Origin of the sequence: Bacillus sp. CECT 9360 (assembly GCF_918741275.1) — a bacterium.
In the GTDB taxonomy this organism is placed as follows: domain Bacteria; phylum Bacillota; class Bacilli; order Bacillales; family DSM-1321; genus Peribacillus.
On sequence record NZ_CAKKNA010000007.1, the window covers coordinates 114532 to 172202 of the forward strand.

The 57671-nt window shown below is 41.6% G+C and carries 63 protein-coding genes (1 of these 63 running past the window's edge); 41 read left to right on the top strand and 22 right to left on the bottom strand.

The annotated features are described in order from the left end of the window. The 8 genes from LQ216_RS10390 to LQ216_RS10425 form a co-directional block, all read left to right on the top strand. A protein-coding gene (locus LQ216_RS10390; protein WP_230129240.1) for a TetR/AcrR family transcriptional regulator crosses the window boundary here: on the top strand, nt 1-247 show its 3' portion. Its footprint begins 320 nt before the window's first position; only the last 247 of its 567 coding nucleotides appear in the window; the start codon falls outside the window, past its left edge; its stop codon occupies nt 245-247. Nucleotides 248-384: 137 nt separating this feature from the next. Further along, nucleotides 385-1269 carry a 3-hydroxyacyl-CoA dehydrogenase family protein gene (locus LQ216_RS10395; RefSeq protein WP_230129241.1) on the top strand — a complete coding sequence of 295 codons (885 nt, stop codon included), beginning with the start codon at nt 385-387 and terminating at the stop codon, nt 1267-1269. A 38-nt stretch (nt 1270-1307) separates the two neighbouring features. Then, entirely contained in the window at nt 1308-1709 is a 402-nt protein-coding gene (locus tag LQ216_RS10400; protein ID WP_230129353.1) for a thioesterase family protein, read from the top strand. 38 nt (nt 1710-1747) lie between these two features. Continuing rightward, nucleotides 1748-2815 carry a phosphotransferase family protein gene (locus LQ216_RS10405; protein ID WP_230129242.1) on the top strand — a complete coding sequence of 356 codons (1068 nt, stop codon included), beginning with the start codon at nt 1748-1750 and terminating at the stop codon, nt 2813-2815. 7 nt (nt 2816-2822) lie between these two features. After that, a complete protein-coding gene (locus LQ216_RS10410; protein WP_230129243.1) occupies nt 2823-3569 on the top strand; it encodes a 2-phosphosulfolactate phosphatase in 747 nt (248 codons plus the stop codon). A gap of 29 nt (nt 3570-3598) precedes the next feature. Continuing rightward, nucleotides 3599-4378 carry an SDR family oxidoreductase gene (locus LQ216_RS10415; protein ID WP_230129244.1) on the top strand — a complete coding sequence of 260 codons (780 nt, stop codon included), beginning with the start codon at nt 3599-3601 and terminating at the stop codon, nt 4376-4378. 18 nt (nt 4379-4396) lie between these two features. Further along, nucleotides 4397-5176, top strand: a complete 780-nt coding sequence (locus tag LQ216_RS10420; protein ID WP_230129245.1) for an enoyl-CoA hydratase — start codon at nt 4397-4399, stop codon at nt 5174-5176. A gap of 9 nt (nt 5177-5185) precedes the next feature. Next, nucleotides 5186-6166, top strand: a complete 981-nt coding sequence (locus LQ216_RS10425; protein ID WP_230129246.1) for an NADPH:quinone oxidoreductase family protein — start codon at nt 5186-5188, stop codon at nt 6164-6166. A gap of 318 nt (nt 6167-6484) precedes the next feature. On the opposite strand, the gene LQ216_RS10430 is transcribed toward LQ216_RS10425, so the two are convergent. Then, entirely contained in the window at nt 6485-6835 is a 351-nt protein-coding gene (locus LQ216_RS10430; protein WP_230129247.1) for a DUF3905 domain-containing protein, read from the bottom strand. Nucleotides 6836-6981: 146 nt separating this feature from the next. On the opposite strand from LQ216_RS10430, the gene LQ216_RS10435 reads away from it, so the two are divergent. Beyond that, nucleotides 6982-7140 carry a hypothetical protein gene (locus tag LQ216_RS10435; RefSeq protein WP_230129359.1) on the top strand — a complete coding sequence of 53 codons (159 nt, stop codon included), beginning with the start codon at nt 6982-6984 and terminating at the stop codon, nt 7138-7140. Then, the gene (locus LQ216_RS10440; protein ID WP_230129248.1) at nt 7137-7286 is read left to right on the top strand and encodes a hypothetical protein; all 150 of its coding nucleotides are present in this window, start codon (nt 7137-7139) and stop codon (nt 7284-7286) included. The genes LQ216_RS10435 and LQ216_RS10440 overlap by 4 nt, the downstream gene beginning before the upstream one ends. Before the next feature lie 47 nt (nt 7287-7333). Here the strand turns inward: LQ216_RS10440 and LQ216_RS10445 are convergent, their stop codons facing one another. Beyond that, entirely contained in the window at nt 7334-9076 is a 1743-nt protein-coding gene (locus LQ216_RS10445; RefSeq protein ID WP_230129249.1) for a B12-binding domain-containing radical SAM protein, read from the bottom strand. A gap of 380 nt (nt 9077-9456) precedes the next feature. Next, a complete protein-coding gene (locus LQ216_RS10450) occupies nt 9457-10509 on the bottom strand; it encodes an acyltransferase family protein (RefSeq protein WP_230129250.1) in 1053 nt (350 codons plus the stop codon). 185 nt (nt 10510-10694) lie between these two features. On the opposite strand from LQ216_RS10450, the gene LQ216_RS10455 reads away from it, so the two are divergent. Both LQ216_RS10455 and LQ216_RS10460 read left to right on the top strand, forming a co-directional pair. Next, complete coding sequence (locus LQ216_RS10455; RefSeq protein WP_230129251.1) at nt 10695-12872, top strand: PAS domain-containing sensor histidine kinase; 2178 nt, start codon at nt 10695-10697, stop codon at nt 12870-12872. 2 nt (nt 12873-12874) lie between these two features. Continuing rightward, a complete protein-coding gene (locus tag LQ216_RS10460; RefSeq protein WP_230129252.1) occupies nt 12875-13372 on the top strand; it encodes a methylated-DNA--[protein]-cysteine S-methyltransferase in 498 nt (165 codons plus the stop codon). Nucleotides 13373-13487: 115 nt separating this feature from the next. Here the strand turns inward: LQ216_RS10460 and LQ216_RS10465 are convergent, their stop codons facing one another. Continuing rightward, complete coding sequence (locus tag LQ216_RS10465; protein ID WP_230129253.1) at nt 13488-13931, bottom strand: YkvA family protein; 444 nt, start codon at nt 13929-13931, stop codon at nt 13488-13490. A gap of 230 nt (nt 13932-14161) precedes the next feature. Between LQ216_RS10465 and LQ216_RS10470 the strand changes: the two genes are divergently transcribed. Then, nucleotides 14162-14332, top strand: a complete 171-nt coding sequence (locus tag LQ216_RS10470) for an aspartyl-phosphate phosphatase Spo0E family protein (RefSeq protein WP_230129254.1) — start codon at nt 14162-14164, stop codon at nt 14330-14332. Between the two features lie 1123 nt (nt 14333-15455). Here LQ216_RS10470 and LQ216_RS10475 read toward each other — a convergent pair. The 3 genes from LQ216_RS10475 to LQ216_RS10485 all read right to left on the bottom strand — a co-directional run bounded on the left by LQ216_RS10475 (nt 15456) and on the right by LQ216_RS10485 (nt 18646). Next, nucleotides 15456-16688 (bottom strand): MFS transporter, encoded by a 1233-nt coding sequence (locus LQ216_RS10475; RefSeq protein WP_230129255.1) that lies wholly within the window; start codon nt 16686-16688, stop codon nt 15456-15458. A gap of 43 nt (nt 16689-16731) precedes the next feature. Continuing rightward, nucleotides 16732-18231: a PAS domain-containing sensor histidine kinase gene (locus LQ216_RS10480; RefSeq protein WP_230129256.1), complete on the bottom strand. Its 1500-nt coding sequence runs from the start codon at nt 18229-18231 to the stop codon at nt 16732-16734. A 259-nt stretch (nt 18232-18490) separates the two neighbouring features. Further along, complete coding sequence (locus LQ216_RS10485; protein WP_230129257.1) at nt 18491-18646, bottom strand: hypothetical protein; 156 nt, start codon at nt 18644-18646, stop codon at nt 18491-18493. A gap of 345 nt (nt 18647-18991) precedes the next feature. On the opposite strand from LQ216_RS10485, the gene LQ216_RS10490 reads away from it, so the two are divergent. Beyond that, nucleotides 18992-19432 carry a MarR family transcriptional regulator gene (locus LQ216_RS10490; protein ID WP_230129258.1) on the top strand — a complete coding sequence of 147 codons (441 nt, stop codon included), beginning with the start codon at nt 18992-18994 and terminating at the stop codon, nt 19430-19432. A gap of 196 nt (nt 19433-19628) precedes the next feature. Continuing rightward, nucleotides 19629-21323: a M3 family oligoendopeptidase gene (locus LQ216_RS10495; protein WP_230129259.1), complete on the top strand. Its 1695-nt coding sequence runs from the start codon at nt 19629-19631 to the stop codon at nt 21321-21323. Between the two features lie 122 nt (nt 21324-21445). Here the strand turns inward: LQ216_RS10495 and LQ216_RS10500 are convergent, their stop codons facing one another. The 3 genes from LQ216_RS10500 to LQ216_RS10510 all read right to left on the bottom strand — a co-directional run bounded on the left by LQ216_RS10500 (nt 21446) and on the right by LQ216_RS10510 (nt 23281). Next, a complete protein-coding gene (locus LQ216_RS10500) occupies nt 21446-21796 on the bottom strand; it encodes a response regulator (RefSeq protein ID WP_290369262.1) in 351 nt (116 codons plus the stop codon). 361 nt (nt 21797-22157) lie between these two features. Continuing rightward, entirely contained in the window at nt 22158-22331 is a 174-nt protein-coding gene (locus LQ216_RS10505) for a YjfB family protein (RefSeq protein ID WP_230129260.1), read from the bottom strand. 170 nt (nt 22332-22501) lie between these two features. After that, complete coding sequence (locus tag LQ216_RS10510; RefSeq protein ID WP_230129261.1) at nt 22502-23281, bottom strand: PAS domain S-box protein; 780 nt, start codon at nt 23279-23281, stop codon at nt 22502-22504. Between the two features lie 166 nt (nt 23282-23447). Here LQ216_RS10510 and LQ216_RS10515 point away from each other — a divergent pair, with 166 nt between their 5' ends. After that, nucleotides 23448-24494: a hypothetical protein gene (locus LQ216_RS10515; protein WP_230129262.1), complete on the top strand. Its 1047-nt coding sequence runs from the start codon at nt 23448-23450 to the stop codon at nt 24492-24494. A gap of 90 nt (nt 24495-24584) precedes the next feature. Here LQ216_RS10515 and LQ216_RS10520 read toward each other — a convergent pair whose 3' ends face one another. After that, nucleotides 24585-25256: a hypothetical protein gene (locus tag LQ216_RS10520; protein WP_230129263.1), complete on the bottom strand. Its 672-nt coding sequence runs from the start codon at nt 25254-25256 to the stop codon at nt 24585-24587. A 435-nt stretch (nt 25257-25691) separates the two neighbouring features. Continuing rightward, nucleotides 25692-25868, bottom strand: a complete 177-nt coding sequence (locus tag LQ216_RS10525; RefSeq protein WP_230129264.1) for a DUF2187 family protein — start codon at nt 25866-25868, stop codon at nt 25692-25694. Between the two features lie 270 nt (nt 25869-26138). Between LQ216_RS10525 and LQ216_RS10530 the strand changes: the two genes are divergently transcribed. Beyond that, the gene (locus LQ216_RS10530; protein ID WP_230129265.1) at nt 26139-26333 is read left to right on the top strand and encodes a hypothetical protein; all 195 of its coding nucleotides are present in this window, start codon (nt 26139-26141) and stop codon (nt 26331-26333) included. Nucleotides 26334-26443: 110 nt separating this feature from the next. Here the strand turns inward: LQ216_RS10530 and LQ216_RS10535 are convergent, their stop codons facing one another. Then, on the bottom strand, nt 26444-26938 hold the full coding sequence (locus LQ216_RS10535; protein WP_230129266.1) for a sigma-70 family RNA polymerase sigma factor: 495 nt from the start codon (nt 26936-26938) through the stop codon (nt 26444-26446). Between the two features lie 290 nt (nt 26939-27228). Here LQ216_RS10535 and LQ216_RS10540 point away from each other — a divergent pair, with 290 nt between their 5' ends. Continuing rightward, nucleotides 27229-27966: a glucose 1-dehydrogenase gene (locus LQ216_RS10540; RefSeq protein WP_230129355.1), complete on the top strand. Its 738-nt coding sequence runs from the start codon at nt 27229-27231 to the stop codon at nt 27964-27966. A 44-nt stretch (nt 27967-28010) separates the two neighbouring features. Here LQ216_RS10540 and LQ216_RS10545 read toward each other — a convergent pair whose 3' ends face one another. Further along, nucleotides 28011-28859: a thermonuclease family protein gene (locus LQ216_RS10545; protein WP_230129267.1), complete on the bottom strand. Its 849-nt coding sequence runs from the start codon at nt 28857-28859 to the stop codon at nt 28011-28013. 137 nt (nt 28860-28996) lie between these two features. On the opposite strand from LQ216_RS10545, the gene LQ216_RS10550 reads away from it, so the two are divergent. The 6 genes from LQ216_RS10550 to LQ216_RS10575 all read left to right on the top strand — a co-directional run bounded on the left by LQ216_RS10550 (nt 28997) and on the right by LQ216_RS10575 (nt 34867). Continuing rightward, the gene (locus tag LQ216_RS10550) at nt 28997-29632 is read left to right on the top strand and encodes an ATP-binding cassette domain-containing protein (protein ID WP_230129268.1); all 636 of its coding nucleotides are present in this window, start codon (nt 28997-28999) and stop codon (nt 29630-29632) included. Nucleotides 29633-29653: 21 nt separating this feature from the next. Continuing rightward, nucleotides 29654-30439, top strand: a complete 786-nt coding sequence (gene fetB / locus LQ216_RS10555) for an iron export ABC transporter permease subunit FetB (protein WP_230129269.1) — start codon at nt 29654-29656, stop codon at nt 30437-30439. 322 nt (nt 30440-30761) lie between these two features. Further along, complete coding sequence (locus LQ216_RS10560) at nt 30762-31028, top strand: phosphocarrier protein HPr (RefSeq protein ID WP_117304124.1); 267 nt, start codon at nt 30762-30764, stop codon at nt 31026-31028. Continuing rightward, on the top strand, nt 31028-32743 hold the full coding sequence (ptsP, locus tag LQ216_RS10565; RefSeq protein WP_230129270.1) for a phosphoenolpyruvate--protein phosphotransferase: 1716 nt from the start codon (nt 31028-31030) through the stop codon (nt 32741-32743). The genes LQ216_RS10560 and ptsP overlap by 1 nt, the downstream gene beginning before the upstream one ends. Before the next feature lie 431 nt (nt 32744-33174). Beyond that, nucleotides 33175-33960 (top strand): SDR family oxidoreductase, encoded by a 786-nt coding sequence (locus LQ216_RS10570; protein WP_230129271.1) that lies wholly within the window; start codon nt 33175-33177, stop codon nt 33958-33960. A gap of 22 nt (nt 33961-33982) precedes the next feature. Further along, complete coding sequence (locus LQ216_RS10575; protein ID WP_230129356.1) at nt 33983-34867, top strand: NAD(P)-dependent oxidoreductase; 885 nt, start codon at nt 33983-33985, stop codon at nt 34865-34867. A gap of 48 nt (nt 34868-34915) precedes the next feature. Here LQ216_RS10575 and LQ216_RS10580 read toward each other — a convergent pair whose 3' ends face one another. Further along, nucleotides 34916-36058 (bottom strand): aminotransferase A, encoded by a 1143-nt coding sequence (locus LQ216_RS10580; protein ID WP_230129272.1) that lies wholly within the window; start codon nt 36056-36058, stop codon nt 34916-34918. Nucleotides 36059-36419: 361 nt separating this feature from the next. Here LQ216_RS10580 and LQ216_RS10585 point away from each other — a divergent pair, with 361 nt between their 5' ends. Continuing rightward, nucleotides 36420-37703 (top strand): HAMP domain-containing sensor histidine kinase, encoded by a 1284-nt coding sequence (locus LQ216_RS10585; RefSeq protein WP_230129273.1) that lies wholly within the window; start codon nt 36420-36422, stop codon nt 37701-37703. A 144-nt stretch (nt 37704-37847) separates the two neighbouring features. Then, a complete protein-coding gene (locus tag LQ216_RS10590) occupies nt 37848-38753 on the top strand; it encodes a chemotaxis protein (protein WP_230129274.1) in 906 nt (301 codons plus the stop codon). Nucleotides 38754-38868: 115 nt separating this feature from the next. On the opposite strand, the gene LQ216_RS10595 is transcribed toward LQ216_RS10590, so the two are convergent. Both LQ216_RS10595 and LQ216_RS10600 read right to left on the bottom strand, forming a co-directional pair. Further along, the gene (locus LQ216_RS10595) at nt 38869-39360 is read right to left on the bottom strand and encodes a YkyB family protein (RefSeq protein WP_230129275.1); all 492 of its coding nucleotides are present in this window, start codon (nt 39358-39360) and stop codon (nt 38869-38871) included. Nucleotides 39361-39507: 147 nt separating this feature from the next. After that, nucleotides 39508-40368, bottom strand: a complete 861-nt coding sequence (locus LQ216_RS10600; RefSeq protein WP_230129276.1) for a metallophosphoesterase — start codon at nt 40366-40368, stop codon at nt 39508-39510. A 171-nt stretch (nt 40369-40539) separates the two neighbouring features. Here LQ216_RS10600 and LQ216_RS10605 point away from each other — a divergent pair, with 171 nt between their 5' ends. The 5 genes from LQ216_RS10605 (at nt 40540) to LQ216_RS10625 (ending at nt 45188) form a co-directional block, all read left to right on the top strand. Then, the gene (locus LQ216_RS10605; RefSeq protein WP_230129277.1) at nt 40540-42390 is read left to right on the top strand and encodes an SLC13 family permease; all 1851 of its coding nucleotides are present in this window, start codon (nt 40540-40542) and stop codon (nt 42388-42390) included. A gap of 64 nt (nt 42391-42454) precedes the next feature. Then, the gene (locus LQ216_RS10610; RefSeq protein ID WP_230129278.1) at nt 42455-42664 is read left to right on the top strand and encodes a hypothetical protein; all 210 of its coding nucleotides are present in this window, start codon (nt 42455-42457) and stop codon (nt 42662-42664) included. A 151-nt stretch (nt 42665-42815) separates the two neighbouring features. Further along, the gene (locus tag LQ216_RS10615) at nt 42816-44012 is read left to right on the top strand and encodes an EAL domain-containing protein (RefSeq protein ID WP_230129279.1); all 1197 of its coding nucleotides are present in this window, start codon (nt 42816-42818) and stop codon (nt 44010-44012) included. Nucleotides 44013-44069: 57 nt separating this feature from the next. Continuing rightward, a complete protein-coding gene (locus tag LQ216_RS10620; protein WP_230129280.1) occupies nt 44070-44300 on the top strand; it encodes a hypothetical protein in 231 nt (76 codons plus the stop codon). Nucleotides 44301-44522: 222 nt separating this feature from the next. Further along, on the top strand, nt 44523-45188 hold the full coding sequence (locus tag LQ216_RS10625; protein WP_230129281.1) for a DUF3993 domain-containing protein: 666 nt from the start codon (nt 44523-44525) through the stop codon (nt 45186-45188). Between the two features lie 134 nt (nt 45189-45322). On the opposite strand, the gene LQ216_RS10630 is transcribed toward LQ216_RS10625, so the two are convergent. After that, nucleotides 45323-45562: a glutaredoxin domain-containing protein gene (locus tag LQ216_RS10630; protein WP_230129282.1), complete on the bottom strand. Its 240-nt coding sequence runs from the start codon at nt 45560-45562 to the stop codon at nt 45323-45325. Nucleotides 45563-45644: 82 nt separating this feature from the next. After that, nucleotides 45645-46601 (bottom strand): MBL fold metallo-hydrolase, encoded by a 957-nt coding sequence (locus tag LQ216_RS10635; RefSeq protein ID WP_230129283.1) that lies wholly within the window; start codon nt 46599-46601, stop codon nt 45645-45647. 253 nt (nt 46602-46854) lie between these two features. On the opposite strand from LQ216_RS10635, the gene LQ216_RS10640 reads away from it, so the two are divergent. The 4 genes from LQ216_RS10640 (at nt 46855) to LQ216_RS10655 (ending at nt 49516) form a co-directional block, all read left to right on the top strand. After that, nucleotides 46855-47091 (top strand): DUF1797 family protein, encoded by a 237-nt coding sequence (locus LQ216_RS10640; protein WP_230129284.1) that lies wholly within the window; start codon nt 46855-46857, stop codon nt 47089-47091. Between the two features lie 124 nt (nt 47092-47215). Beyond that, on the top strand, nt 47216-47368 hold the full coding sequence (locus tag LQ216_RS10645) for a hypothetical protein (protein WP_230129285.1): 153 nt from the start codon (nt 47216-47218) through the stop codon (nt 47366-47368). Between the two features lie 144 nt (nt 47369-47512). Continuing rightward, nucleotides 47513-47968 carry a cyclic-di-AMP-binding protein CbpB gene (gene cbpB, locus LQ216_RS10650; protein WP_230129286.1) on the top strand — a complete coding sequence of 152 codons (456 nt, stop codon included), beginning with the start codon at nt 47513-47515 and terminating at the stop codon, nt 47966-47968. Nucleotides 47969-48007: 39 nt separating this feature from the next. Beyond that, a complete protein-coding gene (locus LQ216_RS10655; protein WP_230129287.1) occupies nt 48008-49516 on the top strand; it encodes an MDR family MFS transporter in 1509 nt (502 codons plus the stop codon). A gap of 123 nt (nt 49517-49639) precedes the next feature. Here LQ216_RS10655 and LQ216_RS10660 read toward each other — a convergent pair whose 3' ends face one another. After that, entirely contained in the window at nt 49640-50386 is a 747-nt protein-coding gene (locus tag LQ216_RS10660) for a sulfite exporter TauE/SafE family protein (protein WP_230129288.1), read from the bottom strand. Nucleotides 50387-50497: 111 nt separating this feature from the next. On the opposite strand from LQ216_RS10660, the gene LQ216_RS10665 reads away from it, so the two are divergent. From LQ216_RS10665 to LQ216_RS10690, 6 genes are all read left to right on the top strand, one after another. Next, entirely contained in the window at nt 50498-51376 is an 879-nt protein-coding gene (locus tag LQ216_RS10665) for a LysR family transcriptional regulator (RefSeq protein ID WP_230129289.1), read from the top strand. Nucleotides 51377-51477: 101 nt separating this feature from the next. Further along, nucleotides 51478-52188: a 2,3,4,5-tetrahydropyridine-2,6-dicarboxylate N-acetyltransferase gene (gene dapD, locus LQ216_RS10670; protein ID WP_230129290.1), complete on the top strand. Its 711-nt coding sequence runs from the start codon at nt 51478-51480 to the stop codon at nt 52186-52188. 106 nt (nt 52189-52294) lie between these two features. Next, nucleotides 52295-53422: an N-acetyldiaminopimelate deacetylase gene (locus LQ216_RS10675; protein ID WP_230129291.1), complete on the top strand. Its 1128-nt coding sequence runs from the start codon at nt 52295-52297 to the stop codon at nt 53420-53422. A 137-nt stretch (nt 53423-53559) separates the two neighbouring features. After that, nucleotides 53560-54102, top strand: coding sequence for a peroxiredoxin (locus tag LQ216_RS10680; protein WP_230129292.1), 543 nt, complete (start codon nt 53560-53562; stop codon nt 54100-54102). 94 nt (nt 54103-54196) lie between these two features. Next, a complete protein-coding gene (locus LQ216_RS10685; RefSeq protein WP_230129293.1) occupies nt 54197-54652 on the top strand; it encodes a TlpA disulfide reductase family protein in 456 nt (151 codons plus the stop codon). Between the two features lie 167 nt (nt 54653-54819). Next, nucleotides 54820-55479 (top strand): TrkA family potassium uptake protein, encoded by a 660-nt coding sequence (locus LQ216_RS10690; protein ID WP_230129294.1) that lies wholly within the window; start codon nt 54820-54822, stop codon nt 55477-55479. Nucleotides 55480-55516: 37 nt separating this feature from the next. Here the strand turns inward: LQ216_RS10690 and rnjA are convergent, their stop codons facing one another. Continuing rightward, a complete protein-coding gene (rnjA, locus tag LQ216_RS10695; protein ID WP_230129295.1) occupies nt 55517-57184 on the bottom strand; it encodes a ribonuclease J1 in 1668 nt (555 codons plus the stop codon). A gap of 3 nt (nt 57185-57187) precedes the next feature. Further along, nucleotides 57188-57400: a DNA-dependent RNA polymerase auxiliary subunit epsilon family protein gene (locus LQ216_RS10700; protein WP_230129296.1), complete on the bottom strand. Its 213-nt coding sequence runs from the start codon at nt 57398-57400 to the stop codon at nt 57188-57190. Nucleotides 57401-57671 lie beyond the last annotated feature (271 nt).

The following is a 57671-nucleotide window of genomic DNA, read 5'->3' on the forward strand; positions in this document are numbered from 1 at the left end:
CGAGGAAAGATTGTCTCAAATTATCCCTAAGCGTGACCAATTCCGTTTTAATATCGAGGCGGTTCTGGATGAAGGCATCAAAAAAGGGGAATTCCGGGCTGGACTGAATGCCCGAATTGTAACCTTTGGCATTCTTGGTGCGGCAAACTGGAGCTACCAGTGGTTTAATCCGGCTGGCAGCATGTCTGAAAAAGAAGTGACAGACATTTTTGTGGAAATGATTTTAAAGGGAATCGAAACAGATTGATAAATTTTAGCAAGACTTTAGGCGGAGAGTATGCGTAGTGCCACTTGTGCAGGCAGGAGAATTTTAAGCTTTCCTGCCTCATTGTTACATACCACATACTAACCGGTTAGTTTATGTAGAAAAAAGGAGGAATAGCTTTGACCAACGAAAAAATCCAATCTATTTCTGTGATCGGGGCAGGGCAAATGGGACATCAGATTGCCATGCTTTCCGCACTGGGCGGATATGAAACGATTCTCCAGGATGTACAGGAGAGCGCATTGAAAAAGGCGGAGGAAAAACTCCATGAGATATTGGATAAGTGGGTGCTGAAAGGGAAGCTGACGGAAGATGATAAGCTTGCTTCATTCGGGCGTTTACGATTTTCGACTAACCTGGAAGAGGCAGCCTCCAAAGCCGATTTGATTATCGAAGCAGTCGTTGAGAAGCTCGAAGTAAAGAGAGAAGTATTTTCGCAGCTCGAAAAATTCGCTCCTGCCCATGCTATTTTTGCGACCAATAGCTCGACGATCGTTAGCAGTCTGCTTTCTGATGTCACCAACCGCCCTGATAAGATGCTGAACATGCACTTTTTCTTTCCGCCGCTCGTCATGGACTGTGTGGAGGTTGTCAAGAGTGAGGCAACCTCTGAGGATACAGCCAGGACTGCGATGGAAGTTTGCGAGAGAATGAACAGGACGGCTGTGTTATTGAGAAAAGAAATTTCAGGCTTTATCGCAAACCGTATCTTGGGAGCGCTTCAAAAGGAGGCGGTTTATTTATTTGAAAACGGTTATGCCGATTTTAAAGAAATTGACATAATCTGCCGCAAGGCCTTGAGCCATCCGATCGGCCCGTTTGAAATCATGGACCTTTCGGGAATTGACGTTGGTTATTTCGTCATGCAGCAGCGCTTCAAGGAAACGGGCAATCCGGAAGACAAGCCGGCTGCTTGCATTGAAGAAAAAGTAAAACAGGGCCATCTGGGCAGAAAAACCGGGGAAGGCTGGTACGAATATCAAAAAGAAGGGGTAAAGAATTAATTCCTGCTTCACCATCGCAAAAGGGAGAGGAAAAGATGATACAGGAGATAGAAGTAACCGTTCGTTTCTGTGAAACAGACGCATTGGGGCATATCAATAATACGAGTTATTTTATCTACCTTGAGGAAGCGCGTATCAAATTTTTTGAATCGCTCGGATACAGCATGGATAAGAACGAATGGAATTTCATCATGGCTTCCACAAAATGTGACTTTGTCAATCAGGGATATTTTAACCAAATTCTTACTGTTTCGACGTATGTCACGAAAATTGGTACAAAAAGCTTTGAAATATATCACGAAATTATTTGTTCCCAAACCGGCCAGCTAATCGCAAAGGGAAATGCAATCATTGTCTTCTTTGATTTTAAGGATCAAAGGAGCAAGCCGATTCCAGATCTTTTGCGGGAAGGGCTTAAGAGTTATCTCATGGACAGTTAGGTGTCTGAATATTGGAACTTCAAGGAGGAAGTGGAGATATGTCTTATAAAATCGGTGAAGATACGATTCCTGTCAGAAAGGGCGAAGAACTGGACCATGTTTTGTTAGAGAAGTATTTACGCGCAAAGATTGATGAACTTCCTGAGGCCCCGCTTGAAATGCTGCAATTCCCCGCTGGCCATTCCAATTTGACCTATCAATTAAAAATCGGCGAGTGGGAAGCCGTTCTGAGAAGGCCGCCGCTCGGCCCTGTCGCCCCAAAAGCCCATGATATGAAAAGGGAGCATTTCATCATTTCCGAGCTTCATCCCCACTTTCAGCCTGCACCGAAGCCGATCTTATTTTCGGATGACGAGACAATTGTTGGAAGTCCATTTTTCATTATGGAAAGAAAACAAGGCCTTGTCTTTGACACATCTTTCCCGGAAGGTTTTGAAGCCTCGGAAGAAAATTGCCGAAACCTATCGGAAATAATGGTCGACAAGCTTGTCGAGTTGCACTCGATCCCTTATCAGGATACAGGGCTTGCTTCGATCAGCAAACCGGCAGGATTTATGGAGAGGCAGGTCCAAGGGTGGATTTCTCGATATCTCCGGGCAAAAACAGATGAAATCCCTGAAGTGGAGCCGCTGCTTAAATGGCTGACCGGGCATATTCCATCTGATGGCGAAGCAACGATTATCCATTATGATTATAAGTTAAATAACGCCATGTTTAATGAAGGTGTAACCGAGATGGTTGGCCTGTTTGACTGGGAGATGACGACAGTAGGAGACCCGTTGGCCGACTTAGGTGTGGCCATGGGCTATTGGACAGAAAAAAACGATCCGGCCATGCTAAAGTCTGGACTAGGCAAGCCTTCTGTCACTGTCCATGAGGGCTTTTTGACAAGAAAGCAATTTATTGAAGCGTATGCGAAAAAAAGCGGCAGGGATGTATCGAATATCGGATTTTATCTAACCTTTGCCTACTTTAAGCTAGCTGTCATCTGTCAGCAAATCTATTACCGCTATCAAAAAGGGCAGACAAACGATCCGCGTTTTTCTCATTTCAATTCATTCGTAAGAAGTTTGGTCATTCATAGCGCGAGCATTGCGAAAAGGTAAGCATAATATGAAAAAAATTCACTTGCTTGTAAAGAAAGAAGAAATTAATGAAAAAAAAATGGCCGATGGAGAGAAAATCGCCGTTGTTCTTGATGTCCTACTTGCGACAACGACGATCGTATCCGCTCTTAAAGATGGTGCCTCTGAAGTCATACCGGTGCTGAATCTACAGGAAGCCTTAGGTTACCAAAAGCAGAACGGTTCTGACTCATTCCTCTTAGCGGGAGAACTCCAGGCGAAGCCGGTAGACGGCTTTATTTATCCGAGTCCCGCTATTATCCGTAAGGAAGTCAATGGCAAGATCCTGGTTCTTTCTACGACAAACGGTACGGTTGCGTTAAGAAAATCAGCAGGAGCAAGCGCTGTTTATATTGCTTCGCTGTTGAACAATCCGTTTGTTGTCGGGGAGATCGCAAAAACCTGGCAGCAAGGGACAGTCATTGTCGTATGCTCCGGCAATTCAGGAGAAGTGAGCTTAGAAGATTTGTATGGCGCGGGCCATTTTATCGATTGCCTTTTAAAAGAACAGGATGAAGAAATGGAAATAACGGATGCAGCTCTTGCGGCTCTTTCCTTATACAGAGGAAACAGAGAGGATGCTTATGAAGTTCTGAAATCCTCATACGTAGGAAGGATGTTTGACAAATACCAGTTTGAATCGGAATTAAAATTTGCCTCTCAAAAAGGCGTCGTCAATTTGGCGCCAAAATTAGAAAACGGAAAAATTGTCATAGTTGCTCCTGTTCAACAATAAATAAAACCGAAAAGCTTAGGGGGAAGAATATGAGATTTTCTCAGTCTGTAGCACTTATTACGGGTGCGGGCACGGGAATCGGCAAGGCTACAGCCCTTAGATTGGCCAATGAAGGAGCCAGGGTAATCTTGGTGGGCAGAACCAGATCGAAGCTTGAGGCTGTGGCTCACCAGATTAATTCCGCGAAAAGAATCCCTGTGGCGGAAATCTTTCCGGCTGATGTAACCGTTGATGAAGATGTGAAAGAATTGGCGGAATATGTGGATCAGCAATTCGGTGATTTGCACATTTTAATCAACAATGCGGGCGGTTCAAAACACTCCAGGGTCCTCGAGACGTCTGAACAGGATTGGGATGACGTTCAAAGCGTCAACTTGAAAAGCGTGTTCTTGGTTTCAAAGCATCTTGGCAAAGTAATGGCGGATGCCGCTTCCAAGGAAGACAACGATCCTGTTAACCGGGCGATCGTAAATGTGGCTTCGCTTTCAGGTCACCAGGCAGGAGCCCATATTCCACACTATAGTTCTGCGAAAGCAGGGGTGATCAACTTGACTAAATCGTTAGCTCTAGAGCTGGGACCTTACCATATCCGTGTAAACTCGGTTTCGCCAGGGTTTGTCGAAACTCCCTTGACGGAAGAAGGATTGCAAAATGAAAAATTCCTAAAAGCCATCCAGCGCAATACAGTATTAAGAAGAGTGGCCCGAGCAGATGAGATTGCCAATGTGATCGCGTTCGCCGCATCGCCGGAAGCTTCCTATATGACCGGGAGCGACCTGCTTGTCGATGGCGGCTGGCTGATCATGTAATATGAAGGAGGAGAAATAATGGGAAAAGAAGATTTATTGGTTACGATTGAAGGTACAATCATGAGGGTCACGTTAAATCGACCGGATAGCTTAAATGCATTTAGCCCCGACATGATAATCGGCCTTCAGGGAGCTATCAAGGAAGCTGAAATAAATCCTGAAGTAAGGGTGATTGTCTTATCGGGTGCGGGAAGATCGTTTACGGCCGGGGGCGATGTTAAAACGATGGGGCAATCATCTGCCACGGAGGTTTACGATCACATCGGGCGGTTAAACCAGCTTATCCTGGCGATGAAGGAAACAGAAGTCCCGATCATCGCAGCGGTTCATGGCTTCGCGGCCGGGGCAGGCTTTAATCTGGCGCTTGCCTGTGATTTGATCATCGCGGCGGATGACAGTAAATTTGCCTTGAGCTTTTCAAAGGTAGGTCTAATTTCAGATGGCGGTGGATCATACTTTGTCCCGAGGCTGATTGGCCCTCACCTGGCCAAACAACTTTTTTTCAGTGGAGAAGCGGTTTCCGCCGAAAGGCTTTATCAGCTGGGAGTCATCAATCAACTGGTGCCGTCGGAAATATTGCAGGAAGAAACGATTAAATACGCGACAACCCTTGCTGAGGGACCAACTAGGTCATATGGAATGATCAAGAAACTAATCAATCATTCCTTTACGTCAAGCCTGGAGGAAATCCTAGAACAAGAACGAATCACGCAAACGATGATGGTCACAACCGAGGATCATCAGGAAGGGATTGCGGCATTCAGTGAGAAACGAAAAGCGGTTTTTAAAGGAAAGTGAGGAGAAGGAATGAAAGCGATCCAGTTAAAAGAATACGGCGGCCCCGAAGTATTAAATAAAATCGAAGTCGATAAACCCGTCCCGAAAGGACATGAAGTGCTGGTTGAGGTGCATGCGGTCGGCGTCAATTATGCGGACACCGCCCGTCGGGAAGGCCAATACGTAGTCCCGACGCCGCTTCCTTTTATCCCGGGTGCGGAAATTGCCGGTGTAGTGAAAGAGGTGGGCGAAAAGGTAACTAAAATACAGCCGGGTACCAGGATAGTCAGTCTGATAGAATCCGGCGGATATTCTGAGTTCGCCTTATCAGATGAATTTTCCGTCATTCCCCTTCCGAATAATGTGGATTTTCATCAAGCCGTAGCACTCCCGCTTCAGGGACTGAGTGCCTATCATGTACTGAAGACGATGGGCAGGCTTGAGCCGGGCGAAACGGTCCTTGTCCATGCCGCGGCCGGTGGAGTCGGCACGATAGCTGTTCAGCTTGCCAAGCTTTTTGGTGCTGGCAAGGTAATCGCGACAGCCAGTTCAGCGGAAAAGCTTGATTTGGCAAAAAGCATGGGAGCCGACGTTTTGATTGACTATACGAAGGAAGGTTGGGAAAAGGGTGTACTGGAAGCAACAGAAGGCAAGGGCGTCGACATTGCTCTGGAAATGGCCGGAGGAGATGTGTTCAACAAAACGCTCAAATGCCTCGCTACATTTGGCCGGATCGTCGTGTTCGGCAATGCCAGCGGCGAGCAGGTGGAATTTAATCCAGCTCTGCTTATGCGGAGGAACCAGTCCGTTATTGGCTTTTTTCTGCCCCAAATCATGAGAAAGCCCGACCTGCTGCTTCCGAGTATCCAGGAATTGTTTACCTATGTAGCAGAAGGGAAGCTAAAACTGATCATTGGCGGTGTCTATCCTCTTGAAGAAGCCGCGAATGTGCATACCATATTGCAATCGCGCCAAACGAAGGGCAAATTGATTTTAGAAGTGAAAAAATAACCTAAGATAAGCGAGCTGGGCCCCCCTGTCCAGCTCTTTCTTTGTGATAGAAGGATGTCGCAAATACATTTACCGAGCACAAATTCGATGATCGAGCAGAAATTCGAATGATCGAGCAGAAATTCAGATAATCGAGCAGAAATTCGGATGAACGAGCACAAATTCAGATAATCGAGCAGAAATTCGAATGAACGAGCACAAATCTAAATAATCGAGCAGAATCCGGATCATCGAGCACAAATTAAAATAATCGAGTAGAGATTTTAATTAAAGCTCATAAATGTCCAGATAAGTATCAAAAATCCAGTCCAAATCTTATTAATCCGTCCCCCTGCTCACATCCTGCATCGGATGCATGAACGGATAGTCTTGTGGAGTGCTTTTTTTCTCGAGAAGCTCACGATTTTCTGTGGTATTCCAGCCGATATCATTTGTCGGATGAACCCATTCATCACCTGCCATGATTTCCGGGTCGGTTTTTTCGCTCCAATTCTCAAGCGGTGAATTCTTAGAGGCGTATTTACTGTCGCCAATCACCACTCCATAAGAGTTTACAAACGGGGCATTCTTCTTGATTCCCGTTCCTTTAAAGCTCGGCGCGTTGATCTGATGCGGCTGGGTCTCGTCCAAAACAGGCGATGAAAGTCCGTTCCCTTTTTTGTTTTTCATACATTCCTCCATTGTTTTTAAAAAGTATTTTTCCCCGGTGATATAGAAATATGAATAAACCGGTTGCTTTTAACCCCATTCTAAAAGGAGGCTTCTGTAATCTGAGGTCTTTTCTATCTTCTAGAAAAAAGAGGAGGATGAATATTATGAAAAGAAAAGCTAATTTTGATGGTGCGGTTAAAACCAGTAAAACACCTTACCGGAATCAGTCGGAACAGGAATTTTCCAATGAATTTGCGGCCGGCGAAGAGGCAATGAAGGGTGCCAACCGAAACTCGAAGCAGGGGAGAAAAGGTAGAGGATGATGAAAAACGGAAAGAAAAAAGAGACGGAAAAACACACCGCATCCAATGTCCGGGAAGAATTTGGTATTGAATTTACTGGGGATATGAACGCTGACAAAATATATGATATTCTTCTTTCCGGAAAGAAAGATAAAGGTCGTAAATAAGTAAAAGATGGCCGTGTGCAAAGCTCACGGCCATCTTTCAAAATAAGTTATTTAGCGAATGGAAAAATTTGCGATCCCTTTCCTGCGGGGTCAAAGTATGCAAGCATGACCGTCGGGTTAGGTTCAATTATCCCTGTTTCCAAGTAACTCTTCAGATCAAAGGGGACTTCTTCCAACATCGTGTGCTTAAATAATTCTTTTTCGGTCAGCGCAAGCGCTACAAATTCCTGTCCAAGGACCGAAGGTTTTGCTAATATGCTTTCATAAATGCCAGATCGGTCTGCTTTATCAAATGTTTGGTCCCACCACGGTTTGCGGGGCTTATATTTTTGACCGTTAAAATAATCGTATTTCATCAGCCCGACCGCAGTCCCCAGCATCGCTGGGTTAACGGTCTCTAAAAATTGAAGCAGGCGTCTGAACAAGTCTTCAAGCTGATGGCCGATTCTTGCCCAGCCCTGTTTATCCCAGTAAGTGCCGAATTCCTGGAAAAAGTCAAACGGGGAGGAGAAAGCCTGTTTGACCAAAAATTCGACGGTCATATCCATGCGATGGTCATTCCAGTATTTCTCGAGGACATCCTCCACCTGTTTGATGCGGACGATATCATCGAAGGATAAGACGTTATTCCCAAGAATTTCATACGGAGAATGGTCGCTGAAAACATAGTTATGATCCTTCGCGCGGATTCTCAATCCTGTTCCGCGGAGCATTTTCAAAAAGCCGAGCTGAAGCTCTTCGGGACGGAGCGCAAACACATCATTGAATGTTTTGCGAAAAGAATGGTAGTCTTCCTCGGGAAGCCCGGCAATCAAATCGAGATGCTGGTCGATTTTTTCGCCTTCTTTGACCATTGTTACTGTCCGTTTCAACTTTTCGAAGTTTTGCTTCCGCATTACGAGCTCGTTTGTATAGTCATTCGTAGATTGCACGCCGATTTCAAAACGGAATAGTCCGGCTGGCGCATGATCGTTTAAGAACTGGATCACTTCAGGGCGCATGATGTCCGCTGTGATTTCAAATTGAAAGACTGTACCGGGACGATGTTCGTCGATTAGAAATTGAAACATTTCCATTGCGTAGCTTCGGCTTATGTTGAACGTCCGGTCGACAAACTTGATCGTCTTCGCCCCGTTTTTCATGAGGTAGCGAATATCTTCCTTCACTTTTTCCCGGTCAAAATACCTGACGCCCACTTCAATCGAAGAAAGACAAAATTGGCAGTTAAACGGGCAGCCTCTGCTTGTTTCCACATAATTGACCCGTTTTGAAAGGTGAGGAATGTCTTCTTCGAACCGGAAAGGGGATGGAAGCTCCTTTAAGTCCAGTTTTTCCGCTTGGGGATGGATCACCTTTTTGCCGTCTTTCCTGTAGGCAATCCCGGATACCCTTGTGTAGTCTTTGTTTCCATGAAGCTCTGTTAATAGCTTTCTGAATGTGGTCTCGCCTTCACCGATCACGATGAAGTCCGCTTCTGGTATTTTTTCTAGCCATTCCGAGACATCATACGTCACTTCGGGACCTCCAAGGATTATGACGAGCTCCGGATTAATTTTCTTAAGCAGTTGAATGACTTTTATCGTTTCTTCAATGTTCCAAATATAACAGCTGAAGCCGATAATATCCGGTTTTTTTGAATAAAGGTCGCCGACGATGTTCATAATTGGGTCTTTAATCGTGTATTCTGCAAGCTGCACATCAAAATCAGGGGCAGCGTATGCCTTTAAATATCGAATCGATAGGCTTGTATGAATGTATTTAGCATTTAAAGTGGCAATGATTGTGTTCATATGTAGGCAGCGTAATTACGCGTATCTCCTTTCGCATAGGGTGTAGGTTTGAACTGAACTAACACTCTATTCTATCACAGTATCGCCAATTGGAAAGCTGAAAATAACTTGGCTGCTAGGAAGTATGGTACCATCCAACCAGTATACATAGGCTCACAAAAATGATTTATTGGATATTGGTATGATTATAAGAAAAAAGCGTCCCGAGCCGGGACGCTTTTTAACAAAGATAAGAAAGTATAAAATTTTCAACATGTATTGATGTCTAGCGTAAGCAGCCCAGCCCCTCGAGGTCATAAGTCACCCCTCTCCGGAGGGCGGGCTCTCCTACGAGGTACGCCTTATGCTGGTCGGGGCTGAACAGGGCGCTTGCGCTTTTCTTATGTTGATGATTGTTTCTGCCATCTTTTCTTATAAAATTTAATATACATACGGATACTCGCCATTAATCTTTTCGTACGGGAGAACTCCAGTTCAATAACAGGCTGGGCGATTGAAGCAATGAACTTGCTTGATAATATAATCGTAATGAGTAGTGATATGCCGGCGAGCATGACAAAGTTTTCAAGGTTGGTGAAGTAACTTTGGAACTCACTCTCCCGGAAAAATCGGACGAGGAATCCATGAAGCAAGTAAACATATAAAGTCTGTTTCCCCCATTGTGTAAAGAAATATTGTCCTCTTGGAACAAAGGCCAAAAAGCTGAAAACCATGACCAGGCTTAATCCATAGAAGCCGAGTCGTTTAAACATGGATATGATACTGATCGCCTCAAGTTCTGAGTATGGTTTAGAACCTAACAGCCACTTATAGTTGATGTCGGGATTAATATAGAAGCCGGCAAAGACAACGGCCATGATCACGAATGCCACGCTGCGTACCTTGATTGTAAGTAGTTGTTTTATATGGTCTTTTGACAAGTGATAGCCAATCAAAAACAACGGAAAAAAAACAAACGTTCTCGAAAGGCTTAAATAGTTGGAAACTGAATCGACATACCCGACGAGAAGGGCAACCATAAACGCAATGAGAATGCCTGTCGCCGCTTTAAGCTTGGAAAATCCAAGAAGCATAATGTTCCAGCAGAATAGGCTGATCAGAAACCAAAGGGACCAATGCGGGTCAAGAAAATCGATGGTCAACTTGGATTCGCTATATAAATAATAATAATAAACGGTATAAATAAGCTGGAAAATAATATATGGAAGTATTAATTTTTTCGTAATTTTGGGCAGATACCCTTTCTCGTAAATCCCTTTGGCAAAAAAGCCGGAGACAAGGATGAAAGCTGGCATATGGAATGTGTATATCGTTTTATACAAGGAATAGATTAATTCATTATCGTTCACGTAAGATTTTAGCAGATGACCAAATACGACAAAAGCAATCAGTAAAAACTTTGCATTATCAAAAAAATAATCTCGTTGTCTCATGTTCCCCTCCGTTAATGCTTTATTCAAAAATAGCCATGTTATTATTCTTAATACCCGCCATTATAGAAAATAAAGCGTCTAATTAAACATGTAATTTTACCCATTTTTTATTCAACTATAGGAAAATTAGACATCGATGTAGAATATTGGAGATAAAAGTGGTTTTTCGGAGGATTGAGGCTAACATGGAGAATGAAGCCATTATTGGCTATAAAAAAGAAATTGAAAAATTGAATAATCAAATGGATCAATTTAAAGAATTAATCGATAACACATTAGAGTCCCTGATTTTAGTGGATAAAAATAGGTCGCTTATTTACGCTAATTTAGAAGCGTGTTCATTGTTGAATATTTCAAAGGCAGATATTCCTACGAGCAAACTTACTGACTTCCTGCAGGATATCCCGGAAAATGTTCTCGCTTATCAGGAAAAAAAGATTATTGAGGACGGAATTTATAAAGATGAATGGGTTGTTCAGCTTCCTGAAGGTGAGAAAAAACAGATTGAATTTATCGGTTTACCTTATGGCCGGCAGGGTGAAAAGATTTTCTATAGGCTGCGGGACGTAACAGCGGAACGGGCGCTATTGCAAGAACGAATGATGACGACCCAGATGTTTCTCGATGTGTTTAATAAAGCCGTGGATTGTATCATCATTTACGACAAAAATGGAATCATCATTGATGCGAATGATTCATTTTGCAAAACGATGCTTTTGGAAAAGCATGAACTGGTAGGGAAGAACATCTTGGAATTTATTGCCCCATCCCAGGAAGATGATTGGAGTAAGGGCATGGAAAAGGTTGTTTCTCTGGGGACTTGGACAGGGGAAATTGAAATGACCCCGGCCTATGGGAAAATCAGATTTGAATATTCTACGAGCTCTAATATATTTAACAAGCATTATATGTCGATTTTTAGAAATATAACAGAAAAAGAAATCTTTGAGAAAAAATTAAAAAAAAGTGAACAAATTTTTTCCGACTTATTTGACCAAACGATGGATGCTATCGTTTTTTGGGATGAAAACGGTTTTATTTTCCGAGTGAATGACGCGGCTTGTAAAATCTTTGAATCAAAACGCGAGCATCTTGTCGGCAGGCACATATATGCTTACGTTTATAAAAAAGACAAAAAGTTCGAGGCTATGGCTGAAGCTTTCCGTGAAAAGGGAGAGGTCCGGGATGAGCTTCTTTACTACATGCCGAACGGGCAGTTAAAGCTGCTTGAATTAACAGCTAAAATGCATTCCAGTGAGGGCTATAACATTACAATTTTCAGGAATGTGAGTGAACGGTGGAAGATTGAAAAAAAACTGAGGAAAAGCGAGAAAAAGTTCCGTAAAATATTCGAGGGTTCGTTGGATGGAATGTTACTCTGGAACAAATTTGGCTTTGCGGATATTAACGAACTAGGTGCTAATGTACTGGAATTGCCGAAAGAAAAAATCTTGTCCATGACAGTGGATGAGATATTACAAATGATCCCGGAAAATATTAAAAAGATGAACAGTCATATCGAGAATGTCATGGAGAATGGACAGGATAAAACCACCGTTCCTATTACTTTTGAAGCCGGGAAAATTAAATACATCGAGTTTTCGACGAGAAAAAACCTGTATTACGGGTTGCATTTGACGATATTCCGGGACGTGACCGAGCATTTGGAACTGCAGGAGCAAATCCGCAAATCTGATACGTTAAGCGTTGTTGGGGAGCTTGCCGCAGGGATCGCACATGAAATAAGGAACCCGATGACTGCTCTGAAAGGGTTTATACAGCTCCTGCAAGGCAGCGTGAAGGAAGACTTTTCAACCTATTTTAATGTTATCACTTCAGAATTGCAGAGGATTGAAAACATTATTACTGAATTTCTGGTGCTGGCAAAACCGCAGGCATTGAGGTACTTTAAACAAAATTTGAACGGGATCATGCATGAAACTCTGGAACTGCTTAGAGCTCAGGCTTTGTTGGACAATATTCAATTCCACACTTCCTTTGAAGAAGAGAAATTTATGATTTTCTGTGAAGGGAATCAGTTAAAACAAGTTTTTATCAATATCGTCAAAAATGCGATAGAAGTTTCGCCGGATGGCGGTCATATTTACGTTGCGATAAAGCGCGAAGAGGAACATGTTCGGATTTCGATTATGGATGAAGGAGGAGGAATTTCGGAAGAAAAAATCAAGAGGTTGGGAGAGCCGTTTTATACGACAAAGGAACGGGGAACTGGACTCGGGTTGATGGTTAGCTATAAAATAGTAGAAGAACATAAAGGATGGGTTGAAGTGGAAAGCGATGAAGGCAAAGGCACAACGTTTCATATCCTTCTTCCGTTCACTATGAATCAAGAGGAGTTATAGCCATGGCAGCTTTATTCTATAGTGTATATGAAAACCCGCTCGTCGGCAGGTTATATCTAATTGCGAGTGAGACGGAGCTAATTACGATATCAATAGGAGAGCCGGATTTTCTTCAGAGTTGCAGGAAGTATCCGTGCAGCCGTAGGGATGACATGCCCATTTTTCCCACGCTTGCTTCATTGTTTGACCGTTATTTTTCAGGTGAAGATATCGATTTTCTGCTGCCGCTCTTTAGCAGCGGGACTGAATTTCAAAAAGCGGTATGGGGAGAAATCAGCAAGATCCCCTATGGCGAAACGAGAACATACAGTGAAATTGCCATGTCAATCAATCGCCCTAAAGCTGTAAGGGCAGTTGGACAGGCTAGCCGTGCTAATCCGTTTCCCTTCATTGTTCCATGCCACCGGGTGATTGGCAAGAATGGATCGCTGACAGGCTATGCTGGCAGTAAAACCCCTATAAAAGAAAGCCTTTTAAAGCTGGAAAAGGCGATTGTCTAGATAGAAGCGGAAGCACTTCGGCAAAGATGCTTCCGCTTCTGTTTAGCGAATAAGTATAATTTTTCAACTTTGATGATGTCTAGCTACAACGTAGAGGACGTGACCTGTGCTCTTCTTATTTATTTGCCTCTTTTGGCTGGCTAACGATTACCTCAACGATATTGCTTTTAGTATCTTCCCATTCCAGGAAGGTTTCCAAGTCCTTATCAACTTGCGAAATCACAAAACCGATTAATGCTACATCATCCAGAATACCGAGTCCGAATAGAAAATCAGGGATGACATCTATGGGCGAGACGAAATAAACGACCGAAAGTAAGATCATGAATAGAGATCGATAAGGGATTTCGCGATATTCGCCTTTGGCCCATGCTTTTAACATGTTAAACATCGTCTGAAGCCGTCCCCAAACCCCCTTTAAGGTCAGTTCGTTCTTTTTTGCTTTATTGCTTGCTTTATTTACGAGACCCTTCGTTTCGTTTTTGTTATCTGCATAACGTGTTACCTCGTTTTTAAAAAGAGAATAGGCCATTTTGGTAACAAACATTTTGCGCAACATTCGATCATCCCTCCTATTTACATTCTTATTAGTAGATTACCACCAACCAGCGAGAAAAAACCTGCCAGGTTTTTCGGGAGTAGAGAAATCCTCTTTCGACAAAACAAATATATTGTCATAATATCGGAAGTTTTGTCTAACTTTTGCGAATGTGTTTACATGTTTTAAATATTTTGTAATAATCCTTAAGTATTCTGTTTATTCATGTGAGAAGGATGTGTTTTTTAACCATGGAAGGGAAAAGAATTGCCGAGGTATATTCAGAAATCCAAATAAAACGCTTTGAAATGATTGAAATTGCGGAGATGTACGGGCTGACAGATGAATATACCATCCGTACAAGCCAGGAGCTCGACCAGCTCATGAATGAGTATCACTATTTAAAGTACTCCGTAAGTTAAAACACTATAATTCCAGAAGTGACGCGAGTATATTCTGCAGATTTTCTGTTAATTAAAAACAGGGCGAGACAGGTCCAATCGATTTCTGGTCTCATTTTATCAGATACATAACTGCCCCTACCCATAGACCTTCTTGATGATTGTCATCGCTTTTTCATCGAATTAAATTCCGCTTTTGGAATGCTCCAAATCTATATGCGGTATGTTCTTTTCCGTATTGTCTAGTCAATACCACTAATTAAACCTTCGATTACAGATACTCTGGTATGAGGACCAGCAGGAAGATGCCCGCCTGAGTGTGTCAGTAATCGACTCCTTGATGAATCGAATCACCATCGACTTGTCCTTCTATAAATGAAAATACTAAAATCAACGATGGGTACGAAAGATTTTCCGCAACGAAAAAAGGGATTGGCAACAAAAATAGAATTTCGGCAACCAAAGTCTCTATTCCGACAACAAAACTAGTTAAATCGGCAACAAAACGGAATTTTCCGCAACGAAAAAAGGGATTGGCAACAAAAATAGAATTTCGGCAACCAAAGTCTCTGTTCCGGCAACAAAACTAGTTAAATCGGCAACAAAACGGAATTTTCCGCAACGAAAAAAGGAACTGGCAACAAAAATAGAATTCCGACAACCAAAGTCCCTGTACCGGCAACAAAATTAGTTAAATCGGCAACAAAATCGAATTTTCCGCAACGAAAAAAGGGCCAGGCAACAAAAACAGAATTCCGGCAACCAAAGTCTCTGTACCGGCAACAAAACTAGTTAAATCGGCAACAAAACCGAATTTTTCGCAACGAAAAAAGGGCCAGGCAACAAAAACAGAATTCCGACAACCAAAGTCCCTGTACCGGCAACAAAATTAGTTAAATCGGCAACAAAACGGAAATTTCCGCAACGAAAAAAGGAACTGGCAACAAAAACAGAATTCCGACAACCAAAGTCCCTGTACCGGCAACAAAACTAGTTAAATCGGCAACAAAATCGAAATTTCCGCAACGAAAAAAGGAACTGGCAACAAAAACAGAATTTCGGCAACCAAAGTCTCTATTCCGACAACAAAACTAGTTAAATCGGCAACAAAATGGAATTTTCCACAACGAAAAGAAGTCCTGCTTCAGACTTCTTTTGGATACCAATTTTTCAAGGTTTCATCAGATGGTAAGAAGAAACCTATCATCCCAAGGAGCGGCAGGAAACCAACCATCTTGATCATGCTGCTGATCCCGATGGAATCTGCGATCGAACCTAAAGCGACCGATCCTACCGCACCCATTCCAAAGGCCAGGCCTACGGTTAATCCAGCCATAGTGCCCACCTTACCAGGGACAAGCTCTTGCGCATACACGACCGTGACGGAAAAGCTGGTCATAATGATAAAACCGCTTATCATCAGTAAGATGAATGTTGCGGAAGAGCTGGCAAACGGCACAAGAATCGTGATGGGCGCACTTCCGGCCAGCGAAAATAAAATAACTTTCTTCCTGCCGAACCGGTCAGCTAGCGGGCCGCCAACGAAGGTGCCCAGCGCTCCGGCAGCCAGGAAGGCAAAGATGAAGAATTGGGCAGTTTTAATAGTGAATGAATATTCCCCAATCAAATAAAATGCATAAAAATTTGTGATACAGGCTACGTACCACGAGCGGGCAAAAATGATGAAAAGGATTAAAAATAACGCGATTCCAATCTTTTTCCCGATTGTGGATTTGGCACCAGTTTTTTTGTTTGTCTTCTTTGGCTGAAAATGGATCAATTGACCAGAATACCATCTCGCAATGTACATTAATAATAAGACCGCTGTAAAGGCCACAGGTGCGAACCAGAGCGCTCCTTTTTGTCCAAAAGGAACAAGAACAATTGCCGTTATCAGCGGAGCAAGTGCTTGACCGGTGTTGCCCCCAACCTGGTAAATCGATTGGGAAAGCCCTCTTTTAGGACCACCGGCCATGAAAGCAACCCTCGAACCTTCTGGATGAAATACGGCAGAGCCGATGCCGATTAAGATGACCGACAAAATAACTACATAATAGTTTGGTGCTAACGCTAACAGTACCATCCCTGCAAGCGAGCTTGTAAGACCAATTGGCAGAGCGAAGGGTAGTGGCCTCTTATCTGTATACCAGCCGACCGCAGGCTGCATGATAGAGGATATAATGTTTAGAGCGAAAGCGATCATTCCAAGCTGCGTATAGCTTAACGACATTGTTTCCCCAATAATCGGAAACATGGCCGGAACAACAGCCTGAAGGGAATCATTAAGCAAATGGCAAACTCCAATAATGAATAGAACATTATAGGCAGTAGTCTGTTCGGCTGGTATTTTTTTAACTGGTTGTGCTGTGCTGGACATAAACGAAGCTCCTAACTAACTTTTTCTATAAACAGTGTCTGGATCACGGTTCACTTGCGGTTGGAATCGTTATAATCGCCTGGGTGCCATGGTTCTTTTTGCTTGTAAGGTGAATGCTTCCGTGAAACTGTTCGACTATCCGCCTGCATACATAGAGTCCCAAACCGGTTCCTGACTCTTTAGATGAATAGAAGGGATCAAAGACATTCTTGAGATTTTCTTCTGTTATCCCGTATCCTGTATCGGTAATGGTAATAATGGCATTACCCGATTGATTAGATAATTCAATCATTAGTTCTCCGCCATCCGGCATGGCTTCAAACCCATTTTTAGCAATGTTCAAGATAACTTGCTTTATTTGATCGGACGACCCAATAATTAAAACCGGATCGTCATGCACTAAAACAGTAAGTGTAACATCATAAAGGCTTGCTTCGGACTCTAGAAGAGGTTGTAAATCGTTAAGAGCTGTTCTAGTATCAATAGTGGCTAATTTTTGCGCAGTTGGTTTCCCCAGGACGATAAACTCGCTGACGATGCCGTCTATCCGCTCAATCTCCTTCATAATCACGGAAAAATAAAGTTGATCCTTCTCATCTGTGTATTTCTCTTCCAACAATTGGATAAGCCCTTTAATGCCGGTGAGCGGGTTTTTAATCTCGTGGGCAGTGCTCGCGGCAAGAGTGCCGACAACCTCGAGTTTTTGGGCCTCGTTCAGTTCTTTCTGTCTCTTGGTTTCTCTGCTAAGTAACAGGTACTTAACAATTAAGAAAAGGACATGGGCCACAATCACCGCATAAATAAGCCCACTAATGAAGGACTTATAATCAAATGTTTCCATATTAGGATTCACTTTTACATGTAAATGCCATGATCCCTCATCCAAAGGGATGATCACCCAGTTATTGTCTTCTGGCTGTTTATTCTCGGGATTAATCTCCAAAATGGATTCGTTCTCTTTATTTTCAACTCTAATTGAATAATCAGGAGTCAGAATGGACATGACATTTTCCATATAATCGATTCTAATCTTGGCCATTACAAAACCGCTCACATTGTTTTCTTTGTCGAGAATCGGTGCCGATATAGAAAAATAATTAAAGTTTTCCTGCTCATTTACACGTTTATCAGATATTACTGGTTTCTTAGTTAGCAGGACCGTTTCTATATGGGTTTGATCCATTAAGTGTTTATGGATTAGATTTTCGTTCGTTCCCGTTATCACGTATCCTTCTGCGTTAAGCCAGTACATACCGGCATAGCGAGGATCTGTATTTTTTGCTCGGGCCAGGAGGTCCTTCATCTTCTGCTCGTCATTTTGAAGGGAGGTACCGCTCAATGCCAGAACCTCAAGATTGTTTTTTGTCTCCTTTATCACCTGATCCAAAGATTGATGATGGATAGAGCCGACCCATTCAGCCTTTTCCTTTAGTGAAGAACTAGCTTTCTTTTCCAACTGAATAAAATATATAAAGCAAAAGATGAGGAGTGGCAATACGACAATGCCAATATATAAAATGATATTTTGCTTGTTTTTAAACATTTTTCCCCGCTACTTTTTTGTTTTTTTCATAGTATAACAGATGATGTGATGAATCAGCAAAAAATGCTGGTATATCAATGTTTACAAGGAGTTTGCTCATGCTTTAAAACGGTAGAAATCACATGATAATCACATTTATCGCGAATTTACTATATTAAGAATGTTTCAAAAAAAGTTTTCAATCTCTTTATTCACGCCCGCGATATATCGGATAAGCAGAGCCCTGCCGGCGAATAGCCAGGCAGGGCTGCGCAAGATACTATTGTGTTAACTCGTCATCGGTTGCGATAGGTTGAATCTCATTTGTACTACCCTTTTTATTTTTTTCATTTGAAGCATTTCGAGCCTCGAGTTCATCTAGTTGCTTATTTACAGCTTGAGAGTGAATCATATGACTCTGATTTTCTTTGTTCATTCATCCATTACCTCCTTTGCCTAAAGATGATTCCTAATTATGATGGGGAAACGGTTGTAAATTTATGCAAGGTCAAATTTTTTATAATTTGGTTAATAAGTTCAATAAAATAAAAATGGGAAATAATTTGATGAAACAGCGTTTTTTTATTCTTAGAAGGGATTGACATGGCTAAAATCGATAACATACGCAATCATACTGCAGGAAGAAACATTACTCCAAATTAATAAAATTTGCGTTAAGTCGAATTGACAAACCAGAATATAATTCGTATAATAACTTTTAATTCGAGATATTGAAATCCCGATATTTAAAATTTAGATCTTTTTAAAGGTTGTGAATGAATTGAATCAAAATAGTATTAAACAATCCCTGAAATTGTTCATCGTTTTATCAAGAGCGCATAGGTCCATAAATGATGTGATAAATAAGTATATTGCGAATCATGGCTTAAACCCAACTGAATTCGCTGTGATGGAATTGCTTTACCATAAAGGGGATCAGCCACTGCAGCAAATTGGCGGAAAGATATTGCTTGCAAGCGGAAGCATTACCTATGTCGTTGATAAGCTTGAACAAAAAGACTATTTAATACGGGTTGCTTCTAAAAATGACCGACGAGTAACCTATGCTCAAATTACGGATAAGGGGAAGTCATTTATCGAATCCGTTTTTCCTGAGCACGAGCAAAGAATTGATGATATCATGAGTAGCTTAACAGATGAAGAAAAAGAAACAGCAATCGAATTAATGAAGAAATTAGGCCTCAATGCCGCAAACAATTAAAGCGATTAGTATAACCCCCCTTTTTTAGTAGGGGGATTTTTTTTGGTAGATAGGAAAGTCCAAAATTTCCCATCAACTCCGCCTTCAGGTTAGCCAATCGGCAAGTCTTTTTTGTGGAGAATTTTATTTATTAAGATTTTTGCGTGTTATATAATGGAAGACGATAAAGAATTACAGAACATAAAGGAGTGGTTTTTTGAAGTTCGATCAATACGAGTATAGCCGTCCTGATTTGAAAGAAGTGAAGAGAGCATTCACTGAAGCTCTAGGACGTTTTTCAAAAGCGGAAAACGTAGAGCTACAGAGCGAAGCAATGGATGAAATCAATGGGATACGAGACAACGTAAGTACCATGATCAATATTTGCTACATAAGGCATTCGGTTGATACGAATGACGAGTTTTATAAAGCGGAAAATGATTACCTTGATGAAATCGCTCCAGAAATGGAAGAGCTTGTTTCGCAATACTATAAGGAGCTTGTTGGATCCAGGTTTCGCAAGGATTTGGAAACGAAATGGGGGCATCAGCTATTCGCCCTGGCGGATGCCCAACTGAAAACCTTTTCCCCGGAAATTATCCAGCATCTTCAAAAGGAAAATAAGCTGTCAACAGAATATACGCAGCTAATCGCTTCAGCGAAAATTATGTTTGAAGGCGAAGAACGCACCCTTCCTCAGCTTCAGCCATTTGCCGAATCTCCCGACCGTGAAATGAGGAAGAAAGCCAATGCGGCGAAAAATGGATTTCTTGCAGAAAATGAGCAGAAATTGGATGAAATCTATGATCAGCTTGTCAAGGTGCGCCATGAGATTGCGAAAATGCTGGGCTATAAGAATTTCGTTGAACTGGGATATTATCGGATGGCAAGAACCGATTATAATGCCGAAATGGTCGCTAACTTCCGCAAACAGGTGGAAGAATACATCGTGCCGCTAGCCAGTAAGCTCCGCGAACGACAGCGTGAAAGAATCGGACTCGACGAGCTGAAATTCTATGATGAAGGTTTTGAGTTTCAAACAGGAAACGCCGTTCCAAAGGGAGAGCCGGAATGGATTATCGAAAATGGCAAAAAAATGTATGAAGAGCTCTCTTCTGAAACGAAAGAATTCTTTGAATTTATGACCGACAACCAGCTCATGGACCTTGTATCTAAAAAGGGAAAAGCCGGAGGGGGATATTGTACCTTCATTGAAGACTTTAAAGCACCGTTTATCTTTTCCAATTTTAACGGCACTTCCGGCGATATCGATGTGCTGACTCATGAAGCAGGACACGCGTTCCAAGTATACAGCAGCAGAAAATTTGAAATTCCCGAATACTACTGGCCAACTTATGAGGCGGCTGAGATACATTCGATGAGCATGGAGTTTTTCACCTGGCCGTGGATGGAATTATTTTTCAAAGAAGATACGGATAAGTATAAATTCTCTCATTTAAGCAGCGGACTCCTGTTCCTGCCTTACGGAGTAGCTGTTGATGAATTCCAGCATTTTGTCTACGAGAATCCCGAAGCAACACCTGAGGAAAGAAAGAGCGCATGGCGTGAAATCGAAAAAAAGTATCTGCCGCACCGGGATTATGATGGCGATGAGTATCTCGAAAAGGGTGGTTTCTGGCACCGTCAGGGACATATCTACGGATCGCCCTTTTATTATATTGACTATACACTTGCACAAATTTGCGCCTTCCAATTCTGGAAACGCTCAAGGGAAGACCAGCAATCATCCTGGGCAGATTATTTGAAGCTCTGCCAGCTTGGTGGAAGCCAGTCGTTCCTCGGGTTGGTGGAGGAGGCTAATTTGCAGTCGCCATTTAAGGATGGGACCGTGCAGGCTGTCGTTGAAGTGATAGATGAATGGCTCGCATCTGTTGATGACAAGGATTTGTAAGACAAAAATGAATATGATTTTTAAAAAGCTAACCATAACGACAAATGTTGTTATGGCTAGCTTTTTTACTTGCATTAAAAGTGTTAAATATTTGAGACAAAAAGTAATTTACAAAATATGTATCACTGGTTATTAAGGATTTTGTTGAGATTATCAAAAAAGGGCTTAACAATGAAATCTTTTGCGCCAAGTCTTAAAGATTCCTTTATTAATGGCTGTGTCCCTAATGCAGAACACATCACTATTTTTGCTTGTTGATCATACCTAATAATTTCTTTCAATGCTTCTGTTCCAGAAATAATAGGCATGGTTACATCCATTAAAACAATGTCGGGGTTGAAGTTTTTATACTTTTCAATCGCATCTAATCCGTTAACGGCTTCAGCGATAATAGAGAAATTATTTGCGTCCAGTTTTCTTTTTAATATCATTCTCATGAAGCGGGAATCATCAGCTAGTAAAATGTTTTTCAATCTAAAGAACACCTTTCTACAAAAATAACGGAATTAAGGAAAGCATCCTATCTACTTATAAAAGGGATAATTTCTTTCGGCTTGGTCACCATATCATAAATACTTAAGGCGCGGGCTTTACTTATTGTACTCTCATAAGGTTTGCCCTTGTACGTATATTAACACAAGAAATTTTCACAAGATATACAAAGTAGTAACACTACTACTGATTTTAAGATAAAAAGTATCAAAAAAGAAAACGGAGGATTAATACATTTCCAAGGGAGAAAGGAATATCTATGGCAGACCAGCTGATGATGTAAAAACGTCATCAGAATTGATAAAAAACGCATCCATTTTATTATGAATGCGCTACAAAATCTTATACTTTAAGATCAATTGATTTCCCTAAGTTTGGATGAGGAGCTTGGATCATTTCCATCAACTGGTTCGCACTTTGCTGTGAAGTCTCCATGATTTTTTTAGTCAAAGCAATACTGACACTTTGTGCAAGAGCAGCTTGGTTCATGCCCATTGATAATGCAGCAATATCCAAGAAATTCACCTCCCTGGTTTTAATATCGGTCACTCAGTCCAAAAGATAAATAAACAAAATAAGAAAGCAAAAAAAGTAGAATGAAATAATTGAGTTTGGTCAAAATGATTGCGTTTTCCAATAAACAGATATTATCTCTGATTAAGACTAAGAATCAGCGGATCTATTAATTAATTATCTAAATGATATTTAACTGCTTCTTTTACAGTGGCCATCGTTTTTGTGGAAGAAAGATCGACTCCGTTTTCAACTGCAATCTGAGCAAGCTCTGGTCTTATGCCGGTAATAATCATATCAATGCCAAGCAATCTCATAATAGCTGTAATTTTCATGAGGAAATCAGAAACTACTTCGCAAAAATTATAAATGCCTGAGAAATCAATGACTAAACATCTGACCTCTTCTTTTTTGATTTTTGATGGGATGGATTCAAGCAAATAATTGGCTCGATCAATATCTATTGAGCCTACTATGGGAAGGACGGAAATACCATCTAAAACAGGTACTAAGGGAGTAGAAACCTCATAAATTTCCCTCTTGTGTTGTTTCTCTTCTTCTTTACGTTTTGTTATATCTCTAAGGGTAGTCTGAATCGCTCTTTGGTTTCCGAATACTACAGGGTGACAATACAACTCAACATCGACCTGTTTGCCGTCCAGCCTAAATATCTTTTCTTCCATAAGTTCACCCGGTACATTTTCTGTCATCGATTTATGTATTCTTTCCTTTATCCTAGGTTTGCTGGCCTCTCGATACCGGTCCAGTAAACAGGAACCAATAATTTCTTCTTTAGTCCCTTTTAAATTTTGTGCACCTGTTTGATTCACATACAAAATTTTATGATCGGCGTGTATGACGATCGTCTCTACTGAATATTCAACTATTTGCTTGTACATTAATTCTTTTTCTATGGTTGATTGATTCATATTATTAGAAACATCCTTTTTCATATGATTCACTCCCTTCCTTAAAGTTTAATTCATCTAACAGGATACAACAAGGAGAAGAATAGGAAAACCTATGGCGAACGCCCGTTGAAGAAGAAAAACTTCTTTCTTAATTGGCTTGTCTAAATAAACCTACCTCCACATATAAATGTGGAGAGGAGGGGGAGGCATGCTGTCAAGGTGGTCAGGCTCGTTCCAGATTGCGGCTGTTTATGTCGGGACTGTCGTTGGTGCAGGATTCGCAACTGGAAAAGAAATTTTGGAGTTTTTCACTCAATACGGATTTTATGGCTTTATTGGAGTATTAATAGCGGGGTATATGTTTATTTTTACCGGCACAAAGATGATGCTTCTTTCCTCGAGGGCTGGTGCCGCTACCTATGAAGATTTTAATCGATACTTATTCGGGAAGAAAATCGCTCCCATCGTGAACGTTATTTTTTTACTTATGCTCCTGGGGGTTACGTCGGTGATGATTTCAGGGGCCGGGGCTGTTTTTGAGGAACAGCTAGGAGCATCGAAAAATGCGGGGATTTTAATAACGATCGTTCTGGCATCCATTGTACTAATACTTGGGATAAAAGGATTATTTGCCGTTAACTCAGTCGTAGTACCGGTGATGATTTTTTTTAGTCTTATGCTTTGTTTTTTTGCCATCAAAGGTGGAGGATTTGTCGATTCCTTTTTAAAATTGCCAGAAGAAAGTTTGAGTTGGAAGATGTTCCTTTCGCCGTTTGCTTACATTGCCTTTAATCTTGGACTTTCCCAGGCTGTACTCGTACCGGTTGCACACGAAATCGGTGACGAACAAACCATAAGGAACGGGGGAATATTGGGCGGAATCTTTCTGACTACGATTTTGCTGTCAGGGCATTTTGCGCTGGTTTCTTTGCCTGATGCTTCCATTTATGAAATACCTACTGCTGAATTGATGAAAAATGGGGCTGCGAATTTTTATTGGATTTTTATTTTGGTGGTTTACGGGGAAATCTTTACATCGTTAATCGGTAATATTTTTGGATTGCAAAGGCAAATCAGCAGCACATTCGCTCATGTTCCGAACATCGTCATCGTGCTATCCATCTTTTTTATCACATACATCGTCGGTCGAATCGAATATGGCAGACTTCTCGGGTTTCTTTATCCTTCATTCGGTTATATCAGCATGCTATTTTTATTCCTTGTCTGGAAAAAGAAATTAAAAAAAGATATTTAAAGAAAATTCCCCGAGTGGTGTGGTGCCTTTTAAGGCAAAAAAAAGAATGCGGCGTTTGTTCCGCATTCTTTTTAGAGATATTGACTGTTCTTATTTTGTTTTTAAAATCGTTTTGCCCATTTCTATAAAGGCCTTGCGATGATCGGCGCTGCTTGTAGTGAAGATCGTCATCCTTACAGGGGCTTTTGGATTTTTTATTAATACAGACGTAACTTTTTCATCTCCAACTGTCACTTCCTGCACAATAGCGTTATCAATTGTAAGGCCTGATTCAGTTACTGGCTTAACATCGTCACCAATTGCCTTAAGCTGGTTACGTGTATTTTCTTCGGTTTCAGCCCAGTTCACATTGTCAGGCAGCAATTCAATTCGAGCATTTACACCTGTTGCGCTTTTTAATTTTAGGATGTCCTTCCCTGGTTCCTCAGCAGTTAATTCGTAGTCGGGAAGTACATATAAACTAAAGTTTTGATTGCTGCTGTTAACAAGAAAAGCTGTTTCTTGCTGTTCTCCGCCATTTACCTGATACTGCAGGTTTTGTTCCATGAGCCGGACAGCAGTTGATTCATCTTTATTTGCCTCTTGTTCGTTGTTGTCTTTAGTAGTTTCTTCATTTTGATTATTGTCGGAAGTCTTTTCCTTTTCTTCTGTATTAACTTCCTCTTTCTCTTCCTTGGTATTTTCATTTGCCTCTGTTCCACATCCGCTTAAGAGTAGACCGATAATCGAAAATCCAAGTAACATGAATTTTAATTTACCCATGTTTTTTGCCTCCTGTCTATGTATTCGTATTTTCAGCAATTTTCCAGGAATGAGCCTTAGAAATGTGTTGCTATTAAAATAGACGAGTTTCTCAATTAAAAGTTACAAAAAAAGAAAACTCGAAGGTTAGAGTTTTCTTTAAAGATAAAGAAAGTATATCTTTATTTAACTTTGAAAGATGTCTAGCTACAGCACCCAGCCTCGACGCACAGGACGTGCTAGTGCCGACGTCGCCACAGGACGTGGCGATTTTAGTCGGCCTCGGGGTCATAAGCCAAACCACTGTTTCGCTTTAGGAACTGCCTCCTCGCGGTTCGTCTTATGCCTGTCGGAGGCCCACAGGATGTGGGTCAGAACGACGAAGACATAACGATGTGGCGGTCTTAGTCGTTCTTCCTTACTTGAAGGGCGCTTGCGCTTTTCTAATAAATATGCTTATTCAATGATTTGATAGTTTTTATGATTAACGACTGTTTTTTGTTCCAGCTCTAGATCGCGGTAATTCTCCATATATGTAACATCGACAATCACTGAATTTTCATTTACTTTCTCTACAATTCCTCTAAGTCCATCACGGAACTCGATTAGATTGCCTACTTCAGCTGTTTTCATTGCAACCATCCTTTGCGATTCCTATTAAAGCGTTTCCCATAAGTGAGGTTTCTTCTGCTGTTTTTACATGTCAGAGAGTGTATTTAAATTGGAGATAATATACAGTTTGCACTATTTTAATCCGTTCGTAAAGAAATTAGTTCCAATCATTTCATTTCTGAAACAAAACTCTAACTTTCCCTGTTGAAGTTTTCGCTGCTTCATGGGAAACTAGACAAAACTACGTATGGGCAAATGGTATATCGTTTTGCTTTTCAAGGAGGAAGCGTTTTGCAAGAAAATGAAGCAAATGAAATTCTCGATAAGCTTGCGAGCAGAGAATTGGAAGAATATACGATCAAAAAAGAAGAATTTTTAGCCTTTCGCCAGTTTCTTTTACAAAGAGAAGATTTCAAGCATTTTAGAGGGATCGCACAGCATGGCGGAGAAGTAGTCTATCGATATATCGACGAGCCGAGAAGCTGAAAGGGAAGCCATCTCATGGATAATCCATGAAGATGGCTTTTCTAATAGGCTCTGTTATAAAGTTATTGAAAAATCAACAGAGAATATATACTTAGCTTTCTAATAAAGAGCTATACGAGGAATTCGGCTGCTTTTTTTCTTAGCTTTTTTAATGCCGATTGTCTCCACGATTTCACTGCTGCCACACTTACACCGAGTTGTTCGGCGATTTCGGAATGTGATCTTTCTTCTTGAAAAGTCAGGATAAGCCAGTGTGCCTGATTTCTCGTTAACCCCTCACAATAAAACTGCAAATTTTCGATCAGAAACGGTTCATCTCTCACCATAACCTTCGTGCTGATATCAATCGACTCTATTTCAAACGATTTATTCCTGCTGTCATAGCGATTCTCCTTTCTTAACTCATTCAACATTCTTCCTTTCACAATTAGATAAGCAAAGTTAAGAAAGCTTCCTTTCGTCGGATCAAACTTGGTTTGAGCTTCCCACAACGCGATCAGACCAATCTGGAAAAACTCCTCTTTGTTTTTGTAAATGGATAAAGTTCTAATGATTTTGTGAATCATCGGAGAGTATTGGTCGGCAAGCTTTGAAAAATCCTCCATTTATTTTGCACCTTTTGAAAAACGCGCTTTTCACTTATTCCCGGGTGCCTACAATGTAGCGAAATTTTTCAATGGCTGCGAAATAAGAAAGTGAGGTTTATTACAGATTAAACGATGAATTTAATCACTTTTACTAGGAGAAAATGAAGATTTGTAGGGGTGAAAATGTGAAAAAAGACTTTTTATACAATTGTCAGAATTCTTGGAGATCGTGCATCGGGTTTTCTTTGAAGACGTGTTGGGGTACATAATGTAAATAATAAGCATGCGAATAATAAGGAGATGAAATGATGAGTTTTGTAAATAAAACAGTATTGGTTACAGGAGCGGGCAGCGGGATTGGGAAGGAAGTCGCCTTACACTTTGCAAGGAAGGAGGCCAAGGTGGTTATTGCGGAACAAGATGAACAAACAGGAGTGGCTACGGCAGAAGAAATAAAGACCTTGGGAGGTCAAGCTATTTTTGTCAGGACGGACGTAAGAGATGAGAAAGAGATTAAGCATGCGTTTGATGAAACAATCCGCCATTTTGGCAGCCTGGATATTTTAATCAATAACGCTGGTGTATCTAAGTTTAAGCCTTTATTAGATTTAAGTGTTAGTGAATGGGATGACATTCTTGCAATCAACCTGCGCAGTGTATTCATTGCCTCGAAGGAAGCGGCAAAAATCATGAAACCAGGGTCATCAATTGTGAATATATCTTCCTCGAGAGCGTTTATGTCGGAAGAAGGTACCGAGGCATATTCAGCTTCCAAAGGCGGGATCATCGCGATCACCCATGCCCTTGCTGCTTCATTAAGTGAGCGCAGAATACGTGTCAACTCGATCAGTCCCGGCTGGATTGAAACTGGAGACTATGAGGAATTGTCAAAGGAAGACCATGAGCAGCACTGGTCGAAGCGGGTAGGAAAGCCTTCTGATATTGCAAAGGCGTGCGTGTATTTATGCGATGATGAAAACGATTTTGTGAATGGGGAGAATATTACTGTTGACGGTGGAATGACTAGAAAGATGATTTATAAATAAAACAAAAAGGATCCCCCCCATTAGTCGGGGACCCTTATAAAAGATTATCTCTGTGACTTACGGAAACCTGCTTCCTTAGCCTCAGCCTCTGTACAGAACATTTCTTCCGGTTTTGTTATGCCATAATATTGGCCGGATGGGATGTGATAAATTTTTTCGCCCCCGGAGTTGATATTCCCTTTAATTTCGCACGAAGAGGATTCACTAACAGCCTCATCTGTTTCTGCAACATTGCTTGCGTACGAATCATCGAATCCAAGAGAAGTCGCATAATTTTCTAGCGACCAGATCCCGAGCTCTTTTTCCCTGGCTTGATCTTGAATCTCCCTGAATTCATCGATGTATTTCGTATTTGGAGCGTATACATATGCGACTCTCGCCAATCCGTTTTCGAGCAATTTTTTATTAACGCTCTCGCCGTCCACATAGAAGTAAGCGAGCAGTCGCCCGTATTTATCGCGCTCACCAATACCGGGTTCAACCTCTATCTGTGAACCGGCGGGCATCAGCTTTTTTGCAAATTGGCTCGCTTCCTTCCCGTAAGGCTGCACCGGCTTTGAGGGATGGACTGTTTCAGGTGTATCAATTAACAACAGCCTTACTGTCTCTTCCTGGCCATTATTCATTTTTATCTTTACTGTGTCGCCATCAACGACTTTAACTACTGTTGCGGGAAAGGTTTTCCCTTTTGCTTCTGTTGACTCTTCCTCATTTAATTCTGTGCCGGTTCCGGAATCCGTTGCTTGCTTGTCCTCGGTGTTTACAGCCGTGGTACTTTCTTGTTCCGGTTCAGGTTTCTGAACAGCCTGTTCCTGCTGTTGACAAGCTGTCAGCAAAACGATTAGCAGAACTATCCAAACCGTCGGCTTAAAAATAGATAAGACTTTCTGCATCTTCATGTCTCCATTCTTGGTGAATCAGGTGTGCTGGCTGGCACAAGCATGTATGATTATAGTACCTTAGCGATACAGGAAAGAAAATGAAAAAATGTGTATTTGCATATTCTACATAGAAATTGAGGGTTTATCTGATGGAAAAAACCGATATGTTTTATCTCAAGGATGTCAGTTATAAGGATATAATCCAGTTAAAGGAATTGAAAATTGGTGAAGGAATCGTAACATGTATAGTGGGACAAAGCGGAGCTGGGAAAACATCGCTCCTCAGGCTGTTAAACAGGATGAACAATCTAAATGGGGGGCAGATCTTTTATAAGGGAGAATTACTAGAAACAATCGAACCGGTTGCCCATCGAAGAAAAGTAATGATGCTTTCCCAGACGCCGCTTATATTCCCAGGGAGCATTGAGGCCAATTTACAGATTGGATTAGATTTTTCTGAAAAAACCTCTGTTACAAAGGAAGAGTTTAAGAGAGTGTTACATATTGTTATGCTGGACAAGCGTTTGGATGATGATGCCGAAAAGCTTTCAGGTGGAGAAAAGCAACGATTGGCGATGTCGCGAATGTTGCTTTTGAAGCCGGAAGTTTATCTACTCGATGAGCCAACTTCCGCTTTGGATGAAGAATCGGAAATGATAGTGATGAACCGATTCATCGAGGAAGCTGGGAGCAATCAAGGAACGATTATTATGATTACACATTCGAAAATGTTGGCGGAACGATATGCTGACGAAATCATCACTTTACAAAAACAAAAACAATAACAAGCTAGAAGGGATAGTTTAATGGAATCTAAAGGGATCATTGATATTGAATTGTGGAGGCTAGCAGCCGCTTACCTTTTTGTCATTCTTTTGCTGTTAATCGTGAAATGGAGAGGGATTTCACGGGAGAGAAGGATTATTATCGCTACTGTGAGGATGACTCTTCAGCTCGTACTGGCGGGTTATGTCCTGACTTACATTTTTGAAAATCCGCACCCGCTGTTATCGATTGGTTTTCTTTCTCTCATGGAGATACTTGCGATCAGGACTATTTTTAAGCAGCTGGACGTTAAGATTAATAAAAAAATTAAACTGGCTATCGTCATTTCGATGGTAGTGGGTCCCCTGGCAGCTTTAGTGTACTTCAATGGAGTTGTCATCCATTTTCAGCCATGGTATGAACCGCGGTATTTCATCCCAATTGCCGGGATGATTATCGGAAACGCGATGACAGGAATTACATTGGGAATGAAAACATTGATTGAAGGATTGACGAGCGAAAGGGATCGGATCGAAGGAGCGCTCATGTTAGGGGCAGCTCCTTCCAAAGCAGTGAAGAGATACACGGATCGCGCTTTTGATTCAGCAGTCCTGCCAACATTGAACAATATGCTTGGAATGGGTATTATCTTCCTGCCTGGAATGATGACAGGACAGATATTGGCCGGGATAAGCCCAATAGTGGCGATTGAATATCAAATTGCGATTCTATTGGGGATACTGGGCAGTGTGTCTTTGGCGGTTATTTTGTTTATATTACTTTCTTATCGGGTGTTTTTCACAAAGCAAGCCCAATTGGATATTTAATGTAGCCGTTTATTTTTGAACAGAATGTGAATCACGGGATGAAACCTTCGAATCTTGCGTTTTTTATTTGATTTACATGCGATTATTAGGTAAATTGTAATAGTAAGAATAAATGATGTATGCATTGTCTGACAAAGAAAAGATAGCTATTTTGGGACAAGTGATTTTTGAAAATGCTTTCTTTTCCAAGAGCTTTTTTCTCAATTTTATAAAATAGAATTATCCCAAGCTGGGAAACATGAACATATAAAAAATTCTATAGATGTAAAAGAAAAGGTAAGACAGGCTTCATCAAATCAATCGTTTAAGGAGAATGATCACGATGGTAGAAAAAACGTTTAAAGTTATTGCAGAAACAGGTATTCACGCTCGCCCGGCAACATTGCTTGTACAGGCTGCAGGAAAATTCGACTCCGAAATTAACCTTGAGCATAAAGGAAAGAAAGTGAACCTTAAATCGATTATGGGCGTCATGTCACTTGGTGTCGGTAAAGATGCGGAGATTACGATTTCAGCTGAGGGAAGCGATGAGCAAGACGCGTTGAACACGCTTGAAGAAACTTTGACAAAAGAAGGTTTAGCTGAATAATGTCTACATTATTAAACGGCATTGCCGCTTCAAACGGCATTGCGATTGCAAAGGCTTACCGCTTGATCGAACCTGATTTATCGGTATCGAAACAAACCATTGAATCAGCTGAAGAAGAACTGTCGAGATTTCAAAGTGCCGTCGAAACTTCAAAGTCTGAGCTTCAGAAAATTCGCGACAAGGCTGAAACGGATTTGGGAGCAGATAAGGCAGCCATTTTTGACGCGCATTTATTAGTTGTAAGCGATCCTGAAATGATAGGACCGATTGAAGAAAAAATAAAATCTGAAAGCATCAATGCGGAGTTTGCTCTAAAAGATACTGCAGATATGTTTATCACAATGTTTGAGCAGATGGACAACGAATACATGAAAGAACGTGCTGCCGACATTCGCGATGTGACGAAGCGAATTCTGTCCCATCTGCTTGGTGTTCAAATCCCCAATCCGAGTATGATCCAGGAAGAAGTGGTCATCATCGCTGAAGATTTAACACCATCAGATACAGCTCAATTGAATCGTCAGTTTGTTTTAGGTTTCACGACTGATATCGGAGGACGCACTTCCCACTCCGCGATAATGGCCCGTTCCATGGAAATTCCCGCGGTTGTAGGAACGAAAGCGGCGACTTCCTCGATTCAAAATGGCGACATGGTCATCGTGGATGGCATCAATGGTGAAGTCCATATCAACCCGACACCAGAGCTAATCAACAAATATCAAGAACAAGCAGCAGCATATGAACAACAAAAGGCTGAATGGGCTAAGCTTGTGAATGAAAAAACCGTTTCTGCTGACGGACATCATGTTGAGCTTGGGGCAAACATCGGCACACCAAAGGATTTAGAAGGTGTCGTGAACAATGGCGGAGAAGCGATAGGCCTCTACCGTACAGAATTCTTGTATATGGGACGAGACCAGCTGCCGACTGAAGACGAACAGTTTGAATCTTATAAAGCTGTTTTGGAGGGTATGAAGGGAAAACCGGTTGTCGTCCGTACGCTTGATATCGGCGGAGATAAGGAATTGCCTTATCTGGATCTTCCCAAGGAAATGAACCCGTTCCTTGGTTACCGTGCCATTCGCCTGTGCTTGGATCAGCAAGACATTTTCCGGACGCAGCTGCGTGCGCTGCTTCGAGCAAGCACATATGGGAATCTGAAAATCATGTTCCCAATGATTGCGACACTTGGGGAATTCCGCCAGGCCAAAGCGATTCTTGAAGAAGAAAAGCAGAAGCTTGTTGCTTCCGGCACCTCTGTTTCCGAAGAAATTGAAGTCGGGATCATGGTTGAAATTCCGTCTACCGCAGTAATGGCCGATACATTTGCAAAAGAAGTGGATTTCTTTAGCATCGGGACAAATGACTTAATTCAATATACAATGGCCGCTGACCGGATGAACGAACGGATTTCTTATTTGTATCAACCATATAATCCGGCAATCCTGCGTCTTGTGAAAATGGTCATCGATGCTGCGCATAAGCATGGCAAATGGGCCGGAATGTGCGGGGAAATGGCCGGAGACGAGACAGCGATTCCTCTATTGTTGGGACTTGGCCTTGATGAATTCTCAATGAGTGCCACATCCATATTAAAAGCACGGTCACTCATCAGTAAATTATCAAAAGTAGACATGGCGACGCTTGCTGAATCTGTTTTAGATTTAGATACAAACGAAGCGGTCATGGAAGCTGTGAATAAAGCAATAAAATAAGAAAAAGGGCTGATTACTTTCAAAAGTAATCAGCTTTTTTTGTATTCATAATCAAAGGATGAAAATGCTGTAAACAGAAAACAAAGTGATTTAAACGAAAAACAGAGCGATTTAAATGAAAACTACATCCATTTAAACTAAAAAATCACTTGAAGAGGCTCTGTTAAAAAAAGTTTAATAAAAAGGTTTATCATTTTTTTATGGCGGGTATATGTAAATCAAGTACAGTTGGTTTAGCTCGGTTAAAGCAGCTGACATTCTCATTTCCCCCTTTTGAAGCCGGTCTGAGTTCGCTCAGCCGGCCTTTTTTTTGTTTTAAGATTTCCAGGTTTAGTTCATACAGATTCCTGTTCAAATATGTATAATGTAGATATTGAAACAATTTTCTGAAAATGGCATGACCATTCGAAAGAAGAAAGGGAGTGAGGAAAATGGATTATCAATTAACAGGTAAAAATGCGATTGTCGTCGCATCCAGCAAGGGGCTTGGCAAAGCAATCGCTGCTGAATTGTTGAAAGAGGGAGCGAATGTGCTCATTGTCAGCAGGGATGAAAATAAGCTAGCCGCAGTTCAAAGCGAGCTTTCCGAATTAGGCAAAGGCAGGATTATCTATTCTCAAGCAGATGTTAGGAACTATGAAGAAATAAAAGAGATGGTTGAGAAAGCAGTATCTCAACTTGGCGGGATTGATATTCTCGTTAATAATGCTGGTGGGCCTCCTGCTGGATCATTTGAGCAAATGACGGATCATGAATGGCAAAATTCCTTTGAACTGAATCTTTTGAGCTACATACGAACAATCCGTGAATGTCTGCCTTACTTAAAAAAACGAGGCGGAAAGATCATCAATATTGCCTCTTCTTCGATTAAAGAGCCGATTCCCGGACTGATTCTTTCAAACACGTTTCGGACCGCGATCGTCGGATTGTCAAAAACGCTTGCCGAAGAGTTTGCTCCGTATGGAATTATTATTAATACAGTTGCGCCGGGCAGAATTGCAACCGACCGCGTCCGCCACCTTGACGAGGTGAACGCGGAGAAAAATGGTATTTCGGTTGAGGAAGTGGAAGAAAACGTGAAAAGTAATATTCCGCTGGGCAGATATGGGAAGCCGGAGGAGTTTGCAAGGGTGGTCACATTCCTTGTGTCTGACGCAAATACGTACATGACCGGCAGTGCCTTCTTGGTCGATGGCGGAATGATAAAGTCGATATAATCAGGTAGGAGTGAAACAAATGATTTTGAATAAAGACAATACAACGATTGGTTTCATCGGCACTGGCGTCATGGGAAAAAGCATGGCGGGACATCTGCTTCAGGCAGGCTACAAACTGATCGTATATACCCGGACGAAGGAAAAAGCGAAAGAATTGCTGGAAAATGGAGCAGAGTGGGCTGATTCTCCAAAGAAAATGGCTATGCTGGCGAATGTGATCATTTCCATTGTCGGCTATCCGCATGATGTGGAAGAGATTTACCTTGGAGATGATGGCATTATCAAAAACGGACGTGAAAATACATATTTAATAGATATGACAACGTCCACTCCGGAGCTTGCCAGCAAAATTTTTTCTGAGGCGAAGAAAAAAGACATGCATGCCATCGATGCCCCGGTTTCCGGTGGAGACATTGGCGCAAAAGAAGCAAGGCTGGCAATTATGGCCGGAGGGGATGAAGCCGATTTTGAAGCGGTCAAGCCGCTTTTTAAAATAATCGGCACCAACATTATCTATCAAGGTCCGACCGGATCAGGTCAGCATACGAAAATGTGCAACCAGATTGCGATTGCATCTAATATGATCGGAGTCAGTGAAGCGGTTGTCTATGCAAAAAAAGCAGGCTTGAACCCTGAAAAGGTATTACAATCAATCTCATCAGGTGCCGCGGGGAGCTGGTCTCTATCAAATCTTGCACCGAAGATGATAGAGGGTGATTTTGAACCAGGTTTTTATATTAAGCATTTTATTAAAGACATGAATATTGCCCTGCAGGAAGCGGAGAAGATGGGAATGGATGCGCCCGGCCTTTCGCTCGCAAAAGCGCTGTACGACCAGCTGGCTGAAGCCGGGGAAGAAATCAGCGGCACCCAGGCGCTTTATAAATACTGGCAAAAAAATGAATGAATTCGAAAAAGCATATCCCCTATTTCAGGGAATATGCTTTTTCAGTGTTCACTTTAAAAATGCTTCGATTCGGTCCATTGCTGTTGTAAGTGTGTCCATTGAATAGGCATAGGAAAGACGGAAGTATCCTTCGCCAAGCTGTGAAAATGCATCACCTGGCACCACGGCAACCTTGGCTTTCTCCACCAGCTCCAGGCAAAATTCCAATGAACTTTTATAGCCGTCCGGTAGCTTGACGAAAAAATAAAAAGCTCCGTCCGGTTTTACAACCTGTAAATTCATCTGATTCAGCCGATAATATACATATTCCCTTCTTTTTGCATATTCTTCTTTCATCGGCTTTGCGTCATCAATGCCTTCCGTCAGTGCTGCATAAGCCGCCTTTTGGGACACGGATGCAGCGCAGGTTACGTTATATTGATGGACTTTAAGGATATGTTTACAAATGGCTGCCGGAGCAAGAATGAATCCAATTCTCCAACCGGTCATCGAATGGGATTTCGAAAGTCCGTTAATCACGATTGTTTGTTCCTTGATAAAAGAAGCAATAGAGATATGTTTTTGATCGTATACCAACTCACTGTATATCTCATCGGCCAGAACAAAAATATCCTTGTCCTTTACCAGTTTCGCAATATCCATGAGCTCTTCGGCTGTAAGGGATACACCCGTAGGGTTGGAAGGGTAGGGCAGTACGATGCATCTTGTTTTTTCGGTTATGTACGGTTCCAAAATCTCAGCGGTAAGCTTGAATCCGTTACCGGTTGTATCCGCGTATACCGGTTTCGCTCCGCAAAGCGTGATGATCGGTTCGTAGCCGGGATAGACAGGTCCGGGAAGGATGACTTCTGTATCAGCCATTAAAATCGTGCGAAAGATAATGTCAATTGCTTCACTGGCTCCTGCGGTAACGATGATTTCATCCTCCGCTTGATAATCCAAGCCGTACTTTACGCTAAAATACGATGACGCCGCTTCCCTAAGCCCGATGAAACCAGCGTTGTGTGTGTAAACGGTAAAATTTTCGTCAACCGCTTGTTTAGCATAGTCTTTAATATGACTCGGTGTTGGAAAATCAGGCTGCCCGAGGGTAAGCGAAATTGTATCGTCAATATGGGCAACCATATTATAAAATTTTCTGATTCCGGATATTTCAATATCTTTAACTCGTGGGTTGAGCAAATGTTCCATTCCTGTGTTCCTCCCTTTCTTTTATCTATTTTACACTACATAAGGAGCCAGGGAAAAACTAACTGATCTAAATGGGGATTGTATTCCCTTTTGGAAAGCTTTTGGAAGATTAATAGAAATGTGTTTATCAGGAATTTCTATATCGGTTATATTATGGCTGCTTTCACGGAGAAAAAGCAGGGATTGCACGATATGATTGCCAGCACATTGGTTATGAAAAAATAATAAGATCAGACGTCTTATTGCTGGATTTCGTTAAGTGAATCCGGTTTCTTTAAAACAATAAAAAATTTCTTGTTAAACGACCGATGATAAGGGAGTTGTATTGTAATTTTTTATAACATTTTTAAGGAATGATAAAATGTTAAACTTGGAAAATGTATTTTTGCATTTATTAATCATTATTTTACCGGTATTTCTTTATCATGGTATTATCGGGAAAATGAATTACTTCCCGAATAACAAGCGAAATCAATTTCATCGATTTTTATTATTGGCCATATCCGCCATATTAAGTATGGTTTTTCCTATTGCTGGTATTAACGGGATTTCCTATGATTTTCGTTCTTTAGTCATCATATTCGCATTTTTTTATTGCGGAAAGAATTACGCTTTTCTGCTTATCCTTCTGACCAGTTTGTTCCGTATTTTTATAGGTGGCAAAGGATTGATGGCATCGTTTGTCCTAATCCCTTTCATATATGCCCTTCCACTTATTTTTTCATATTTTTGGAGCAGATTTTCCAAGAAGCAAAAATATATGTATGCACTTTTGGCCGCTACGGTATCCATTGTTATGTTTTATTTTTCTCTGCTTATCTTCAATGTAGATGAAACCAACAACTTCTTGTATACGGATGACTTTTTTCAGGCCTTGATTGTTGGCTGGCTTTGTTATGCTGTCATTCTTTTGACCATCGTTTTTTACGAGGAATATATGGAAGAAAATGCGTTGCTCAGAATTCAAATCATCAATTCAGAAAAGATGAACGTTGTCAGTGAATTGGCTGCCAGCGTGGCGCATGAGATCAGGAACCCATTGACTGTCGTTAGAGGCTTTATTCAACTGATGAAGGATGATAAATCGGCGATGAATAAAGAATACATGCAGCTTGTATTAACGGAGTTGGCAAGGGCAGAGACCATCATTGCTGATTATTTGGATCTTGCGAGACAGAATTCGGTAAAGCGTGAGATCTTCCAAGTTTCGAGCCTCATTAAAGATGTAATGAATGTTATGAAATCGTATTCGAATATGAACGGTGTTGACCTGAGTTATTACATTCATCACGATTATAAATTGATCGGCGATTTGGGCAAGCTCAAGCAGGTTTTCTATAATCTGATTAAAAACTCGGTAGAATCAATCAATCATACAAATGGCAGGGTGATGATCAATGTAACAAAGCATGACGGGAAAGCGTTGATCGCGATTACCGATAATGGCATAGGAATGGATCAGCAGCAGCTTGAAAGAATAGGAGAACCCTTTTTCACACTTAAGGATACCGGAACCGGCTTAGGCGTAATGGTTACGAAATCGATCATCGAAAGTCATCATGGAGGGATTGAATATGAAAGTGAGCCAGGCAAGGGCACAGAGATATTCATGACTCTTCCCCTCCATAAAGAGGAAACAGACTAAAATAGGCAATTAAATCTCATATAATTATCGTTTTGTTATAAAGAATTGATTTAATCAGCCGAAAAAATCTGTGAGGATATTCTATTTTTTACTGCAATATGTCCGACTAATTATTGATTTGGAGACGAAGGAAGGGCGAATTAAATGGAGAATGCTAAAGGAATACTGCTTGAAAGTGGCACAAATGAATTGGAAATTGTCGAGTTCGGCATCGGAGAGAATAAATTCGGGATTAATGTAATAAAGGTTAAGGAAATCATCAATCCTATACCAGTTACCCTGGTGCCTCACGCCCATCAAAATGTGGAAGGAATCATTGAATTGCGCGGTGAAGTGCTTCCGGTAATCAATGTTGCCCAGGCGTTAGGTTTCCCACCTGCGGAAAACCCGGCATTGGATAAATTCATCGTTGCTGAATTTAACCAATTAAAAATGGTTTTCCATGTCCATAGTGTTTCGCAAATCCACCGGATTTCCTGGGGAGAGATTGAAAAGCCTTCTGAAAGTTATCAAGGAATTGACAGCCAGATTATTGGCGTTGTTAAGTTGAACGGTGACATGATTTTATTGCTGGATTTTGAAAAGATTGTTGTGGATATTAATCCCGAGTCAGGGATCAATATTCAGCAGGTTAAGAAATTAGGTAAGCGCGAGCGCTCCAATAAAAAGATTGTTGTGGCGGAAGATTCGCCGCTTCTAAGAAAGCTCCTGCACGATACATTGAATGAAGCCGGTTTTCAGAACCTTGAGTTTTTTGAAAACGGCCTCGATGCCCTGCAATATCTGGAAGGCCTGCTTGCTTCCGGGAAAGATATTGTCTCAGAAGTTCAAATGATCATCACAGATGTTGAAATGCCGCAAATGGACGGGCATCATTTAACGAAAAGAATTAAAGAGGATGCAGGTCTGGGGATATTGCCGGTTATCATTTTCTCTTCGCTGATTACGGACGACCTTCGTCATAAAGGTCAGATAGTAGGTGCTGATGCACAAGTCAGCAAACCTGAAATTGCCGAGCTGATCCAGTTGATAGACGAGCATATTTTATAGAGAATAAAAATGGGTGCCAAAGCTAAATGCTTGGCACCCGTTTTTCAGATAGAAATGGTTATATTTTCTGCATGAAAGCAATTTCGCCTGATTATCATCTTAAAAAAGCGCTCAATCAATATTTAAATCCTTTTCCAAGAAATGAGGACGGGAACGTATTTTGGAAATTATTTTTCTGATGTTGCTTTGATCCTTTAGGCTTATCCTTATTTAATTCATCAAGATTGCCCACATAGTCTTGCAGGACTTGTTTTGCTTTGGATAGGGAAAGAGTTGCCTTTGGATTCCGAACATGAGCGGTGCGGCTTCCTAAGTGAGGTAAATTTTTAAAATCATCCCTTGTTGGGGGTAAGTGAAAAATAAAATCGCCACATTCGATGATGACATCTGATTGCTGCGCAGAGAATCGAGGATTGTCTGAAAAATGCAATCCTTTTTTTTCGGCTTTGCCTTCTGTGAGCATCTTGTTTATAGCGGCACGCTTTAAATTATAAAGGTACTTTGGTTCCGGTGCTGTTTTTGCATGTTTATTAACAACAAAGAGTGCTTGTGCAAGAAAATTTACTGAATGATCTTCACTGGAACTCTGACCTTCTGTTTGACGCATATGGTAACTCCTTTCATAAACCTTTCCGTCTATTTTTATTATATCATTTTAGGATTTGTTTGTAAGAAAAAGTAAGCGGTCTGTTAGTACATGACGAGGTAATTTCTGAAAGCTGTTTTTTCATGTCCTCTCTAATGATATAATAATTTAGTGAGATTTTAAATCGAACACGGTAATCTCCGGTCTGGACAAGAAGCGATATGGAAGGCGGGTTGTTCCCAGTCCTCTGTTCACATGAAGTTTTAATTGGTCTATATCAAACGTGCCTTCTTTATACTTTTCTGCAAAAGGCGGTGTAATGAGAGCCCCGACAAATGGGATTTGCACTTGGCCACCATGACTATGACCGCTCAGTTGCAGTTGAATATCGTATGTTGCCGATGTATCGGCGAGATCGGGAGCATGTGAGAGCAGAATTGTGTAGCTGTTTTTCGGGATGCCTGCTGTTGCTGCGGCAAAATCGGGATTTCCAAGCATGGGATCATCAAGGCCTGCAATGAACAATTCATCTCCATTTAAGAGAGAAATCGAGGTATTGGCATTGAGCAGAACCTGAAAGTCAGACTTTCGCATAATATTGTCGTATATTTCTGAACCATACCCGCCATGGTCATGGTTGCCGTATATACAGAACTTCCCATGCGGGGCTTGCAATTTCTTTAAAAGCGGTATGGTTTCCTTTTGAAAGGGATATTGATTGGGATGATCCATCAAGTCACCTGTAAAAATGATTAGATCGGGTTTCAAATCATTGATTTTTCCGATAATCGATTCCAAGTCAGCAAGCTGGAATTGGAATCCTAGATGCGTATCGCTGAACTGAACGATCCTAAACCCGTTAAATCCTTTCGGGATTAGTGGGTGATGTATGGAAATGGTATTGATATCGAGCCATTTTGGTTCAACTTCATGAGTGTAGTACTTGCCGCTAACACTAATGCCGGACAAAGCAAGAATGGCCGCAATTGATCTTTTTAGAAAGGATCTGCGGGTTATATTATTTTTCATTATGATCAACCTATCTAGTTCTAATAAGTGTTACTATCTCATACTAACAAACAATATACATAAAAAGAAGAATATATTATACTTTTATTCATTGCTTTTAAAAGAATCAGGATATTAAAAAACATAGAGACAAATATCCTTCAAGAGCGAACATCTACCTGGGGGTACCGAATGACGCAGTCCATGCTTTTTACATTTATTATCATTGTTGTGACGATAGCCACCTTTATTCAAGGAAAATTCAGAGCTGATTTAGTTGCCCTGACCGCACTATTAGTGCTTAGTATAACGGAGATTCTTACTATGGAAGAGGCCCTGTCAGGCTTCTCGAATCCAGTCGTGATCATGATTGCCGGATTATATATTGTAAGCGCTGGGGCATTCAGCAGCGGTCTCGCGGAAAGGCTCGGGAGTTATTTTCTTAGCCTGAGCGGCAATAGTGAGCGGAAGCTTTTTGTGATTGTTATGCTTACGGCCGGCCTGTTCAGCGGCTTGTTCAGCGGGACGGCGACTGTTGCTGTCTTGCTTCCGATAGTGACCAGCATGGCGCTTAAGCAGAAAACGAGCCCTTCGAGATTCCTGCTTCCGCTCGCCTATGCCAGCAGCCTTGGCGGAGTTCTTATGTTAATTTCTAATTCGCCTAATATGATTGTCAATGATGTATTGCGAAGTAATGAATTTGATACGTTTGATGTTTTTGATTTTACGCCGATTGGCCTTGTTGTTTTGGGAGCGGGTCTAATCTTTATGCTCACGGCAGGCAGGAAGCTGCTTCCGAATCAAACGGTAACCACCAAGAACAGCGGGAAGGATATATCCGCCTCGGAGCTGGCCGGTATATACAAAGTGTATGACCGATTGTTTTATCTAAATATCCCTGAGGAATCAGATATAGTTGGCGAAAGACTTTCAGGGCTGATTTTACCGATAAAGTATGAAATTACAGTGATAGAAATTACCAGAAAAATAAAAGAAAAGTCGTTGCGCCAAAAAAGTCAAACGTTCTCTGCCAAAGCGGATGAGATTCTGCATCCGGATGACATCATTCTCGTTTTTGGCGAAGAGAAGTCCGTCAAAGGATTGGCTGAGGATTATGATCTGGGCTTGAAGAAGTTTAATGCTGACGCGATTAAAAAGCATTTCCTTGGCAGCAAATTCGGGCTGACGGAAATTCTTATCGTCCCTCATTCCGACTATGAAAACCAAACGCTGAAAGATGTCCATTTTCGGGAAAAATATCAGTGCAATGTGCTGGCGATCAATCGAAAAGGGGAATATATTCAGGCAGATGTGGGTACAGAACAGTTACAGTCTGGAGATGCTCTCTTAATTCATGGTGAATGGGATAATATTAACAGGATATCAGCGGATCTGCAGGATGTCATTGTTATTGGCAGTGAATCAGAAGATAAGGAACGCACTGATCCATTAGGCAAAGCGCCGGTTGCGGCCGGAATTATGGCCCTTATGCTTATCCTGCTGGCTGTCGATATCATACCACCGGTTCTCTCCGTTTTAATTGCGGCATTTTTGATGATCGTGACCGGCTGCATTAGATCGATTGAAGAGGCCTATCAACAAATAAATTGGGAGTCTGTCTTCCTGCTTGCGGCGATGGTTCCCCTGGCGATTGCCCTTAATAATACGGGAGGAGCCATGCTGATAAGCAATGGGATAAACGAAGTCCTTGGCGGGCTCGGACCATACGCCCTTCTTTCGGGGTTCTATTTACTGACGATGATACTTGCCCAATTCATTTCGAATGCGGCCACCGCTTTCTTAATAGCGCCGATCGCTTTCTTAAGCGCCGTCACGATGCACCATAGTCCTTATCCATTTCTATTATGCGTGGCTGTTGCTGCCTCGATGGCCTTCTCTACTCCCGTTGCTTCACCAACGAACGCACTGGTCATGACAGCGGGCGAATATAAATATAAGGATTTTGCCCTGATTGGCATTTTATTGCAAATATTCATCGGGTTGATCATGATTGTTGTTATACCTGTGTTTTTCCCATTCTAATATGCTTCTAATGATGGACCTTAGGAGAGCATCCCTGCCATCTTTAAACAAGAGAGGGAATTGCATGATGAAGAACCGTACGTGTGAAAAACTGTTTATTCCTTCCAATCTGGGATTAATCAGGATTCATATTTCCGGATTTGAATCATTGGAAGATTCCGGGGAGGTTGTGGCCGTTTTAAATGACCTTGTTGTCAAAAAAAGAGGCTATTTTAAAAGAAGGATGATCCTCAACACGTTTATCAAGCTTAATAAAATGATAGCTGAGCAATAGAACAGCCTGTTCCCTAATAGACTATTTGCATTCTTTCACAGGAATGCCGTCAGTCTTCAAAAAAATAGGGGGACAGGCTGTTTTTATTTCACTGCTTATGAGGCAATGGTATAATTCTTCCATGGAGTGCTTATGATAGGAGGATATACTCATGGATGCGATGGAGATTTTAACGAATCCGGAAAAGGTTCAACCGGTTTTTCAGCCAATATTCAGCGCGGATGAACATCGGGTTATCGGGTATGAGATTCTTGGCCGGTTTCAGCATGACATAAGTCTTGGGCCTTTTTTTCATGACCAAACAATTCCGGAAGAATACAGGATCGATGTGGATAATCTTTTGTTAGAGAAGGCGTTGCAGCAAATCGTCAAGAATGAAGAAAATTTCTTGATTTTTATTAACCGTGACCCTAATCTTTTGCTTTTTGATCAAGGTGAAAGTTTCTTGGAAATTATTCGCAAATATTTGAAACCGAATGAAATGGGTCGGGTCGTTCTGGAATTATCCGACACGGATTACTCAGAGAATCTTGAGCAATTGCAGCATCTGCTTGCTTACTATAAAACATATGGAATCAAAGTCGCGATTGATCACCTCGGTGAGGAAAGTCATTTAGACCGGATCGCGCAGATGTCACCGCATATACTGAAGGTTAACTTAGATAAACTTAGAAAAACCGGCGGAGATGCTTTCCAGGTCATTCTTTTCTCCCTCGGCATGCTGGCCAGAAAAATAGGGGCCAATTTGTTATTCGAGCATATCGAACAGGATTATCAGCTAAGATTCGCCTGGAGAAACGGAGCGCGTTTTTATCAAGGTCATTATTTAGCGGGTCCAGAACAGGGTTTCATCGATAAAAATCGATTGCGTGAGAAATTCCAGAGTGAATCCCGCAATTTTATCTCCTTTGAAAAGAAGAAGCTGGAAACCGTCTATCAAAAAACAGTCCAGTTTAATGATGAAATACACGCTTTCCTCAATAATCATAAAAAGCTTGATACGTATGAAACATTACTCGGCGCTCTGGCAAAATCGTTCGAATCGATGTGCTTCCGCTTGTATATCTGTGACGAAGAAGGCTTCCAAAAATCGCCGAATGTGCTGAAGCAAAACGGGGTATGGATCACCCAGCAGGAATATCTACATAAAAACTGGAGTTGGCGACCTTATTTCTTGGAAAATATAATTAAGATGAAATATGAGAAAAAAGGGATTTTATCGGATTTATACAGTGATATTGATACAGGTGAAACGATCCGTACGTTCTCCTTTCCATTAAATAGTGAAGAATATTTATTTTTGGATCTCTCTTATTCTTATCTTTATGAGCATGACGCGCTTCTTTGAATAAATGGATACGGCTTGAGTTACGCTAAGCAAAACAGGGCTTGGAGGGAATGTAGCTTGAGCACGTTTATCTGGATTCTAATGCTTATCGTCATTGGAATTATTCTCGTTTCGCTAATCTATACAATCAGTGCAGGAAGAACCCAAAAGGCGATGAAGGGCGAGTTCGATTCGCAATTGAATGAAAACGTCCAAAATCATCCTTATTTAAGAAATCCTATTTTTCTGGCTATCGGTTTCTTTTTTGTTTTTGTTGTCGGATATATTTTATACTTGTCATTTAGATGATTATTTCCTGAGATTCCAACAGTGGAGTCTCTTTTTTTATGGCCTAGATTAAACATACTTGTGGAAAAGAAAGTAGGGGGTCTATCCATTACAATCCTTTATTTACCAGTTGTAATTCGTGTTTTTATTGAATTGTGGAAGGGTACTAAAAAAGTACGCACGATCATTTGTCGGTGTAACCTCGGGTAAAGGTGAACATTACAACAGTGAGGAGAGATGAAAGTGAAAAAATATATAGCAGTTATGCTGGGAACATTTTTACTATTGCTATTTTCTTATGGATCTGAGGCTGATGCACAAGACCTAAATAAAGGCCAGATTTATGGATTATTGGAGGAGGCTTTCCAAAAACAGGTTTCGCTCAGTGAAGAATCCAGATCCCTTGAAGAGATAAGCGAGGTATTGGACACCCATTTCACTGATTCATTTAAAAAAACGTTTATCCATGAAAATGTTGTGAAAACCGATGGAGGCTATGCGACAGCAGGCACGGATTTTGCCTTTTACTATATACCGTTCTTCAGTTATTCCGAAAATACAGAAGTGACATACGAACCCGATACAGAAAGGTTGTTAGTGCGGGAATATTTCCCCGGTTCTGTAGAAGGGCCTGTCAATAGCGAAGATCATTATGAAACAGTGGTGTTAGTTAAGGAAGATGGAACGTGGAAAATAGCGGATGTGTTATATGATAATGAACAAGCAAAGGGAAGCACAGTCTCTGAGACAGCGGATATGTCTCCATCAGCAGCTGATGACCAGCAATATAAGCCGTTCTCAGTTGAATTTATGGAAAATCCGAAACAGGCGTTATTCAGTATTGGGATCCTGTTTATAGAACAAATTTACGATTCACCTGTACAAGAGGACAGAAAGTACGATATATAGGAGAAAATCCATGCTTATGTTCCAAGTTGAGGTAAGTATACATTTCGCCGGATTTGTGCTGCTCGATGATCTGGATTTGTGCTCGATGATAAGTCCAAATTCAAACAGGTCTTCCACTGGGGAAGACCTGTTTTTTAATGATTAATTTGAAGGGTCTGCATCAGTTTCTCTTGATCGAAACCGATGATAACCTCACCGTCAACCACAACTGTCGGAGTTGAATAAGATCCATACTTATTCATCAATTCCTGTCTCGCTGTATGGTCGGCTTTGATATCTTTTTCAGTGAACTCGAGATTGTACTCCTTCAAAAACATTTTGACGATTTTGCATGGTGGGCAATCTGGCTGTGAGTATACGGTAATATTGTGCATATCGGGCCTCCGGATCATTGATCATTCCTATGCATTATACCTCAAAAAAGAATCGCAGGGATAAATTCTGCTTTAAAAACGATCATTTTTGATCCTGTTTCATCAAATGATCGATTAGCCCCATCGAGCAAACCCGTAAATCCAGGGCTAAAATCTCATACACCGGGTGATCGTCGGGCACCCCTTTTTGTGCTAAATAATCTCGAACCGTCTTAAACAAGTCAAAAGAGAGGGCGGACAGCTTTTCTTCAAAGGTCGTATGAGATGCATGGGCATCCTTGGCGGTTTCCACAAAAATCGGCAGCCAGTATTTTAATTGCTGATAGACTTGCCCAGGGTTGTGTGAAGCTCCAAAATGACCGAAAAACACCCGGTCGATTCCCAAGCTTTTATAAAGGTCTGCCGACGCAAGCATCGCTTCAGGGTTAAATTGGTTCGGTGAAGTAGAAGGTAGGTAAAATTCAATGTTATCCTCATCCAGCTCACGATAATAAATGCCGACAGTGTCACCGGAAAACATTCCGTTAGAAACATGGTCATGAATGCTGAGATGGTGGTTGGCATGCCCCGGTGTATCGTAAAAGGTAAGGGTGGATGTGTCTGAGATAGCGAGAGTTTCCCGGTCTTCCTTAATAATGATCCTTTCAGAAGGAATCGGGATGATTGGATCAAAAAGTGAGTCAAACTCATCCCCATACACGGCTCTGGCCCCGGCAATAAGCCTTGTTGGATCTTCAAGATGCTTCGCACCTTTTTTATGTACAATTACTTTGGCATTCGGGCATTTTTGCAGCAGCAAGCCTGCCCCGCCGGCATGGTCCGAGTGAATATGGGTTAAAATGATATATTTGATATCCTCAAGCTGAATGCCTGCTTCTGATAAGCCCTCAAGTACATAAGGAATCGATGGACTTGCCGATGTCTCGACAATCGTGATTTCTTCCTCTTTTATTACATATGTTCCGGTTCGGAGCTTTCGATGTAAATCGTTCCCGTCAATTAATGAAATTCTCTTATCGATTTCAATGATACTCCCCAAAAATAACCCTCCTCTATTGAATAATTGCTGGCAGATAGGAAAGTATATACCAGCTATCTCCATGAGCACGACTATGCCTAATTTTCGTCGATCAACGAGTTTTCTTAATTCAAATATATTCTATTCTGTTATCCCAACCGTGTAAAGGAAACGTATAAAGTATTCTGAAATTAATTCAATGTAGTTATTGGATAGAAATATATGATATAGTGAAACCTATCGATATAGGTTTTAATTAGAAAGGGGAGGTAGTGTGTCTCAATTACAAGGCATCCTAACCAGGTTGAAAAATCTTCAAGAACAATCAAAAGAAGCGGAATCAGCGGAGCGTTTTTTTGAAATAGATGGAATAAAGAAATGCCAGGTTACATATTTTAGCAAGACGGATATGTTCGAGTTAGAAGTGTTTAGTGATAAAGGCAAGCCTTCAAAATATCAATTTGATAACATAGATATGGTTACCATTGAGATTTTTGATCTGCTACAATAACAGGAAAGTATAACCGCCTTGCCACTTTGGTAAGGCGGTTATTTTAGATAATGAATGGGTGTCTGCTTCGTGAGACTGCATGAATTCCAGGTACATACGCATTCTATAAATGGAGGGATGCAAAATGAATGTGGAAATGCCTATTGTGATTTGCCCGGGCTGTAAGGCGGAGTATGCATTAAATTCTGTACTCACATCACAATCCAATCAAAATGTTATTTTTGAGTGTCCGAATTGCGGGTATGAACAAAGGAATATTGAAACGAGCAAAGGGTAAGATACAGCCGATTCGGTTAATTGCCGCTTGATGAACCCCATTTTTTTGTTAACCATAGGTTATCTCGAAGAAGCAAGTTTGCCCTTCCTGTGATAAACTAAAAAGGTACAAAAAAACATGTAACATAGGGTAAGGAGTTTTAAAATGATTGGTACACGAGACGGAGATTTAATGGAAACAAGCGTGAAAGATCTTTTAATACCATCCGAGCGAGTAGCGCATGTTCAAGTCACCAATAATTTAGAGCACGCGCTTCTTGTATTGACAAAAAGCGGTTATACGGCGATACCTGTATTGGATCCGATGTATAAGCTTCATGGATTGATCAGTACGCCCGTCATACTTGACTCCATTTTAGGATTGCAAAGAATAGAATTCGAAATGCTTGAACATAAAAAAGTATCAGAAATTATGAATATAAATATCCCGAGACTCTATACCGAAGATGAGCTTAATAAGGCTCTTGAGCTATTGATTGATCACCCGTTTGTTTGTGTGGAAAACGAAGAGGGGGTTTTTGAAGGGATCCTGACAAGAAGGGCGATATTGAAAGAGGTATACAACGCTGGAGTGGGAAGAGAAAAGAAATCTGCAAAATAAGCCTCCGGTCTTGTTTTAAAGTAAGAGTGGTGAGTGGCAATGGGGCAGACAATGGGTGAATACATTCCAAATAACAAAAAAATAAAGCGGCCTTTTGTCCTGGCTGCGATTATACTCGCCATGTTTATGGGGGCGATAGAGGGAACGATTGTCGCGACAGCGATGCCGGCAATCGTAAGCGAGCTCGGTGGCTTCTCCCTATACAGCTGGGTATTTTCAGGATATTTATTAATGAACGCGGTCACCGTTTTGATTTATGGTAAGCTGTCGGACTTATTTGGCCGCAAGCCGATCCTGATTATTGGGATCATTATTTTTTTAATAGGGTCGCTTTTGTGCGGCTTTGCTGAAACTATGAATGAGCTGATTATCTATCGCTTTATTCAGGGATTCGGTGCCGGCGCCATTGCCCCGATCGCTACAACAATTGTCGGCGATATTTATGAAAAACATGAACGGGCCCGCATTCAGGGTTATCTATCAAGCGTATGGGGGATTTCTGCGGTATTGGGACCGGCTCTCGGCGGAATCCTCGTCCAGTCCGTAACATGGAAGCTTGTGTTCTGGATCAACATTCCTCTTGGCCTGTTGTCCATAGCAGGAATCTGGTTTTTTCTATATGAAAATATCGAAAAGAAAAAACGTGAGATTGATTATCCGGGTGCTATATTGTTAACGCTTGCAATCTCATCCATCATGCTGATCCTCGTCGAAGGAGGAGTTTATTGGCCGTGGTTTTCGGTGCAGGTGATTGGACTTGTTCTGTTTACTTTAATAGCCTTGTTCCTATTCATAAGACAGGAAAAGAAAACGGCTGAACCGATGATGCCGTTTGAAATTTGGCAGGAACGGTCAATTCTTATAGCCAATATCGTTTCATTGACTACTGGAGTGATGCTGATCGGGCTATCCACCTTTCTTCCGACCTTTGTCCAAGGAGTGATGGAACGTTCTCCAACGGTTGCCGGATTTACGTTGACAGCCATGTCCATCGGATGGCCAATCGCCTCTGCCGTTTCAGGACGGCTGTTAGCAAAAATCGGCTTTAAAGCTACTTCTATTTTAGGAGGGCTCTCTCTGATTGCCGGCAGCCTTATTTTAGTGTTTCTGCCACCGGAAGCAGGACCTCTGGTTGCGGCCTGTGGGTCATTCTTTGTCGGTGTCGGAATGGGGCTCACCTCGACGTCGTTCATCGTACTGATCCAAAGCACGGTGAGCTGGGAACGAAGAGGTATTGCCACAGCTTCCAATATGTTCATGAGGAACCTCGGCACGACCGTCGGGGCTGCCCTTTTAGGCGGAATCATGAATTCGGGGCTTCAGTCATATCTAGATAAGAATAATCACTCAGGAACAAAACTAACGATCGATTCGGCGAATCAACTGTTAAACAGTGAAGAGCGCGCCAAGCTGCCTGCCAAAGCGGTGGAAGTCTTGCAGGATGGACTCAGCTACTCACTCCAAAACGTTTATCTGATCGTTTTGCTATTTGCGGTAGTAAGCTTGCTGCTCCTTTTGCTGCTTCCGAAAAAAGAAAGCATGAATTAGTTTACAAGTTTTTGTAGCGGGGGCTCATTATGTTGCCAGTTCCAGATTTCGCAGCTGAAAAATTCAAAAAAATTTAACTTGAGGTTCATAAGAGTCGCAGGAAAAATGTCCCTATTTCTTGAACTAAAAAATGTTTTCTTTCAAGATTCTGTAAAGCAGCTGAAGAATTAATGCTACGGTAACTGCATGCAAGATATACTTCAAATGCTTCGAGGAAATGTGCCGGGCTGTTCTTACGGCGGTTTGGGCCCCGGCCAATGAACCGATCGCATAATAAATAGCGGTGTCCCATTTGAAATGACCTGCGTACAGATACGTGACAAATGCAGCGGCACAGCTGATAAAGGTTTGGAATCTAGTAAAAGCTAAAGCTTGTAAATAGGAAGCCCCGTGGCGCAGGTATGTATACATTAGTAAAGTCGCCTGTCCGGGACCAAATATGCCATCGTATACGCTAATCCCAAAAAGTGACGGATACGTTTTTTTCGGCAGCTTCCAGACCCCGTCTGCGGACGGCTTCGGTTTTTTGAGAAAGCTGATCATAAAAGCGGTGCCGAGTAGTACGATGGCCATAATCTTCATTGTATTTTCCGTAAAGGCATTTGCCAAAAAGCCACCGGAAAGTCCCCCGAATAATGCAAATGGAATCAATGTCGAGACATGTCTCCACGTTAATTCTTTTTGCTTCAAGAGAGTATAAAAGCTCGAAAAGGAAGAGAACATATTTGAAAACTTTGCGGTTGCGATGACACTATGAATGGGGATCCCGATCAATAGCATCGAAGGCATTCCGATTAATCCGCCGCTACCCGCAAGCGTACCGATAAATGTGGCCGTAAATCCAATCAAAATTAACAATAGCGCTGTCATTATCATCACTCCTGTTCTTTGCCCTTGTATTATACGGCGAATTTGGTGATAATTAAATGAGCAAATAACTAACTTTTTACGATAAGAATAAATTATCAAGGCGTGATGCAAATGTCATTCTCGGAATATCAGCTTTTATCAGTGCTTGCTCAGGAAATGAATATGAGAAAGGCAGCGGAAAGATTGTTTGTTTCACAGCCTGCTCTATCCCAAAGGCTGCAATCTATCGAAAAGGAATGGGGGACGAAGCTGTTCCTCCGTTCGCAAAAAGGACTTTCTTTAACCCCTGCGGGGGAAGCGGTGATCAGGTTTGCCAATGAAATGCTGCAAAAAGAAGAAAAAGTGAGGGAAAGCATCCAGGCAATGGAGCATGGAGTCTATGGAACACTCAAAATTGCCTGCGCCTCGATCGTTGGCCAGAACTGGCTGCCACAGGTGTTGAAAAAGTTCGTGCAGAAATACCCATATGCGAAAATCTCTTTGATAACCGGGTGGAGCAGTGAGATATTGAAGTCTCTCTATGATGGCCAGGTCCATATCGGTATTATCAGAGGGGCTCCTGATTGGAAAGGAATTAAAAAGCATTTGTTTAGAGATATGCTCTATTTGGTTGACACAGAAATGAACCAATTAGAACAGATTCTCGAAACAGACCGACCGTTTATCCAATTTAAAAGCGATTCCAATTATTATCAGGCAATTCAGGATTGGTGGTTCCGCCAGTTTAAGACCTCGCCGAAGAACACGATTGTCGTGGACCAGATTGAAACCTGCAAACAGATGGTCTTTAACGGAATTGGCTACGCGATTTTACCGGGGATCACCCTGCATGACAAAGATCAAAATATCTTTAAGATTCCGTTACATGACGAACATAATCATTCCCTTGAAAGAGATACATGGTTGTGCGGATATGAATCATCGTTCCAATTAAAGCAGGTACAGGCTTTTACCGAAGTGATCCAAGAACATATTCATAAAAAGGCATAAGTTCAAGTGAAGAGAAAAAATGATGATTCTCACTTGATTTTACATCCTTTAGTTTGGTAAATTTAAGACTAGCAAATTATACATAGCAGGGGGAACTACTCATGAAAATGATGGATGCAAATGAAATTATCTCATTTATACAAAACAGTAAAAAATCAACGCCTGTCAAAGTTTATGTGAAAGGTCAGCTGGAAGGAATTAATTTTGGCGAAAATACGAAGACCTTTATTACAGGAAATACAGGGGTTCTCTTTGGTGAATGGGCTGAAATCAGCGAAGCCATCGCTGCCAATGAATCAAAAATCGAAGACCATGTCGTAGAAAACGACCGCAGAAATTCCGCGATTCCGTTGCTTGACTTAAAAGGAATTAAGGCCAGAATCGAGCCTGGCGCGATTATCCGTGACCAAGTGGAAATCGGCGACAATGCCGTTATTATGATGGGAGCGTCTATTAATATTGGTTCGGTCATAGGTGAAGGCACGATGATTGATATGAACGCAATCCTTGGCGGAAGAGCGACGGTAGGCAAGAACTGCCACATCGGTGCAGGCGCGGTTTTGGCAGGAGTAATCGAGCCGCCATCCGCAAAACCGGTAGTTGTTGAAGACGACGTTATGGTCGGTGCCAATGCGGTTGTCCTTGAAGGTGTCACAATCGGTAAAGGGGCAGTCGTTGCCGCAGGCGCAATCGTAATTGAAGATGTACCCCCATATACGGTCGTTGCGGGAACACCTGCAAGAGTTATCAAGGAAATTGATGAGAAAACGAAGTCCAAAACAGAGATCAAGCAAGAGCTTCGTCAATTATAAAGACTGGTATTTTAATGTTTTGAATAATGAGCGGGCTACATTTTTATAGACTTTGGACAAGGCGTGGATTCATGATCCACGCCTTGTCTATAGGGGGAAACAAAGCATGGCGAAATTTGCAGCTATACGAAGGGATTTGCATAAGATTCCCGAACCCGGTTTTCAGGAATTTAAGACACAGAAGTACTTATTGGATTATCTGCATGCACTACCGGGTGACCGTCTGGAAATTAAAACATGGAGGACCGGTATTTTTGCGAAAATCCATGGGGAAAATCCAACAAAAACAATCGGTTACCGGGCGGATATCGATGGCCTTCCTATCCAAGAGGAAACCGGTTTGCCATTTGTTTCTGAGCATGAGCAGTTCATGCACGCATGCGGCCATGACTTCCATATGAGCATCGCCCTCGGAATACTGACTCATTTCACCTACAACCCGATAGATGATCATTTGTTATTTATTTTCCAGCCGGCGGAGGAAGGACCAGGTGGAGCAGAGCTTATGCTGCAAACTGATATCATGAAGGATTGGAAGCCTGATATCATTACTGCGCTACATATCGCGCCGGAATACCCTGTCGGAACTATTGCTGTTAAAGAAGGGCTGCTGTTCGCCAATACGTCAGAGCTTTTCATTGACTTGAAGGGGAAAGGCGGCCATGCCGCATATCCGCATGAAACCAACGATATGGTCCTTGTAGCATGTTCACTAGTTAGCCAGCTTCAGACAATCGTTTCGCGAAATGTGAATCCATTGGACTCGGCTGTGATCACAATCGGGAAAATTACTGGAGGGACGGTTCAAAATATTATTGCTGAAAATGCCCGACTCGAAGGAACCATTCGCACATTATCGGCCACTTCCATGGAAAAAGTGAAGCAACGAATCGAACAGCTTGTCGAAGGAATGAGAATCGGTTATCAGTGTGAGGCAGCCATCGATTACGGCAGCATGTATCATCAAGTACTAAACGAAGAAACGCTGACCCGGGAATTCATGGATTTTGCCAAAACTACACAAGGAATAACTGTGCATGAATGCACCGAAGCGATGACAGGCGAAGATTTCGGTTATATGCTAAAAGAAATTCCGGGCTTTATGTTCTGGCTGGGTGTCGATTCCGAATTCGGCTTGCATCATGCAAAGCTTGCGCCTGATGAGAAGGCGATTGAGACTGCTATTTCCCTCATGACGGATTATTTCACATTTAAGAGCGCCGCTAAACAGTAATGATTCCTTAATTATATAAGGTTTACTTATAGTTTGACTTCATTTTCAGGCTTGTCTATAATGAGAATTGTGTTCAAAATGATTGAGGATTCGACAAATACTTCTCAATTAAATTATGCAATCGGAGGGATCACATCATGCCAGAGCGTATGGTAGGGAAACAAGCACCTCGTTTTGAAATGGATGCTGTTATGGCTAACAAAGAGTTTGGTAAAGTTAGCTTAGAGGAAAACATGAAGAACGACAAATGGACAGTTCTATTTTTCTATCCAATGGACTTCACATTCGTTTGTCCAACAGAAATCACTGCAATGAGTGACCGCTATGAGGAGTTCGATGATCTTGATGCGGAAGTAATCGGCGTATCAACCGATACGATTCATACGCACTTAGCTTGGATACATACAGACCGCAAGGAAAACGGGCTTGGCGATCTTAACTATCCATTAGCTGCTGATACCAATCACGTTGTTTCGCGTGAATACGGCGTATTAATTGAAGAAGAAGGAGTTGCGCTTCGCGGATTATTCATCATCAATCCGGAAGGCGAAATGCAATACTCCGTTGTTAATCACAACAACATTGGCCGTGATGTAGATGAAACGCTTCGTGTACTTCAAGCTCTTCAAACAGGCGGACTTTGCCCTGCAAACTGGAGACCGGGTCAAGCGACTCTTTAATTTAATCTTAAAAGCAATTAAATAAAAGGCCTAACTCCATGTTAGGTCTTTTTTGATAATTATTGAAACCTAAATGACTTTGGAGGAATAAGCTGTGAAATTACGTGAATTAATGCCTGAATTAATCGGTGAAACTGCATGGATAAACGAGCAAGTTACGAAAGATCAATTGGTCGGTGAAAAACCTACCTTGATTCACTTCTGGTCTGTTAGCTGCCATTTATGCAAGGAAGCAATGCCGCAGGTCAATGAATTCAGAGACAATTACAAGGATAAGTTAAATGTAGTAGCCGTTCATATGCCGCGTTCTGAAGACGATTTGAATCTTGATGACATCAAAAAGGTCGCGGAAGAACACGGAATCACCCAGCCGATTTTTGTTGACAGTGAATTAAAATTAAACGATACATTCGAAAATCAATACGTGCCTGCTTATTACGTATTTGATAAAGAAGGAAAGCTCCGTCACTTCCAGGCGGGCGGCAGCGGTATGAAAATGCTTGAAAAGCGCGTAAATCGCGTACTCGACGAAAATGAAAAGGCAGAATAATCGAAAGAGCTGATGAAGATTTTCATCGGCTCTTTTTCAAATACTGAAAAAAATAATGTCTTTATGATAAAATAGGAACAGGACTTATTAAATAAAGTGTCACATGAATGATCCTAAAATATACAATTTTATCAATGCGTTAGTTCAACTAATCTGGAGGTATTGCAGTGAAAAAAGAGTTTGCTGTTATTGGACTGGGCCGTTTTGGCGGAAGCATTTGCAAGGCTCTGGCTGAAGAGGGTATGGAAGTTTTGGCAATCGATATGGATGAAGACCGGGTAAGCGAATTCGCGATGATTGCTTCACATGCTATAGTGGGCGATACAACGGATGAGTCCGTATTAAGAAGCCTTGGAATCCGGAATTTTGATCATGTCATCGTCGCAATTGGTGACAATATCCAGGCAAGCATTTTAACCACTCTTATGTTAAAAGAGCTTGGTGTTAATAATATTACCGCTAAAGCCCAAAATGACTATCATGAAAAAGTGCTTCGTAAAATTGGCGCGGACCATGTTGTCCACCCAGAACGAGATATGGGACGGCGCATAGCCCATAGTATTGTCTCCAATAATGTGCTTGATTATTTGGAACTGTCGGATGAGCATTCTATCGTTGAGATCGTAGCAAATGATAAAATTGATGGAAACTCTATCATCGATATGGATGTTCGTGCCCGTTACGGCATTAATATAGTAGCGATTAAAAGAGGAAATGAAATCATTGTATCTCCTCAGGCGAATGACCAGATTATAAAAGGCGACATCCTGATCGTGATCGGGGCAGATACCGATATTACCCGTTTTGAGAGAAAAGTTATTGAATAGCACAAAACCCGCTCCAAAGCCGGAGCGGGTTTTATATTTACACTTCCATAATGATTGGTAAAATCATTGGGCGGCGTTTCGTTTTTTCATATAGGAACGGCGCCAACGTGTCTGTAATTTCATTTTTGATTTCGGCCCATTGTGTCGTTTTTCTTTCCATCACTTTGTTCAAATGCTTTGTAATTAAAGTTTGGGCATCATTGATAAGATCGCCTGACTCCCTCATATATACAAAACCTCGGGAGATAAGGTCAGGACCTGCTGAAATTTTGAAATCCTTCATATTGATGCTGACCACGACAACGACAAGTCCTTCTTCTGAAAGGATACGGCGGTCGCGTAAAACGATATTCCCGATATCGCCGATTCCGCTTCCATCGATATAAACGGATCCTGAAGGTACTTTTCCTGCAACCTGGGCGGCATCTTCGCTGAGGGCAAGAACTTCTCCGTTGTCCATTATGAAGCAGTTTTCTTCAGGGACTCCGCAAGCGATAGCATGCTTAGTATGCATTTTCTGCATGCGGTATTCCCCGTGTATAGGCATAAAGAATTTAGGTTTTATCAGGCGAAGCATTAGTTTTTGTTCTTCCTGCCCACCGTGACCGGATGTATGGATATCACTCAATTTGCCTGCAATAACTTCCGCCCCTGCACGATACAGCATATTGATTGTTCTTGATACACTGATCGTGTTCCCAGGGATTGGAGATGAAGAAAAAACAACCGTGTCTCCAGGAATGATTTGAATTTGTCGATGTGTGCCGTTGGCGATCCTTGATAAAGCTGCCATAGGTTCTCCCTGGCTACCCGTACAAAGGATTGTCACCCGGTTAGCAGGAAGTTTATTGATTTGTTGTGACTCTATGAAAGTATCCTTCGGTGCATTAATGTACCCGAGATCAATACCGATATTAATGGCTGCTTCCATGCTTCTGCCGAAAACAGCAACTTTGCGCCCGTTGACAACTGCTGCTTCAACTACCTGCTGCAGCCTATGGATATTTGATGCGAAAGTGGCAAATATTATTCGTCCGTCAACCTTACGGAAAATATCGTCGATGGTGTCGCCCACTCGCCTTTCCGACATTGTAAAGTGCGGAACCTCACTATTCGTACTGTCGGATAGAAGACAAAGCACTCCTTCTTTGCCGATTTCAGCCATTTTTGTAAGGTTTGCCGGTTCGCCGACAGGAGTGAAGTCGAATTTGAAATCTCCGGTGTGGACAATCTGGCCAGGTGGTGTCTTTACTACGATACCATAGGAATCCGGGATACTATGGGTTGTCCTGAAAAAGGATACAGAAGTTTTTCTGAATTTAATGACATCATCTTCCTGAAATTCGATCATTTTTGTCTGGCGAAGTAAGCCATGCTCTTCGAGTTTGTTTCTTAATAATCCAAGGGCAAGCTTTCCGCCGTAAACAGGAATATTCACTTCTCTTAAAAGGTAAGGAATTCCGCCAATGTGGTCTTCATGGCCATGCGTGATGAACAGGCCTTTAATTTTTTCTACATTTTTTGCTAAATAGCTGTAATCAGGAATGACATAATCGATTCCGAGAAGCTCATCCTCTGGAAATTTAATTCCAGCATCGATGACAATGATTTCATCCTGGAATTGTACTGCATAGGTGTTTTTTCCGATTTCGCCTAAACCGCCCAAAGCGAAAACAGCTGTTTGATCATTTTTTACAAATTTCATATTCTATAGCTCCAATACTTTAAAGTCTTCATTTTGTTCTTTTTCGTAATCCAAATATGCCCCGCTCACAGGTTCGATGTATTCAATGTTAAAAGGCATATGTTTAATCTTCAAACGGATATCCCGCTCCGCTTCTCCCTCTACATACATAATTTTAGTATGCTCTCGAATAGCTACTTCTGATGCATCTCCCTGGTAGTATACCTTAAAAATCACTATTATTCCTCCTATCATCTTTTTTATTGCTTTTTTCATTATATATAAAAACAACAATTTTTTCATGTGTTAGATTATCATGCTAAATAAAGTATGTATTTCTTATGTTAGTAAAGTGTAGCATGAAAATGACTTTACAATAAGGAAGAAGCCCTTCGCAAGTTTTGAAGGGCCACATAAACAAAATCATGCGATTGTTTTTTTTCGTAATAGTCCGTTCCACTGTTTTTGCAATCTCTTACGCAGTCTTTTCAACATGGTGGATCACACT

Coding starts and splice junctions, on each gene's coding strand:
- LQ216_RS10605 (WP_230129277.1), top strand. CDS start 40,540: ATGACGCAGTCCATGCTTTTTACATTTATTATCATTGTTGTGACGATA.
- LQ216_RS10665 (WP_230129289.1), top strand. CDS start 50,498: ATGTCATTCTCGGAATATCAGCTTTTATCAGTGCTTGCTCAGGAAATG.
- LQ216_RS10465 (WP_230129253.1), bottom strand. CDS start 13,931: ATGTTGCGCAAAATGTTTGTTACCAAAATGGCCTATTCTCTTTTTAAA.
- ptsP (WP_230129270.1), top strand. CDS start 31,028: ATGTCTACATTATTAAACGGCATTGCCGCTTCAAACGGCATTGCGATT.
- LQ216_RS10405 (WP_230129242.1), top strand. CDS start 1,748: ATGTCTTATAAAATCGGTGAAGATACGATTCCTGTCAGAAAGGGCGAA.
- LQ216_RS10600 (WP_230129276.1), bottom strand. CDS start 40,368: ATGAAAAATAATATAACCCGCAGATCCTTTCTAAAAAGATCAATTGCG.
- LQ216_RS10630 (WP_230129282.1), bottom strand. CDS start 45,562: ATGCACAATATTACCGTATACTCACAGCCAGATTGCCCACCATGCAAA.
- LQ216_RS10675 (WP_230129291.1), top strand. CDS start 52,295: ATGGCGAAATTTGCAGCTATACGAAGGGATTTGCATAAGATTCCCGAA.
- LQ216_RS10680 (WP_230129292.1), top strand. CDS start 53,560: ATGCCAGAGCGTATGGTAGGGAAACAAGCACCTCGTTTTGAAATGGAT.
- LQ216_RS10430 (WP_230129247.1), bottom strand. CDS start 6,835: ATGAAAAACAAAAAAGGGAACGGACTTTCATCGCCTGTTTTGGACGAG.
- dapD (WP_230129290.1), top strand. CDS start 51,478: ATGAAAATGATGGATGCAAATGAAATTATCTCATTTATACAAAACAGT.
- LQ216_RS10450 (WP_230129250.1), bottom strand. CDS start 10,509: ATGAGACAACGAGATTATTTTTTTGATAATGCAAAGTTTTTACTGATT.
- cbpB (WP_230129286.1), top strand. CDS start 47,513: ATGATTGGTACACGAGACGGAGATTTAATGGAAACAAGCGTGAAAGAT.
- fetB (WP_230129269.1), top strand. CDS start 29,654: ATGGAATCTAAAGGGATCATTGATATTGAATTGTGGAGGCTAGCAGCC.
- LQ216_RS10435 (WP_230129359.1), top strand. CDS start 6,982: ATGAAAAGAAAAGCTAATTTTGATGGTGCGGTTAAAACCAGTAAAACA.
- LQ216_RS10410 (WP_230129243.1), top strand. CDS start 2,823: ATGAAAAAAATTCACTTGCTTGTAAAGAAAGAAGAAATTAATGAAAAA.
- LQ216_RS10515 (WP_230129262.1), top strand. CDS start 23,448: ATGCTGTCAAGGTGGTCAGGCTCGTTCCAGATTGCGGCTGTTTATGTC.
- LQ216_RS10550 (WP_230129268.1), top strand. CDS start 28,997: ATGGAAAAAACCGATATGTTTTATCTCAAGGATGTCAGTTATAAGGAT.
- LQ216_RS10460 (WP_230129252.1), top strand. CDS start 12,875: ATGGCAGCTTTATTCTATAGTGTATATGAAAACCCGCTCGTCGGCAGG.
- LQ216_RS10440 (WP_230129248.1), top strand. CDS start 7,137: ATGATGAAAAACGGAAAGAAAAAAGAGACGGAAAAACACACCGCATCC.
- LQ216_RS10580 (WP_230129272.1), bottom strand. CDS start 36,058: ATGGAACATTTGCTCAACCCACGAGTTAAAGATATTGAAATATCCGGA.
- LQ216_RS10545 (WP_230129267.1), bottom strand. CDS start 28,859: ATGCAGAAAGTCTTATCTATTTTTAAGCCGACGGTTTGGATAGTTCTG.
- LQ216_RS10645 (WP_230129285.1), top strand. CDS start 47,216: ATGAATGTGGAAATGCCTATTGTGATTTGCCCGGGCTGTAAGGCGGAG.
- LQ216_RS10445 (WP_230129249.1), bottom strand. CDS start 9,076: ATGAACACAATCATTGCCACTTTAAATGCTAAATACATTCATACAAGC.
- LQ216_RS10590 (WP_230129274.1), top strand. CDS start 37,848: ATGGAGAATGCTAAAGGAATACTGCTTGAAAGTGGCACAAATGAATTG.
- LQ216_RS10480 (WP_230129256.1), bottom strand. CDS start 18,231: ATGTTTAAAAACAAGCAAAATATCATTTTATATATTGGCATTGTCGTA.
- LQ216_RS10585 (WP_230129273.1), top strand. CDS start 36,420: ATGTTAAACTTGGAAAATGTATTTTTGCATTTATTAATCATTATTTTA.
- LQ216_RS10475 (WP_230129255.1), bottom strand. CDS start 16,688: ATGTCCAGCACAGCACAACCAGTTAAAAAAATACCAGCCGAACAGACT.
- LQ216_RS10485 (WP_230129257.1), bottom strand. CDS start 18,646: ATGAACAAAGAAAATCAGAGTCATATGATTCACTCTCAAGCTGTAAAT.
- LQ216_RS10570 (WP_230129271.1), top strand. CDS start 33,175: ATGGATTATCAATTAACAGGTAAAAATGCGATTGTCGTCGCATCCAGC.
- LQ216_RS10420 (WP_230129245.1), top strand. CDS start 4,397: ATGGGAAAAGAAGATTTATTGGTTACGATTGAAGGTACAATCATGAGG.
- LQ216_RS10540 (WP_230129355.1), top strand. CDS start 27,229: ATGAGTTTTGTAAATAAAACAGTATTGGTTACAGGAGCGGGCAGCGGG.
- rnjA (WP_230129295.1), bottom strand. CDS start 57,184: ATGAAATTTGTAAAAAATGATCAAACAGCTGTTTTCGCTTTGGGCGGT.
- LQ216_RS10535 (WP_230129266.1), bottom strand. CDS start 26,938: ATGGAGGATTTTTCAAAGCTTGCCGACCAATACTCTCCGATGATTCAC.
- LQ216_RS10415 (WP_230129244.1), top strand. CDS start 3,599: ATGAGATTTTCTCAGTCTGTAGCACTTATTACGGGTGCGGGCACGGGA.
- LQ216_RS10660 (WP_230129288.1), bottom strand. CDS start 50,386: ATGACAGCGCTATTGTTAATTTTGATTGGATTTACGGCCACATTTATC.
- LQ216_RS10525 (WP_230129264.1), bottom strand. CDS start 25,868: ATGAAAACAGCTGAAGTAGGCAATCTAATCGAGTTCCGTGATGGACTT.
- LQ216_RS10595 (WP_230129275.1), bottom strand. CDS start 39,360: ATGCGTCAAACAGAAGGTCAGAGTTCCAGTGAAGATCATTCAGTAAAT.
- LQ216_RS10560 (WP_117304124.1), top strand. CDS start 30,762: ATGGTAGAAAAAACGTTTAAAGTTATTGCAGAAACAGGTATTCACGCT.
- LQ216_RS10655 (WP_230129287.1), top strand. CDS start 48,008: ATGGGGCAGACAATGGGTGAATACATTCCAAATAACAAAAAAATAAAG.
- LQ216_RS10510 (WP_230129261.1), bottom strand. CDS start 23,281: ATGAAAAAGGATGTTTCTAATAATATGAATCAATCAACCATAGAAAAA.
- LQ216_RS10455 (WP_230129251.1), top strand. CDS start 10,695: ATGGAGAATGAAGCCATTATTGGCTATAAAAAAGAAATTGAAAAATTG.
- LQ216_RS10425 (WP_230129246.1), top strand. CDS start 5,186: ATGAAAGCGATCCAGTTAAAAGAATACGGCGGCCCCGAAGTATTAAAT.
- LQ216_RS10610 (WP_230129278.1), top strand. CDS start 42,455: ATGATGAAGAACCGTACGTGTGAAAAACTGTTTATTCCTTCCAATCTG.
- LQ216_RS10470 (WP_230129254.1), top strand. CDS start 14,162: ATGGAAGGGAAAAGAATTGCCGAGGTATATTCAGAAATCCAAATAAAA.
- LQ216_RS10520 (WP_230129263.1), bottom strand. CDS start 25,256: ATGGGTAAATTAAAATTCATGTTACTTGGATTTTCGATTATCGGTCTA.
- LQ216_RS10615 (WP_230129279.1), top strand. CDS start 42,816: ATGGATGCGATGGAGATTTTAACGAATCCGGAAAAGGTTCAACCGGTT.